Below are 56,291 nucleotides of genomic sequence, written 5' to 3'. Positions count from 1 at the left end.
GCAGCCCTTCAGGCAAAAGAGAAAAATGATACTCGAGCCCGCCACCGCGTCCAGGACGCTTACGACACAGGGTTTCGGGCAGATCATTCCACCCTTCGCGAACGGCATAGTCTCTCACTCGGCGCTCTGTGTGCGGGAAGTTGGTGATGCCACGCGATTTCGCGAGTTCCGCCATTTCCCTAGCGCTGAAATAGACCTGCGTTTGCGAGGCAACTGTCACTAGATCCGCCCCTGCCGTTTCAGAGCCGCGATAACGCGCTCTTCGTTTTCCAGTATCAGACGGTCAAACACCGGTTCAGGCAGTTTGCTGACGGTTTTGCGCAACGCGGTAAGCTGCTTTTCGATTGGATCGGGCACAACGCCGCCATCAAGCGCCTGGAGGGCGCCTGCGACATTGGTGACATCATCGTCCCCCAGCACAAGGTCCAGCACCTCGGCCTGGCGCTTGTGCGACAGCTCAGACAGCGCCTTCAGCTCGGTCTGTTTGCAAGCCAGCGCGGTGCCAACAAGGCGATCGCGCGATGCTTGCGACAGATCGGTCCAAATTTTGACTGCAAGCTCGATTGAGCGCTTTGAAAGGCCGATTTTTTCGGCATTGGCACGGGCAAATCCGAAGACTTCCTGAGGTTCCGAGGAGGAACGCAAACTTTGCGCTCCTCCTTCTTCTTGTTTCTTTGGAGAATTGTGACCGTTCTTGGTATGCGGGTATTTCCGCTCCCAAACCTGTTTCAGCTCATAGAGCGAATGGCAGCGGTCCAGCGCGATCAGCGCTTCGCGGCCAAGGTTCTCCATCACTTCTTCCAGGCGCGCATCATCCGCCGTTTCAGCGGTCGATAGCGTGTAAGGAATGGACGCCCAGCCCAGCAATTCAGCCGCACGATAGCGGCGCAACCCTGACACCAACTCAAACCGCTGACCGACAGGGCGCACCCGGATCGGATGCATCAGGCCTTGCGATCCGATCAGGACTGCCAAACCCTCGACCCACGCAGCATCCAGGCTGCGAGCGCGGTCTTTGGGCACGTCGATTAGCGTCATCGGCAAGGTCAGGGTCGTATCAGCCGTCATTTCTGCTCCAACCAGGTTGGGACGCGCGCAGATAGGAGGCGTGAATGGTGGCAGTCACTGCGCGCGTCCCGGCTTTGGCCCTCCCCAAAAGGGCCAACGGAATTCTGAAAAAATGACCGGGGGCGAGGAGGAGACCCCCGGTCAGTGCCCCGAAACCAGAAAGAATGCGCGGCGAGCAGAGAACGCAGCGCGGTTTCAGGGGGAAGCGAGCGGTCATCAGGCGACCTCCTCGCAGTTATACTCGGCCAGAATGCGGCCGGCGGCGATACGCCAGTTGACCACCAGCTGGTCTTGCTGCTCGGCCATGGCGGAAACGCCAAACAGACCGACCTCGAACCACACAGGGCTATAGGCTTCCGGGTCTTCGGGCACCGTCCACACACCCGTGGCCAGGCAAAGGCTCCTGAGCAGCAAAAACCGTGCGCCAGGATCGACATTTTCCAGCATATCAATAGCGGCGCGCAGCCGAATGAAATCGAGGAAATGTGGTTGCTCGGCCTGCCGCACCAGATCGTCCCGCAGCTTGCGCGCCCTGGTAGCTTCGGCGCCATCATCCAGACGAATGATGATTTCACAGGCCCGGAGTACGTCCAGATCACTCAGAAACGGAAGGTTATCGAGGATGCGGCTGGCATCCGCGATCACTTTGGCGGCGGGAATAACACTCATGCCTGCGTCTCCGCCTCTTCCAAAAGACGATGGGCCAGCAACTCGCCGCAGATGTCAGAAAAATACATGCAGGCGATGGCCGTTTCGATCGTGGTGAGAGCGCCCGACGAGCGGGCGAATTCGACCAGAATATGATTGGGCACCAGTTCCGGCGTGATCGAAGCCGGATCCTGCGAGCGATAGGCCAGCAGATCGGCGCAGATCGCGCGGAAGCGCCCCGCCTCCGAAGCCGCCAGTTCCCCAACCGCATGGTGCGGCTGGGGCTGGGCAAAGGCACGAAGATCGTCTGTCGGAATGAAAGTGCCGTGAAAACCTGACTGGGCGTTCATGTTGTTTTCTCCTCAGTCGGCGCGGGGCGCTCTATGTGATCAGGCCAATCCAGATCGGATGGCCAGTTGTCGGACAACCACTGCAATGCAGCCTCAAGGCGCTCAGGCCAAATACGATGCCGCCACGAACCATCTGCGGCCTTCTTCATGATCCGCTCAAGCGTGGCCCCACTTCCCGTACAAAGACGCGAAATCGTTTTCGGCGACCGATTGGTGTGCGTTGCGTAGATGGTGGCCGTTTCGACCAATTGTTTTCTTGTGCTACTCATAACACGAGTTTTTGTGTCACAACTAACACGCTGGTGTCAATAACGTTCGCACGTTATGTGTTACGGATGACACGATTCTCAATTGAGGAAATTCGCAACCGCGTTGAGCGCGGCATTGAAGACCATGGGCTACGCCCATTTGCGCGCTTGATTGGCGTGCCCGTCGGCGTAGCCAGGAGCGTGATGGAGGGCAGAGATATAAGCGCTTCAAACCTTCTTGTTCTTGCCGAAAAGCTAGGTCTTGCCCTCTCATTTACCGATCAGCTTGCCCCTGCAAAAACAGACTTCTCACTCGAGACCATCCCCCACCACGGACTAGCCAAGTGCTCGGTACGCGGTTGGGGCAAGGATCAACCAAATCTCTCCCCACTGCCGCGCCCGGAATTTATCAACGACCCGGATGCCTTCTATGTGTCAGCAGTCGGCAAATCGATGACACAGGAAGGAATTGAGCCCGGCGATTTTTGCCTGGTCTCTCCTGCGCAGGACATCAAAGAAGGCGACCGTATCTGGCTCAAGGATAGAAGCGGTCTCACGTCCATAAAGCGCCTTGAAAAAATGACCGGTGACAGGCTGGCTTTACGCGGCTGGATGCCGCCGGAAGATGGCAAACAGACCAACTTTCATGATGAGGTGAAATCTACCTTCATCCAGCAGGCCCACCCGGTCGTGGCCGTGTTTCGCGGCAAGCCCGGTAGTGATCGCGCGACATTCATCCCCGACCCTCTGGGCGACGAGCCACAGATCGTCACCGGCGTGGACCTGGAAGAGTTCGCGATGATCCGCCTACACAAGGTCCAGCTCGCCGCCGGGGCCGGTCGTCAAAGTTGGGATGATGGCCCGACAACGGCAATCGCCTTGCCCAAGCCATGGCTGCGCCAGCGTGGCATATCGCCCTCGGCCGCATCACTGGTCTGGGTCAAAGGCGACAGTATGGAGCCGACGCTCAAATCCGGCGCGATGGTGATGATCAACCACAACCGTCGCGATCCCGGCGCGCGGCGCATTTATGCATTCCGTCAAGGCGACGATCTGCGGGTCAAGCGATTGGAATGGCTGACACCTGAACAGCTATTGATCAGCTCGGACAACCCGGCCCACAAGGCCGAGCTATTAACACAACCCGATATGGATGACCTTGAAATAATTGGCGAAGTCGTCTGGAGCGGGGCGAACGTAGGTTGAAAAGACAAATAGCCCCGAGCACCTTCAGCCGAGTCGCAAAACAATTGCCCTTCGTGTGTTTCAATCCAATTTCTCGGTAGCCAAAAGGGCCTGATCCACAGGAATACGTGAAATTTCGACTAGCTGCTTCGCCATCAAACAACTCTTTTTAGCTTCGACCAAACCGGACAGTTTGGCGATTGGAACACTTCCCTCAAGCCGTTTGCGGTACTGTTTCCGCTGGTTGAAATTCAGTATGCCCGGATAAAAAGCAGTGGCCGCGCTATCGACTACTTCATCCACGGCCTCGCCATCAAAACGGAGTGCTCGGCAAATCTCCGCTTTCGACATGCTAGCAATCCACGCCTCAAAAGCATCATCAAATATCATCCGGTACTCTGCACGAAAGTCCGTTTTAATTCGGTCACCCTCTTGCAGACCCATTGCCGCGTAAGAGCAGGTTCGAAATTCACTAAGCGGCCCCGCAGTCTCCTTTAGGTCAATCAGTCCTGATATCTTTATTCCATCTATCTTCATGGCATTCAGAACAGGAACAACATTGTGGCGCTCCTCAATGTCGAATGCTGCAAAAGTCTCTTTGACTAGGTTTTTCTGTTGCACGACACGTAGGGCAACATCACTAAAGTCGAATGACTGATCACCTACAACCACGCTGCTAAATGCGCTTTCGAAGGCCTCTTTATCGCGCAAACCATGATTATTGAAGAAATGCCGATATGTCGATACTTGGTCCGAGACGTGAAACCTAATGGACCAGACACCTTCATAGTCCGACAGTTTCAGTGTTACCCTTTCACGCGCACCCACTTTTAGAGTTGAAAAACAAGGATACCCGCTACGGTTTTTGGAAAAATCCTGTCCAGTTACAGCTTCACTTCTAACACCGCCCGCAACCGTCAGGAACAAGAGCAAAATTCCTGAATTTCTTAATAATCTCGCACAACCAAACACAGTTCAGCTCCAAATTAAAAAGCTGTCCAACGGTATACTTCCTCCTGTTCTCGCCACAAGGGCGATTCACATATTCCATGTAACGAGATAAGGTCTCCCATCATCGAGCTACGCAGGGGATCCCGCCATGTTAAAAAATTCACTTTTTAAATCTCGTGCCGACAATGCTATTTCCCGTTACAACTCAAACACTTAATGCGTAGCCGCAAGAAAACCCGTGTAGCGGCAATCGCTACACAAGGCAGGATCGGCCACAATGGCGGTCCCGACATGGACGCACAGAAGCTATTTGAACTGATCGGCCCTCGCCAGGATGAGCCAGTAGAGCCTTTCGAGCGAGGCGCGCCATGGACAGCTCATGCCGATGATGACGAACTCAAGCGCCTGGGCGTCCTCCAGGGGCGCATCACCCGGCGGGAACGCTCGCTAAAGGAGCTGAAGGCCGAACGCACCCGCATCATGAACCGCTGCATCCGCCGCATGAGGCGCAAAGATGGCAAGAACTGAGAAAGGGCCGTCGCATGGCATCACCAGCCGAAATCGCAAATGACATGGAGGCCCGCGCCCGTCTGCTGAGCCGCTCCCATGCAGAAGACAATGCCCGAGCCATGAAACGAGCTGCGGCGTGTATCCGAGAGCTGATCCGCGAGAACGAAGTGTTGGCATGCAGTACCACCGTTACTGCCATTGTGACGCTGCCTGGTGGCCAAGGCGATGGCAAAAACTGATCGGATCAAATGCTGCTGCCCTGGCTGCAATCGCTCGACGGGTCAGCCTTTCACTGAATGGATCTGCGCCAAACACTGGCGCGCTGTCCCACCCACCATGCGAAAACGGTTGTCTCGTTACCGCCGCAAGGCCAGGCGAGACCCGAGGTGGCAACGCGTCTTTGACCGTATGTGGATCAGGTGCCGTGATCGCGCAATTTTCGAAGCACTTACCGGGATCGAGCTCAGCCTTCTCTGTCTCTTTTCCGCCTGCATCAGCTGCACAGCCATGTCAATTGGACCGCTCTTTTGACGTCCGAGTTCAGCGCTGCACCAAAACGCTGCCGACACTGCGTCAAACTGTTAGAAATAAGGCCTTTTCGCCCTTTGCTGACACTCTGACCCGAACTCGGACGTCGCGTCCGAGTTTTTTTGTGTCAGCTTCTGGATTCTGTTTAGAAACGATCGGATCTGACGGTTGGTTTTTCTATTGTTATCAAACCGTTCCCAAATGCGCGCTTTGTGTCCGAGTTCTGCAAGTGTTTGTTCGATACATGTTAACAAAGTCGCCCATTTCATCCCCCGACTTGCATTTCCGATTCATCTCAAACCAACCCTAAGCACCCCTTTAATTGTTTGTTTACAGTCGCTTGAAAGAACTCGGACGTTTGTGAGGTTTTGTCCAGATGTTAGTCCCCCCCTACACTTTGTGAATTCAACGGAGTGCCCTGCATTTCCGCCGCGACGCCCTGGCAGCCCTGGTATTTTGGCCGTGGCGGCACCCCGGGCGAGAAAAGCTTTACCTACACCAACCACTTTTTCTGGGGCGCCGAGGACCTGATGGCGGTCTATTTCGGGCTTTGGTCTGGTGGCGAAACCAACAAGGTTGTGGGCGCGCTGTGGCCCAATGACCCGGATGGGATCGCGTTTGCCGATGCGAAACTGGGCTTCCCGCCCGCGTTGGAGCAAGCCGGGTTCAAACTGGTCGATCCGGGCCGGTACCAGAACCTGAAGGATGATTTCTCGTCCGAGATCAACAAGTTCAAGCAAGCCGGTGTCGAGATCATCACCGGGGTGATGCTGCCGCCGGATCTGGCCACCTTCATGACCCAGGCCAAACAGATGGGCTTCTATCCCAAATTCGTCACCGTGGCCAAAGCGGCGCTGACGCCCAAGGGGATCGAAAGCTTCCCCGATGGTCTGGGCGCGGGCCTGACGGGCGAGGTCTACTGGGGGCCGCAATACCCGTTCACCTCGTCGCTGACGGGCCAGACCACCGAAGAGCTGGCCCTGGGCTATACCGCAGCCACGGGCAATCAGTGGCTGCAGGGCACCGGCTATGTCCATGCACTGTTCGAGGCGGGCATTGATACGCTGAAACGCGCGAGAGAGATCACCCCAGACGCGATTGTCACGGCGATGAATGAAACCGATCTGGCCTCGTGCGTGGGGCGCATCAAATGGGGCGACTTCCCCGTTGCGCCCAATGTGGCGAAAACCCCGGTCGCCGGTGGCCAATGGCAGTCTGATGGTGAAGGGGGCTACAAATTGGTTTGCACCTTCAACGACACCGCGCCCGAGATTGTCACCGACGGCAGCTTGCAGCCGAAAACCTGGTAACCCCAATGACACAAGAAACCCAGCACCGCGTCGCGGTGCTGGAGGCCTTTGATCTGACCAAGCGCTACGGCGCTGTGACGGTCGTTGATAAGATCTCCTTTCGATTAGAAGACGGCCAGGCCTTGGGTGTTTTGGGCCCAAACGGGGCCGGGAAAACCACGCTTTTGAAGATGCTTTCGGGTGGCGCTCAGCCCTCGGAGGGGATCGTCAAATATCGTGGCAAGGTCCTGTCGGACATGGACGAGCCAACGCGCTGCCGATCAGGTGTCGTGCGCACAAGCCAGATCCCGCAACCGTTCGAACAGCTGACGGTTTGGGAAAACGTGCTGACGGCAGCGTTGAACGGCGGGGCCCTGTCGGATCACGCGGCCGAGGACGCCACCTATGACGCGTTGAAACGCACGGGCCTGCTGGATCGTCACGCCGAAAAAGCCGGCGCGCTGTCGCTGATGGGGCGCAAACGGCTGGAACTCAGCCGGGCGTTGGCCTGTGGGCCGCAGGTGCTTTTGTTGGACGAGATCGCTGGCGGTCTGTCCGATTTCGAGGTGCATGATCTGGTCACCCTGATCAAGGAAATCCACGCGGACGGAATGTCGATCATCTGGATCGAACACGTGCTGCACGCGCTTGTGGCCGTGGTCAGCGACGTCATCGCGTTGGATTTCGGCCAGTTGATCGCCCATGGCGCACCAACCGAGGTGATGGAATCCGAGGCCTTCAAAGCTGCCTATTTCGGCGATGACACAGGTGTGGAGGGCGCAGCATGAGCACGCTTTTGAACATCGAGAATCTCGAGAGCGGCTATGGATTGTTCCAAGCGATCCGGGGGCTGTCGCTGACGGCCGCGCGCGGCGAAACCGTTGCGATCGTGGGGGCGAATGGCGCCGGGAAGACCACGCTGCTGCGCACGATTTGCGGGGTGATTTCCCCCACCGCCGGCTCGATCCAATTTGACGGCAAGGAAATCGGCGGCCTGCCCGCCCATGCAGTCGCCCGCCACGCCATCGCCATGGTGCCCGAGGGCCGCAAACTGTTCCGCAGCCTCACGGTAGAAGACAACCTGATCATCGGCGGCTTTAGCGCCCGCCGTGGCCATTGGGATCTGAAACGGGTGTACGAGCTGTTCCCCGAACTGGTCAAACGTCGCCACAACCGAGGCCTGGATCTGTCGGGCGGCGAACAGCAAATGGTCGCCATTGGGCGCGCGTTGATGTCCAACCCTGACCTGCTGCTGATGGACGAGATCTCGCTTGGTCTTGCGCCCATCGTCATCAATCAAATCTACAAAAGCCTGCCGCAGATCGCCGATCAGGGCACTACGGTGATCATCGTCGAACAAGACGTCAATCGCGGTCTGTCGGTCGCGGATCAGGTTCATTGCCTGCTGGAGGGCCATGTCAGCCTGTCTGGCACGCCTCAAGAGCTGGACAAAGACGCGCTGTCCAAGGCTTATTTCGGAGTTTCGGCATGATTGTAATTTCGACGGTTCTCAGCGGTGTTCTGCTTGGTGGATTATACGCGCTGTACGGGTTGGGCCTGTCCCTGACTTTCGGGATCATGCGCACCGTGAACCTGGCCCATGGGGATGTGATTGTTCTGGGCGGCTATCTTGCGCTTCTGCTGACGCAGATGCTGGGCCTGTCACCGTTTTCAAGCCTGGTCATTCTGATCCCGATGATGTTCTGCATTGGCTATCTGTTGCAGCGCATGGTGTTGAACCGCACCCTGGCGGACGGGATGATGCCCGCGGTGATCATCACTTTTGGGCTTTCGTTTGTCATCCAGAACGGCTTGCTTCTGGGGTTCTCGGCGGATCGTGTGATCCTGAGCCAGGGCGCGATCGAAACCATGAGCCTGACGCTTTTGCCCGGGCTGACAATCGGGGTGTTTCCGCTGGTGACACTGGGCGTGGTTCTGGCGCTGATCTTTGGGCTTCAGGCCTTTTTCAGCCGCACCCTGTTGGGGCGCGCCTTTCGCGCCACCTCGGACGATCCTGATACCGCGTCGCTTATGGGGATTGATGGCAAGCGCGTCTATGGGCTGGCCATGGGCCTGGCCTTTGCGATCATCGCGGTCACCGGCGTGATCATGGGCATTCGCTCGAATTTCTCGCCGTTTGATGGCCCCACACGTCTGATCTTTGCCTTCGAGGTGATCATCATCGGCGGCATGGGCTCGATCTGGGGCGTCCTGGCGGGCGGCATGATTTTGGGCCTGTCGCAAACCATCGGAGGCGCGCTGAACCCGACATGGTTCCAATTGGCCGGCCACGTGGCCACGCTTGCGCTTTTGATCGTCAAACCTTCGGGGCTTTTCCCGGAAACCGTAGAAAAGGATTGAGCGATGCAGAGCTCTTACTTTCGTCTCTCGTTCCTGATCCTAAGCGCGGTACTGTTGGTGGCTCTGATCAGTCTGCCAGGCTGGGGCAGCCCGTTCCTGCAGCGCTCGGTTCTGGAGTTCATGTTCTTCCTGACCCTCGCTCAGGCCTGGAACCTTATGGCGGGCTATGCCGGGATGATTTCCATCGGGCAACAAGCCTTTGTGGGCATCGGAGCCTATGCGTTGGTGGTCTTTACCGAGGACATGGGCGTGAACCCTTTCATGACCGTGCCTTTGGCCGCCGTCATCGCCATGCTGTTCGCCTATCCGGCAAGCTGGCTGTTGTTCCGGCTCAAGGGCGCCTATTTCGCGGTGGCGACATGGGTGATCGCAGAAACCCTGCGCCTGTCGGCCAATGCCAGTATCGAGTGGCTGGGCGGTGGGCGCGGCCGCACCGTGCGCTCGTTGGGCGGGTTTGATCGCCATCTGCGCGAGGATCTAGGCTATTGGATCGGGTTGGCGTTGGTGATCGCAACACTGGTGGGGATGTATCTGTTGCTGCGATCCCGAATGGGCCTGGGGCTGATGGCAGTGCGTGACACCGAAAGCGGCGCGCGCAGCGTTGGTGTGGACGCCACCCGCGCCAAACGCCTGACATATCTGTTTGCTGCGGGTGTTGCCGGGGCGGCCGGGGCGTTGATCTATATTACGCAGATCAATGTGCGCCCGGACGCGGCCTTTTCCATCAACTGGGTGGCCTATGTGATCTTTATCGTGGTCATCGGCGGGATTGGCACGCTCGAAGGTCCGATCCTGGGCACGCTGATCTTTTTCGCCCTGCGCGAGGCCCTGTCCGGGTTCGAGGCCTGGTCGATGCTGATCTTTGGTCTGATCGCCATCCTGATGATGCTGTTCATGCCACGCGGCATCTGGGGGTTTGTGATCGATAAATGGGGTATTCGTTTGATGCCGCTGCAACGCAAAATGCCCGCGCGTTTGCAGCAAACCCCAGCCGAGTGATCCCGTCCGGTGGCGCGCTGATCCCGTGCGCCACCGGACCATTCCGGGCAGGTTTCTGCCCCTATTTTGTCCAACGCGTTTCGAAATCGTTGTCCTGAAAATAGCTGACCAGCTCGTTCACAAACAGGCGCGTGCGCACAGGAAGCAAGGTGCGCGTGGGAAAGGCCACATTCATCGTCAGGCGTGGCAAATCCCAGTCGTCCAGAACCCGAACCAGGCGCCCGGCTTTCAGGTCCTCCTCGATCACATAGACAGGTTGCGCTAGAATGCCGGCATGATCCAAGGCCGCAGACCGGATCAACTGACCGTCATTACAGGCAAAGACCGGGGTGACCGCGACATCCGCCTTCTCTTCGCCTTTGACGAAGTGAAAACGCTCCCAATCATCGGCAAGCGTATACAGCAACATGTCGTGGTTTTTCAGGTCGTCGGGGTGCTCTGGCGTGCCCTGTTTTGCCAGATAGTCCGGCGAGGCCGCCAGGACGCGGCGCGTTTCAGCAAGTCGCCGGATGGTGATCGAGCTGTCCTCTTCGACGCGCTTGGTGCGCACAGCCACGTCCAACCCATTTTCCACAAGATCATAGTAGCGATTGGACACTTTCAGATCGACCGCCACCAGAGGATAGCGCGCACGGTAGTTGCGGATGACATTCTTCAGATGCAAAAGCCCGAATGACAGCGTGGACCCAACGCGCAACAGCCCGCGGGGCTCGACCGCGTCGATGTTCACCGCCTCTTCTGCGTCTTTCAGACTGTCTAATATCTCGCGGGCGCTTTCCGCGAACCGCTGCCCTTCATGCGTCAGCGACAGTCGGCGCGTCGTCCGCTGCACCAGACGCACGCCCAAGCGGGTTTCAAGACTGGACAGATGGCGGCTGACTCCGGACACGGACATGCCTTGCAATTCGGCGGTGCGAGTCAGGCTTTGTTCTTCGGCGATCCGGGTGAAGACCTCCAATTCGGTCAAACGATCCATTCTTGCTCCTTTTGGAAATCTGGACCGCCCGGCCCGCCTAATTTACCGAAAAATGCCGCTTTCGCGAAGATTGCCGCAGGTATTTTTTCAGAATGTGAAAGGATGTTTTGTAGATTGCATGATTTATCCCGCAAATCAATGCTGTCAATCTCTGAGGCACCAATGATCATTTCAGGGCCTTGAACAGGCCGAAATCTCATTGAGTTGCGCGAACAAAATGTTGGCTGAGCGTCGCGACAATCGGATCAATAGCCAACCCAAAACGGAGTCGAACATGCCCGAGGACACCCTCAAACCTGTCCCGCAAAACGCGGTACGCCATATCGTCATGTGGGATGTCTCGGGGGACACACAGGCCGAAAAAATGGCCACGATCGAAGAGGTCAAACAGGCGTTCGAGTCCTTGCGCGGGCACATACCCGGCATGCTCCATCTGGAGGTTGGCATAGATGACAGCACCGTGGACTATGCCTGCGATATGGTGCTGTTCACCGAATTCGAAAGCCAAGCAGCGCTTGCGGCCTATGCGACGCATCCCAAACATCTGGCAGTCCGCGATGCTTTGATCGGCAAACGCATCGCCCGGCATCAGGTGGATTACGACATCACTTTGGACACAAAAGGGCCGACATCATGACCGTTCAGAGCTTCACATATACCGGCAACCCCGCCCGCGTGATCTTCGGCGCAGGCAGCCTGTCGCAATTGCCCGATGAAGTGTCCCGCCTGGGGGCATCGCGCGCGTTGATCCTTGCGACCCCCTTCCAAGAAGACACGGCACAGGGCCTGGCTGATCTGTTGGGGGAAACCGCAGCAGGTGTCTTTGCTGGCGCCGTGATGCACACTCCGGTGGACGTTTCTGAAAAGGCGACCGCAATCGCCCGGGATCTGAAGGCAGATGTGCTGGTTGCCATCGGTGGCGGCTCCACGACCGGGCTTGCCAAGGCGATTGCGCTGCGCACCGACCTGCCTCAGGTGATCATCCCGACCACCTATGCGGGCTCTGAAATGACGCCGATCCTTGGTGAAACCAAAGACGGCAAGAAGCAGACACAATCCACCCCCAAGGTTCTGCCCGAAGTGGTGATCTATGATGTCGAGCTGACCCTTGGCCTGCCCCCCGCCATGTCGGGCACCAGCGGCATCAACGCCATCGCCCACGCGGTCGAGGCCTTGTATGCCCGCGAGGGAAACCCGGTGATCGACCTTATGGCGCTAGAAGCCATCCGCGCCCTGAACGACGCATTGCCCAAGATCGCCAAAGACCCTGCGGACCTGGCAGCGCGCAGCGATGCGCTCTATGGCGCGTGGCTTTGCGGAACGTGCCTGGGCTCGGTCGGGATGTCGCTGCATCACAAGCTGTGCCACACCTTGGGCGGCAGCTTCGATCTGCCTCATGCTGAAACCCATACCGTGGTCCTGCCCCACGCGCTGGCCTACAACGCGCCCGCGATCCCCGAGGTGATGGACAAGCTGAGAACGGTCCTGGGGGATGACCCCGCCCAGGCATTGTTTGATCTGGGCCGTAACGTTGGCGCGCCTGCCGCGCTGGCTCAGCTGGGCATGCCCGAAGACGGGATCGAAAAAGCCGCCGAAATCGCCTTGTCGAACCCTTATTGGAACCCTCGCCCACTGGACCCACAGGGAATTTTGTCCCTGATACAACGGGCCCATCGCGGCGAGGCACCAGCCACTTAATCTGCGCGCGATCTCATTTGACATGACCCACGGAGAGGACTGAATGAGTACATATCTGACCGAGGAAAACTCTGTCGACACGGTGAATGCCCGTATGACAGGCGACGTAGATCCACGTCTGAAACAGATCATGGAGGCCGTGGTCAAACACCTGCATGCCTTTGTAAAAGATGTAGAGCTAAGCGAGGCAGAATGGTCAGTCGCCATCGATTTCCTGACCCGGGCCGGGCAGATGTGCTCGGACGAGCGGCAGGAATTCATCCTTGCCTCGGATGCATTGGGAATCTCGATGCTGGTCGATGCGATCAACAATCGCCGCCCCGCCGCCGCGACTGAAACCACGGTCTTTGGCCCCTTCCACGTGGCCGGCGCCCCCGAGCGCGCCATGGGCAATTCAATCTGCCTGGATGGCAAGGGCGAAACCTGTCTGTTCCAGGGCCGGATCCTGTCGCTGGAGGGCGCACCCATCGAGGGCGCAACCATCGATGTCTGGTCTGACAATCAGGACGGGTTCTATGATGTTCAACAGCCCGACATTCAGCCCAAATGGAACAATCGCGGTATCTTCCGCACGGGCGCCGATGGAAACTATGCGTTTCGCGGCATCAAACCCGTGGCCTATCCAATCCCTGATGACGGCCCCGTCGGTCAGATGCTGCGCGCCGTCGGTCGACACCCCTGGCGCCCCGCCCATACCCATTTCATGATCAAGGCCCCGGGCTATAAGGACCTGATCACCCACACCTTTGTTGCTGGGGATGACTACCTTGTCTCGGATGCTGTGTTTGGCGTGAAATCATCCCTTATCGTGGAATATGAGAAGGTTGATACCGACCAGGAAACCTGGCGCGCCTCTCATGATTTCATTTTGGCGCCAATGGACTAGGCGCTCGTCGCATTCCGAGACAGAGCGGCGACAGCTGGAAACATCGAACGCGCACGTGCCTCGGGCTCGCGCGCATCATTTCCAAAAAATGGATTCAGAATCGCGCAGCCCCTGCTGCGATTGCAAGACGGTTGCGGCTTTTCCATTGTTCCGAAAACCTCCGAAATCCGCAGAAAATCTCTGAAAACAAGTTGTTTTGCTGGCCCTGCCGAAACTTGGAAAAACCATCTTGTCTCTTTGGACGTGCTTGCATATACGGGTCAGCGGAGACGTGGCCGAGTGGTCGAAGGCGCTCCCCTGCTAAGGGAGTATACGGGAAACCGTATCGAGGGTTCGAATCCCTTCGTCTCCGCCATTTCACGGCTAACCTGCTGATATAAAACGATACTGGTTTTCGGGAAGGCCGAAATCCATGCCCTGGTACAGTCAACTGGTACAGTGAGGGCAAGGATGGCCACGATACCAAGACTGGTTACACGCGGGCGAACCTTCTATTTTCGCGCCTCAGTTCCGCAGGATTTGTGGGATGTGGCGGGCCGAAAAGAGGTTAAGATTTCGTTAAGGACTGCTGAGCGATCATTGGCTCTCATGCGATGCCGCGCGATCAGCAATCATGTTGATCTCGTGGTGACGGAGGCGCGGAGGATGGCTCAGGGTCAGGACATAGCGATAGATCAGGCGATCCGCGACTATTTCCGCGAGGCGCTGGACTGGGGGCAGGAGTTTGCCGACATTTTCGCGCCCGAGGCTGAGGTGGATGTCGAGGACTGCATCGCTACCCTTGAGACACGGCTCGCTCTCCTTCGTCGGCGTCTCGCGGTCAGGGACTTCCCCAGCGACGTGCAGAGCGACGCAACCACTCTTGTGGGGGCAATCCCCCCGGACACCCTAACAAGCCGCTTTCAGGCGCTCCAGCGCGCCCAGACGGGCCTGCTCAGAGCCAAGATCGAGGCGGACCGCCTGCTGTTGGCGAAGCTACACGGTGATTACGCTCAGACGCAGATTGCTGATCCGTTGTTTGAAGGTGTTGAGCCATCGCCAGATGGCACAGTCCCGGCGGCGGTGCAGGTTATTCCGACAGTCCAAGCCCCTTCAATTCCTGTCGCCCCGCCATTGCGCGAGCTGGCCAAGAAATACGAAGAGGTGCTTGCCACGCAAAACATCAAGGAAAAGACGCTGGGCGATCTGCGCCTGTCCTTCGATCTGGCCCGTGCTGTGATCGACTTCGACAAGCCCGCGTCCCTGCTCGACACGAACGACATGAAGTCTTTGCGCGATCTGATCGGCCAGATACCTGCCCACTATCAGAAGAAGCCCGAAACCCGCGATCTGGACCCGGTTGCGGCGGTGGAAGCAGGCAAGCTGCTGCCCAAGATGGGTTATGAGACCCAGAAGAAGCGGTTCGATTTTTTCAAGCGGTTTGTCGCATGGATGGTGGCCGAAGAATATCTGCCGAAGGTACCGGGCGCTGACATCAAGCTGCTGGTCAAGAAGCCGCCCAAGGGCAAGCCCAAGCGGCTTCCCTACAGCGCCGAGCAGCTGCATCAGATATTCCAGACGCCGATCTACACCGGGCGGAGCAGTATTGCCCGATCCGGCGTGAAGGGTGATTTGCTGATGAAAGATGGGCGGTATTGGGTGCCTGTGATCGCGCTTTTTGCGGGGATGCGGTCGGGGGAGATTATCCAGCTGCTGAAAGCCGACATCAGATCAGAGGAGGGGATCGCCTATTTCGATATTTCGAAATGGGAAGACGAGCCAGAGGAGGAGATCAAGAACCTCAAGACGGGTTCCAGCTATCGCCGCGTGCCGATCCACTCGGCCATCTTAAACCTTGGGTTCCTCGATTATGTAGCAGATCGACCTCACGGTCGCCTGTTCCCAGATTTGAAACTCGGCAGCGATGGAACATACAGCCAGCCGTGGTCCAAGTTCTGGAGTAACTACGGCAAAACATGGAAATTCCGAACCCCGCTGCATGTTTTTCACAGCTTCCGGCACAATTTTGTGGATGCCCTTCATGATGCCAACGTCACCGACGCCATCGCTATGCAGCTCTGTGGTCATTCCGATGATGCCGCCCACTGGGGCTATGGCAAAGGCGCATCCATAGCGCGGTTGAAAGAGGAGATCGAGAAAGTTGGATATCCCATGTCAATTCCGGGCGCGGACTGGTGACCGCCGTTAGGCGAACCACTTGTAGTAGTAGAATTTTCGGTTCTGTTGTTTCAGTGGTTCTGCCGCCGCAGGGAGGTCAGAGGTGCACAGCCCGTGCGCCTCCAAGTCCGCATGGACGCCTTCTTCGATCGCCAATAGCTGTTGCCAGCCTTCGGTTTCAGGGTGACATGACGCGAACGCTGCCTTCCACCCTGAAATAACCGCGAATTTGTCTGCACAACTGTGCAAGAGCGCTGATTTGTCGATCTGTCCTGACAAATTCGAAAACACCGCATGTTTCTCGTCGATCTCATGCAGCCGCTTGGCGAGCCGCATCGTGTTGCCCACACTTGGCTCGGCCCGCGCTTGTCCATTACGGCTGAAAAGCCGGTGTCCCAGAAAGTCCAGCCCCTCTGAGGCATGTGCGACAGTTTTGACCGATAGTTCGAATTGCCCGCCGGGGAGATTGCCAACCGCATCCGTCAAAACCCCGATCCGACTCCCTAATTCGACCTTGGACTTAGCCAGGATAAGAAAGTCGTCTTCGTAGTTGAATAGATGCTCAAGGATCGCGACATCCAGCGCCAACTGTGATACGCACAGATGAGAGATGGCAGGCGATGATGCCGCTCCTTGTGGCAAGCCCCGGCGGGCTTCCTCGATGAAGTGTTGAGGGGATAGCCCCTGTGGTGATGATGCACACTCCAGCATCATGTTCCGCCCGGTCAGGGCGGCTTCTACCACTGTCTGCGGCAGCGGTAAGAAGTCAGTGAGCCCCTCTATTGTGAATGAGGGGAAAAAGTCTTTGATATCTAGATGAGCGAGCCAGACTTGGCCCGCATCTATCTGGGCCAGAACCCGCCTGATCGCTTTTGGAACACCGTCATCAAAGTGCTGGTAGCTGCGCTTGAAGGTGTGGGATTCGATCAAGTTGGCCAATATGCGCTGTCCAACACGAAGTCGGTCCCCGAAAGAGAAGATCGCTCGAAACCCACGTTTTGACGTCTTTTCTTTCGCGAAGACTGTAACTGGCTCGGCCATTGGCTCGAAAAGCGTCACGGTGCCAGCCAGAGCTTTCACGTCCTGATAGGTCCAAACGTCGATGTCTTTTCCTGCAGTCAGGAGTTGGGCAATGGCTGTTCGTTTGGAGCTGGGTGATGTCAGAAGCCAGTCCTGCGCCAAGGCGACAGCTTTCGCATCCCCCGCGACTATCAATTCCCTCAGCGTCACCATGTGCTGGTTGTAGCGGACGCGATCCCGATGAATGGCGCGTCTGTATGCTTTTTCGGTGTGAAGTGTTTCGAGCTGATCGGGCGATTGATTGATGTCAAGCATCTTGACCCCCCAGTAGCTGCGCGAGTTCTTCCACGTCCTGTCGCCGGTACATCAGCTTCTTGCCGAACCGCTTGCGCGGGGGCATGTGGCCGTCCTTCTCCCAATATCGGATGGTCCGCAGCGACCTGTTCAGGATATTGGCCGCCTCCGCCACCGAGATAAACTCGGCGCGGTTCAGTGGCGAATGCGAAAGTTGGGCGAGTGCGCGATCAACGGCTGTCATGTCGATATCTCCAGATTGTCACCGAAGATGTGGCAGTCCGGTGTGTCGAGCAATCCTTTGCACAGTTGGGTGGTGTAGGATCTGCACCGGCCCTTCCCTCAGGAAACATGCGTATGCTCAGAAAAAATGTTTTAGCGCAGAGGCTTGACAGAAAAACCTTCAAATCACCCAATTGCATTCTTACGGCAAATTGGGTTGCACTGCCCCGAAGCACAGCCGTTGCACAGTTATGCAGTCATTGTCAGCAGCGGCATGAGCAGTTGCCGCCAAGTAGTTGTCTTAATCTGTGCGAACGTGGTCGGCGAGACTTTTTACAGCAGAAACGAAACCGGCCGATCCTTGAACCAACTCCGCCACCTTTGGGCGTTTGCCTTTTGAGGTAAGCTTTTCTTTGCCGAGGATGCCCTCCCGCGCCCAGCCATATCGTGCTGAAAGCTCGGCAAAGAAAATGTTCTCTGCGTCATGGTTCGGCAGCTTGGTTTCACTAGGCGTACTAAACCAGACGTTGCCGTTGCGCTCAACGAAGCCGAGATGGGCGACATCTCCATTTGGCAGCGCCATCCTGATGAGCAGGGATTTCGAGAACTCAGGATATACGCCGTAGGTCTCGACCTTGCTCAGCATTTCGTTGATCTGCCGTGGCAGGTCCGCATCAATGTCGCGCATGGCGTCATAGAAGATGTCAGATGAGATGGTTTTTGCTGCTGGCGATACCGTGCGCGCTGACGATGAAATGCGGGGCGCTGGAGCCGGTTCGAACGAGGCCGAAACGCTGTCGCCCTCCAGCCTGATCACGCCGCGCTCTATCCGATAGGTCTTGGCCAGTGTGCGGGGCACGACAAGCCAGCGGTCATCGTCGGCGTGGAACAGGGCCAGCTCGACCAGCGCGAAGGTAAATCGGAAGCCCGCATGGGTCTGCAACTGCTCGACCAACTTCTCCAGTTCGCCACGAATGCCATCCCCGGCCACGATGACCACGATCCGGCCAGTTTTCAGTCGGTTGATCAGCGCGTCGATGAATTCCGGTTCTTCCAGCGTTTCCGGGCCATCGGCGATCTCGAACATCGTGCGGCCATTCGCGCCATCGGCCTTCCTGACCGCAGCATCCAGTTCCTCATAACTCATAGAGAACAGGGCTGACGCATAGTCCAATGCCTGGGCCAGAACCGCCCGCCGCATTTCCGGGTTCCGCCAGAGCTTGACCTCGACGATGACGACATCGCCATCAGGCGTGAGGAACAGGTTGTCGAGATACCCACAGCGCAGCGGCAGTTCCATACAGATCGGGATCAACTCGCCCAGTCCCGGCTCGACCTGATCCATCGGCAGCAGCGAAGGGTTCTTGAAAATCAGTTCTTGCAGCCAGCGCTCATCATAAAGTTCGTTCTGCGTCAGCGAAATCTGCTCAATGTGGCTTGCGCCATCCGCACTCACTATGACGGGTGTTCCAATGGCTTTCATTCCAACTCCGGGCAACGGCTGCGGTACGTCCCCGCAGGGTTGCTGACACTCTGAAATTCCCTGATCCGGGAGTTAGAACAACCGAAGCAAGCCCGGTCCCCATGGCCTTTAGGCGGGAGCCCTGGACATACGCCACAGGCTCCCGGACCTAAGAAGTCAGGGTCGTCGGCACAGTTCAGGTCTGCACCAACCTCTTGCTTCGGGGTGTTCTACGCCCCAAGCGGCACGTACCGCTCGTCTGAGCTTTTAGCGGATGGCTGGTATTCGGTCGAGTTGAAAGGATGGCGGGTCGCGCTCGACGGACCGAAAAATGTCCCAGCGACAGTTTTGGCGACATTTCGATATTCCGGGTTTAGCCAATGCAGGTTGGCCGGATGCGGGGCAGGCAAAGTGGAAATCCAGCGTGGTTTTTCGGGGGGACAAAACCGGCCAATCCGCAAATCCAGATGTTGAGCCAATGTGGATACTTAGCGAAATTGCAATCAACTGCACGCAAAATAGGGTGGTGTTTTCTGGGGGGAACCCGACCTGTCACCCCGATTTCCCTTTCCCTGACGGTGTCACAGGATACGCTTAACGTGGGTGAGACGATCTCGCCCCCCTCCAAGATGCCAAGGAGGGCAAGTCGTGATAGACACATCCAAACTCACCAAATTTCAGACCATCGCCGCGCAGGAGATTGCCGCGCTCGATCCGGGGCCAAGGATCGCCCCGTTCACCAGCACCCAGTGGGTCGCCAGCTCCCTCTTGCAGAAGGCCATTCGCCGAGGCGACCTGTATGCGGCGCGACAAGCCGGACGGTTTTTGCTGGAGGTGAAAAGGGAACATCTGCTGCGCCGCCTCAATATAATCGCCGCCGAAGATATCGGGATGGCGGATATCGAAACCGTGGCGATCACCGCCGCCTGTCTGACCAGCGCGAAGGTGCGGCGCGATTTGGGTGGGGATGCGGTCGTCACCGACTACCTGATCCGCCGCATGGTGGACGCCCGCAAATCACGCGCTGCCGATGATCTGCTTATGAGCCTCGAACGGCTGCCCGATTTGGCCGAGGACCGCACCCGCTTCGCCGCTATGTCAAATGACCGCCTGCGCCAGATTGTTTTGGGGTGCCCGTCGCTCGACCGCAAGGCCCTCGCGCTCTGGTATCTGGTCGGCACCACCCGTTGCCAGAGCGATCACCTGCCGACCCGTAAAGGCAATCCGAACTTGGCCTTCGATACCTTGGCTGAATTGGGCGTCGCGCCCACGATGGTGCAGATCGCGCGGGCCAACTTCACCAAGACCTCCGCCATGCTGCCGCCGTTTGTCGCTCTGCTGTCCCTCGAAAACGGGGTGGTCGCAACCGGGGTTCAAGATGATCCAACCCCGGTTGAAACGCGGATCAATGGGGTGCCGTCCTATGCTTTCGACATGTACACGCGCCCCGGTCGGGCGGCCCTCGGTCGGCTGCTCTTGCGAAATGCAGGCATGGCGTCATGGGCCGGGGCGTTCCTGCCGCGAACAAACCGGGTGCAGGTTGCCGGGGAGTTGCTTTTTCGGGTCGAAGGTCAGTGCCTGCGCCGCCACGCGGTCGGATCGCTGAGCGCCAGCCTGCGGGACAGGTGGCATTGGGACTGCTCAGGCCTGCCACGTGACGCGCTCGAATTCGGGCTGGCCGCCCTCAAGGATGCGATGCCCGAGCTGAACGCGATCCGGGCCGAGGTTGTGCGGGAGGGCGTGGCATGAGCGATATCGTTCTAAACCGGCATAATCCTTTCTTATCCCGGCCCACGAAGGGCGCGGGATGCCCCGATTTAACGGCTGACGAAGCCGTCGAGCATTTCATCCGTGAAAGCTTGTCTGCAAACACGCGAAAAGCGTACCGCGCCGATCTGGCGCATTTCACGGATTGGGGCGGCTCGCTCCCGGCCACCGCTGATTTGGTCGCCCGCTATCTGGCCGATCAAGCCGATACGCTGGCCCCGTCCAGCCTCGCACGGCGAGTGGCGACCCTGAGCAAGGTCCATCAGGCGAACGCCTGGCCTAACCCTTGCCGCAGCGAAATCGTGCGAGCCACGATGCGGGGGATCAAACGAGTGAAGGGCACAGCACAGGATCAGGCCCGCCCCTTGCTGCGCGAAGACCTGTTCATCCTGCTGGATGCGCTTGGGGATGATGCACGCGGAAAACGTGACCGGGCGTTGTTGCTGATAGGCTGGGCGGGCGGTTTCCGGTCGTCAGAACTGGTCGGCCTTGATCGGACCGACATCGAAGAGGTCCGCGAAGGTCTGGTCCTGCACCTGCGCCGCTCGAAGACCGACCAAACAGGCCAAGGACGCAAGATCGGCATCCCCCTTGGCCGCACCCGCCATTGCCCAGTCAGTGCATTGTCGGCGTGGCTGGGTGTCCTGAACAAGGGCGAAGGCCCAATCTTCCGTCCCGTTGACCGCCACGGGAACGTGCAACCCGACCGCCTGCGCTCCGACGCCGTGTCTACCATCCTGCGCAACCGCCTCGCCATTGCCGGGATCGACCCCGAAGGCTACAGCGGCCACAGCCTCCGCGCTGGCCTCGCCACCAGTGCCATTAAGGCCGGGGTGCCGACCTACAAGGTGCGAGCACAAACCGGCCATGCCTCGGACCTGATGCTGTCACGCTACGTGCGTGATGCGGGGCTGTTCGACGGGAACGCGGCGGGCGCGCTGTTGTGAGTTCCTTTCTGACAGATCGCTGCTTGTCGGTATGAATCCTGGGACCGGTGTGGAAACGCCAGAGAACCACGCCCGCTACACGCACGAAATTGACGGAAATCTCTTGTCGGACACGACGATGCCTGATGGCTTGCATCAAGTATCGGCTTGGAAAATCGCTCGTTCTTTGGGTAGAGTGCGCGAGCGCAGATCAGCTTTCAACTTGCGGATGATTCTGCCTTTTCCTCGGGCGAGGAGACAAGATAAAGGAAAAGGCAAATTGCACCAATGAAAGACACTGATAGTAAAACGGATACCTCTCAAGATTTTGGAATGGTCCACAAGGCTTACGAAACTCCATTCGGCTGTGCCCTGGAAGGGAAAATCGAGGACGCATTAGCCAGCGAACACCTTGAGAGGTACAAGGGTAAAGTAAACCTAATTTTGACCTCGCCCCCTTATCCGTTGGTTAGGAAAAAGCAATATGGCAACTCCAATGGGCAAGAGTACCTAGACTGGTTGTCATCTCTGGCCGTTGGCCTTACCGAACTTCTCGCAGACGATGGTTCGATCGTTGTTGAAATTGGCAATGCCTGGGAGCCTGGTTCTCCAACAATGTCCACTTTGCCGTTAGAGGCGTTGATGGCCTTCAAACGTGAAGCCAACCTTAATCTGTGCCAGCACGTCATCTGTCACAACCCAGCAAGATTGCCGAGCCCCGCAGCATGGGTGAATGTCAAACGTATACGGTTAAAGGACTCCTTCACACACGTTTGGTGGATGTCGAAGAGCGAATACCCGAAGGCTGATAACCGCAAAGTTCTCAATCCCTACAGCAAGGACATGAAACGCTTGCTCAAGAGAAAGAGCTACAATGCTGGTGCACGCCCCTCTGGACACGTTATTTCTGAAACTGGTTTCTTAAATGACCACGGTGGAGCCATCGGACCAAATGTCCTTGACTTAGAAGGGAATGCCTTTCCCGAAGCGCTGTTGAAGTACTCTGGAACCCAGTGGGACTCGAAGTACAGAGCGTTCTGTAAAGAGAATGACCTACCGGCACATCCCGCGAGAATGCAATCGGCTCTCTCAGCCTTCTTCATTCAGTTCCTCACTGATGAAACTGACCTTGTTTTTGACCCATTCATGGGATCGAACACCACTGGTGCTGTTGCTCAAGAGCTTGGGCGTCGCTGGTTGGGGGTTGAGGCCAGCGGAGAATACATAGAGGGCTCGAAAGGCCGTTTTGAAGAGTTTATTAAGAGCGCCTAGTTCATGGGAAACCCATTTGTCGGTAAATGAAAGAAACAGCGCCAGCGAGAAGAAGGCATACTCTGGCAACCTTTCCTTGTTGCCGTTGGAAACGGAGTATCGTTCTTCCAAGGATGACCCTGTCGGCCTGTTCTATGCGAGATGCCTTAGAAACTCGGGGCTATATGAAAGGGCCGTAGGTTACTTCAGCTCGTCAGTTTTTCATGTTGTTGGCGCTCCAATTCACGAGTTTGCCTTGAAGGGCGGGAAAATTCGCTTGATTTGTTCTCCCTCACTTAGCCCCGAGGATGTCGAGGCTATCGCAGGGGGGTATGCTGAACGTGACAAAGTGATAGCCAATTCCCTAAGGAGGGATGTTGATCGACTGATCTCTGACGAAACCACCAATCCAAACACTCGAATTCTATCGACTTTGATTTCCTGCGGTGCGCTCGACATTAAACTGGCCACACCAAAAGTAGGCCGAGGAATTTACCACGAAAAACTTGGTGTATTTTCGGACACACTTGGTCACAGTGTTTCATTCCGTGGATCGACAAACGAGACGTGGAGTGGATGGCACGATGACGGTAATTTTGAGACTATAGAAGTCTTTTGCAGCTGGAGGGGTGGCCTTGAAGGGGAACGGGTCAACAAACACCTGAACCACTTCCGCCGCATGTGGGGCGGTACGGATAATGACCTTGATGTCACTACTTTCCCGTCCTCGGTCCGAGAATACCTAGAGAAGTTTTCACTTGGTAGCTTGCAAGACCTCAGATCTGTTGAAGCGAATGTGCCTTCACGAAAGGGAGAACGGGACCCGTTAGAGCACCAGAAGCTAGCCATTCTTCGATGGAAGCAACAAGGCTGTCGGGGAATATTTGAACACGCGACAGGAACCGGGAAGACGTTCACAGCCATATTGGCCATCAAAGAGCATGTTCTTGCTGGTAAACCAGCGTTGATTTTGGTGCCCAGCAAATTGTTACATGGGCAATGGCATGAGGAAATTGCATCCGAAATTCCAGACGCGACACTTCTGTTGGCTGGATCTGGAAACACCAAATGGAAGCAGGCCGGACGGCTCTCTGCAATGTGCGACCCAGATACCGGATTGGGACCTCGTGCTGTTATCGCAACAATGAAGACCGCAAGCTCGGAACAATTTCGCGCCCTTGTTGGTAGCGGAAGCGATTTGTTGCTCGTGGCCGACGAAGTGCATCAAATCGGTAGCCCACAGAACTCAAAATGCCTTCTGATTAACGCCGAGCATCGACTTGGATTGAGTGCTACCCCCAAGCGGTTTGGCGACCCAGAGGGAACAGCCAGAATTTTCGCCTTCTTCGGTCCAGTTGTTCCACCAGCAATATCGCTAACAGATGCGATTAAGATGGATCGTCTGGTTCCATATGAGTACTTCCCGCATCCGATAAACCTAAACGCAACCGAAGCAGATGAGTGGCGGGACTATACAAAGCGCATTCGAAATGAGATGGCGCGGCTCAAAGAAGATGAATCCGGTTACAAAGTGCTCACAGAGCGCGTAAAAATGCTTTTGATCCAACGCTCACGGATCGCAAAAAAGGCCACTGCAAAGATCGACTTGGCCAAACAGGTCGTACTATCTGAGTATGAAGAAGGGCAAAGCTGGCTGGTCTATTGTGAAGACGGTGAACAGCTCTCGGAGGTAATCGACGCGTTTCGGAGCAACGGCTTGAATCCGATAGAGTACCACTCAAACATGAGCGGTGACGGCAAGGCCACTCTTGAATGGTTCAGGAAATACGGTGGGGTCCTTGTGTCCATCAAGTGCCTGGATGAAGGGGTGGATATTCCCGCAGTGTCCCACGCGTTGATCCTTGCCTCGTCCCAAAACCCAAGGCAGTTTATTCAACGTCGCGGTCGGGTTCTGCGGAAATCGGATCACAAGTACATGGCAGTTGTCCACGATGCCATCGTCGTGCCTGTCGATCCAGAATCTGAGCCAGATCAGCTTAGTCTTCTAAGCTCTGAACTGGTCCGGTCTGTTGAATTTGCATCTAACTCCATCAACCGGTCGGCGAGTGCGGAGTTGAGAGAAATAGCAATCAGAATGCAAATCGAGGTCGACGGTTTGCTCTCTCTAGAAGGTATTGAAGAAGATGACGACTCCTGAAAATGACATTGCGCTATCCACGCTGATTTCTGCCGGAGAGAGCATTGCGCCGGAACTGGACCGGGACATCGTGCGAAAATGCTACCTGATTCAAAAGAAGTATCAATTCAGCGAGGATAGAAGCCTTTCTATGGCAGCGATGGAACGGCTGGTCGAGGATGCCCTGGAACGCAAAGGCTCTGCCATGGAGGGGTCGGAATGAAACTGATCCAGCTTAGAGCCAAGAATTTCATGCCCTTCAAGGAGCAGGTGTCTATTGATTTTCCAACTGATGAATCCCGCAACATTATGTTGGTTTTGGGAGACAATATGCGGGGGAAGACTTCACTTTTGAATGCAATTCGGTGGGGCCTTTATGGAAAGGCGATTGGCAGGCACTCTCGACAAATCCCGCTTCACCTGATCGCAAATAAGGATGCAACTCTGGAAGACGATTGGAGTATCGAGGTCTTCCTAAAGTTCCAAGAGGGTGAGAACCTCTACGAAGTGAGGCGGACAGCCGACAGGCGTTCTCATGTTGCCACTCCCTCTAGGAATGCTGACTTTCAAACAAGTGTTCATTTGAGCAAGAATGGGGATTTGGTTAGTGGCGCTGATGTTGAATCTGAGATCAATCAGGCAGCGCCTGAGCAGATTTCGCGCTTCTTCCTTTTCGACGGTGAACTCTTGCAAGAGTACGAGGAGTTGTTGGTAGAAGGCAGCGATCAAGGTAGGCGGATAAAGGACACGATTGAGCAAGTCCTTGGTGTGCCTTCGTTAACCATGGGACGCGACGAGCTAAAGGCAATGCTCAGAGATGCTCAGAAAAAGCAGGCTCAGGCAATGGCCCAGATAAACAGCCTAAAGGGGGCGGCCAAAAACTCGGAACGATTGACCGCAGAGTTGGAGGCAAGAGAAGATGATCTCAAACAACTCTCCGACAAGCTGGGAGACACACGGGATCGTCGAGAAACGTTGGACGAAGAGCTTGAGGCCGCGGCATCTTTGATTGCCCTTGATGAGCGATTGAAGGCGGCCAAAAATAAGGTTGGCGAGCTAAAGTCTGTGATAGATGAAAAGTCCGACGAACGCCGCAAGGTGGTTTCAATGGCATGGCGCGATATGCTGAGCGCAAAAGTTGCCGCCAAGAAAGCATCTTTGCTTAAGCAGCAAGAATTGCTGCAGGAAAGCAGCAACGAGGATGCAATCCTCAATAATAGGCTCGCTGAGACGCAGAGGTTGTTGGCGACAGCCACTTGCCCAACTTGTCAGCAACAGATTTCTGATGAACGAAGAGACTACTTCGCTCGGATAGTTGCGGAACTCGAAGAGAAAGTCACCCGTCAGATTGATGCGTCCTCTGATCTTCGGTCGGTTATGACCAAGCTTTCAAAACTGGACCGCGTTGGCCGTGTGGAAGCGAAAGATCGACTTCAAACACTCGAAAAAGAACTTCGGACTGCAAACGTAAACCTGCAAAAGACAGAAAACGCTATTGTTGACCTTGAAGACAAAATCGAGGGTAGCGACCCGGCTGCACTGACCAGAAAACGACTTGAGCGAGACGAAAAGCTGCGAGAGGAGGGACGGCTAACGGAAGACATCAAACAGGTCAAATCGGACATCCAGAAAACGAACGAGAAGCTCACAGTCCTTCAATCGCGCATTCGCGGAATGTCTGGCGGGAGATCAGAGCGTGCTACAGCCAAGGTGACGTTGGTTAGTGAGCTTCACGATGTCTTCGATGCCAGTATTGAGCACTTGAGGGATCAGCTGAGATCAACGGTGGAAGAGAAATCCAGTGCGGCATTCAGGGCCATGACTACTCAGTCGGCCTATCAGGGCCTAAAAATAAATGAAAACTATGGCTTAAGCATTCTCGACAGTGCTGGGCGCGAAGTTTCTCTACGTAGTGCAGGCGCGGAGCAGGTGGTTGCGTTGTCGCTAATTGACGGCCTCAACCGGACTGGCAGATCGACCGGACCTGTGATCATGGACACTCCTTTCGGTCGATTGGACATGCAGCACCGTGACAATATCCTCAATTACCTACCCAGTGTGACGAGCCAATTTGTTCTTCTAGTTCACAGTGGGGAAATCAGGCCCGAGACTGACCTGGCTACCGTCAAAGACAAAATTGGGGCGGTGTATCAGATCTCAGAGGTATCTGAAACGCAGTCAAAGATAGAAAGGGCTTCGATTTGATTGAACAAGAAGTTGTCACAATCGGCCTTACACAGGAAGCCGATGATATGCTGGAAACGATGGTCGAAGATGGCACTTTCGCTCAAAAGGTTGACGGCTACCGATTTGCCTTCTCTTTGGCCCTTGCTCAAGGCGCACAACCCGGCGAGCTGTCCAAGAGAAAGACCATTTTCAATGTCGGGTCAGTCGATCCAGACAACACCCTTCAAGACATTGTTGAAGAACTCGCGCCAGACTTGCTCGCGGGATCGAGCCACTACCGAGTGGTGGAACGACTTGCGGAATGGGGGGTGCGTGAACTGTATCAACAAGCGATTGGGCCAGGAATAGACTTCGTCGGGCTTCTTGCGGAGGTGGAGAAAGTGAACTTGGAGTAAGCCTCAAATGCCTAGCCCTCTGCGCGCTTACTTGATGGTATTTGATCCTCAAGGCAGCCCCCAAACCAAAGTGCACACTGACCTCAAAGACATCGTTGATGAATGGGACGAACACGCATCAGATGACGTTTCCGCTGTTTTGCATATCGGGTTTGACCGGGTGGCCACTCGCCATTTTGAGAACTTAGCCCAAAAGTTTCCGGGTCATGTTCTGCTAACGGAGGGCGCCAAGTATTGTTTGCCAAAAGGATATACGTCCTCACGAAGCTCGGTTGGGACTGTCCGCGACGAAGAAGTGTTCTTAGGCCTAACCGGCTGGGGCTATGCTGCGGATGATCCTTCTCCGCCCACTAACTCTCAATCGGCAAACCCAAAAATTGCTGATGGTGCCGCCCCAAAGAGAGAGCTATGGATTGAAGGCTACTTGATGGCCTTCCCGGAGGACAGGGCGAAGCTGGATCAGGCAAGAATAGCTTGTGATGTGAGTTACCTCGAAAACGAGCACGAGTTGCCTCACTCGCTTCGAAAATCACTAGGGCAATTCCGGCAAAATCACCTCACTTTGGGAAACACTGATGATCCCTGCTTGATTGCTCGGCGTTCTCCGCCATGGCTGCTGGAGCGTCATTTCGATACTTTGCCGATTTCCGTTCGCGTTGCCAACGTATTCTCACAGAGCGGAATTAGCACGGTTTCAGACTTGGCCTCCGTCTCCAAGGAAGACCTGTTGCGTGCGAAAAACTTCGGAAAAACAAGCATTAGGAACGTTCTTGAGGCTCTCAATCAAGGGATTGCGGACGGGCCATACTCTCAAGAAGATGAGCTTGAGAAGGGGCTTAGCCTCGCATTTCTGCCTGCGCTTCGGAATGCGCTTGGCAACCTCTCTGATAGGGAGAAGGATATCTTAGTCAAGCGGATGGGTCTTGACGGTCCTCAAATGACATTGGCTGAGATTGGGGATGAGTACGGTATTACAAGAGAACGCATACGCCAAGTTGAAGCCAAGGCTGTGACTAAGATCATTGCAACCGAAATCTGGGATGATGTCTTTGAGAGAAAAATCGTCGAACTCCTTGTAGATCGACGCGAGCCACTGCCACTTCGAGCATTGGGGTTGCTCGACGACTGGTTCGAAGGCGCTCATGAAAAGCCGAAAGTTTTCTCGTACTGGCTGGATGCAATTCCGTCCTTAGATGTCCACCTGATTTCAATAGACAATATCGAGTACATCACTGCGCTAAACCAGAACGAATGGGAAAACGCGGAACGAGAAGCGAAGGCACTGCTGCAAGGCGGTATAGGCTTGGACTGGTCCGAGGAATTTTGCCGAGACAGTGTACACGGCCTACTTGCCAGCAAGGGGCGTGAACTCAGGGACGTCCTTTGGGATAGGGTGGCCCTCCTATGTCGCTTTTCCGACACCGGAGCAGGAAGGATACTTCAGTCTTATGGGAGAGGCGCTGAGCAGGCTGTCTTGGTTGTGATGGAAGAAAGCGACAAGGCACTGCATTACAGCGAGTTGGCAGAAGCAATAGCTGTTCGCTTCGAGCAGGATTTTGATGTCAGACGTATTCATAATGCTGCGTCAAACGTTGGCCTGCTTCTGGGAAGGGGCACCTACGGCCTTAGAAAGCACATTTCCATGTTGGAGGACGACTTCCTGCTCTTGGGAGATTGGGCTGAAGAGGTCGTACTTGATGGCCCTGAGGAGCGACAGTGGCACGCGTCCGAAATTCTGAGAATTCTCGCGGACCGCGCAGAGTTTCAGTTTTCAGAAGTTGATCAGTACGTTGTGAGTGCGGCGCTAAATGGCCGCGAATCCGTTGTAGACCTCGGCAGACTGGTTTGGCGAAGAAAGGGAGAGAATGGGACCAGCAGCCATGCTCGCATAGATATTCGGCAAGCATTGTTGTTCGTTCTTGAAGAGGCAGGGCATCCACTTCGTACTAATGAACTTAGGAAGCGTCTGAATGAGAAACGGGGCACAAACCAGACCTTCCAAATCGTTCCTGCCGATCCTCTTATTCGTGTCGGCACATCATTGTGGGGGATCAATGATCGAGACGTTCCGATCAAGCGCCAAGATCAAGGCCACCTTATTACCCTGGCGAAGTCTATACTGACCGACCTTCGGCATGGAATCCACGTTACCGAAGCAACCAAGTACTTTTTCAATCTGCCGGAGATTGACCCTGAGGCCTTGTTCAGCCTGCTGACCTTGGACAACGACCTGCGGGTCAGTCAAGGGAGATACTTGTTCTTAGACATCTGGGGCGAACCTCGACGCATTAGTCTTCCAGAGGCTTTGGAAAGGGTTCTGAGTGAGGACCAGAAAAAATGGTCGTTGGAGGCTCTGCACACTCGAGTAATGGCCGAGATGGCACGCCCTTGTGAGAAAACTGCGCTTTCCGGTGCACTCCAAGGCAGCGGGGCCGAAAGAGATGAGAATGGCATGTGGTTTCGAGGTGATGGAGACGATTGAACAAAGACCGTTTTTGTGGCGACACACCCTTTCCATGATCCAGTCATCTGGTACAGTGCTGGCAAGTGCTCTGGGCATGGTTCAAGCTAACCCACTGGTATCGTTACATAGGCAGATTGAAGTAGGATATCCCTTCGTCTCCGCCATTACCCATTGATTTAATTGAATAAAGTGGCGATTTGCCAATCCTACCCACGCTCTACCCATGCGAAAATTTGGCCAGCGGATTGCCTGTGCGTTGTTTTCTCAATCGCAAGCCATTCAAAGCCGCACGGCAGGGCAACACAGCATATCGTACTTGGCGACTTTTATTCCTCAAGAATTGGTGAAATAATACACGTATAGGTGAAAGTAAACTCAGGGGCACTCAATTCGAATGGTAACGGTCAATCTCAACACCAAGGTTTTGCCAACGTCGCATCGAGTTTACATGATCCGACCGGGTAGCGGGTATCATCTTCGTCAAGCGTTCGCTGACAACAAAGCCATCGCACCTGATCTAGCTGGATTGGACATACCCAATGGCACGCGACCAAGGGATGCGAACAACATTGAATTGCAAGTCAAGCGTGCAAGAGCGATGTCGGAATGGGTCAAGACTGAGGAGACGCGCGCCGAACCAATGCCTTCATCCCGGATCGAGGATTGGGCGGGAGGCGAAAAACCGCATCGCCTCAACATGTACCGAAACACCGCCGACGAAATCTTGCACCAGCTACCAAAGGGCACATTGATTTATGTCCCGAACCCGAACTTCACCGAGAAAGCGATGTTCGGTGAACTTGTAGGGCCAGACGAAGACCGAGTGAAATTCAATGGCACGGGCCACCATTCGCAGTTCACGTATCTTGGGCGAAAGCTAACGAATGTAAAATTCCTGCCTATGCGGAAGTTGCCCAAAGCGTTTTTCCCGCCGATGAAAAAACGCAACTGGACCTTCGAAATGGACACCCGAAGCGCAGAATTGCTTTATCGCCAGTATTACGGTGATTTCGAAATCGTAGGGCGGAAGTCCATCACCGAAATCGAGGTGACAAAGTCCCGAGTATACGCGCCGGACTTGGCGATTGTAGGGGTGACCTGCCCCCCGAAATCTCCCGCACTTTAATGTAGAGTTTGCTCAACCTCTTGAAGGAGCAAACAAATGCGAAAGAGCCGTTTCACTGAAGCCCAGATCATTGGGATGATCAAAGAACAAGAAGCCGGGATTCCGACGGCGGAGGTGTGCCGCAAGCATGGCCTGAGCCAGGGCACGTTCTACAAATTCAAATCCAAGTATGGCGGCATGGAAGTGTCTGATGCGGCCAAGCTGAAGGCGATGGAGGACGAGAACGCCAAGCTTAAACGTCTGCTGGCCGATGCCATGCTGGACAACGTTGTGCTGAAGGATTTGCTGGGAAAGAGTTGACGACGCCGAATGAGCGGCGAGAGGCAGCGCTCAGGGCGATGCGGGATCATGACATCTCGCAACGCCGGGCCTGCCGACTTGTCGGTGTCGATCCGAAGACGGTCCGGCGTGAACGCCCGCCGGACAATCCTGAGATACGCAAGGAGATGAAGGCCGTCGCGGCCAAACGGCGTCGGTTTGGCTACCGCCGGATCGGCGTGATGCTGGAGCGCGAAGGATACGTGATGAACCACAAGAAGCTGTATCGGCTGTACACCGAGGAGAAGCTGGGCGTTCGGCGACGGCGTGGACGGAAACGGGCGCGTGGGTCTCGAACACCAATGCCAGAGGCTTTGAGGCCAGGCGAACGTTGGTCGATGGGCTTCCTGTCGGACACGTTCGGGGCATCACGCCGGTTCCGCATCCTGGCCGTCAATGACGATTGCTGCCGTGAGAACCTGTGCCTGATGGCCGACACCAGCATCTCGGGTGCCCGGGTTGCGCGTGAGTTGGATGCGCTTGTGCGTATCTATGGCAAGCCTGCCAGCATTGTCAGCGATAACGGGACTGAGTTCACAAGCCGGGCAATCCTGAAATGGGCGAACGACAACGGCGTCGACTGGCACTACATTGATCCGGGCAAGCCACAGCAGAATGCCTTCATCGAGTCATTCAACGGCAGCTTGCGCGACGAATGTCTAAATGAAGAGATGTTCGAAAGTCTGGATGATGCGCGTCGAAAACTGGCGCTCTGGCGGTACGACTACAACAACGTCAGGCCGCACTCATCTCTCGGAAACAAAACGCCCGCAGAAGCGCGCCGAACGCTTGAGCAATTTGAGAGCTCCGCGTCCGGCGCGCTTGCCCAAATTGACGACCAAGACTATGAAAACCAGACCCGCAGACTCTCGTTATGAATGAGGGAGCCTCGGGGGGCAGGTCAACTCCGTTCTGCGGTGAACTTCATCGAATTGACTTCCGAAAGGCATCATGCACTATAGTTGCGAGCGCGATCTAGAGTTGCAATCCGCGAATATCTTCTGTTTGTTTTGCCCCTTTGAAGGACGAGAGTATTGGTATTGGATTTTGATTCGTCGCGCCCAATTTCTGAACTTCAGACAATGTTGGAAACTGCACCAGCGGGAACAACAATCCTACTTGCCGCTGGAACCTATAGGTTAACTGAAACGATCACGATTGATCGTTCAAACATTTCCCTTCAAGGTCAAGGTGATGCAACGATCTTTGTGATGGATCCCGAGCTTCAGGCTCCGGCCTTTTTGGTTCAAAAAGACATCTTTGCGGGGATGCCAGAGTTTGCTCTTGCTGAAACGGCTGACATCGATACCCGCGATTTCGTTTTGACAACAGAAGATCATGGTCTTGACGTTGGTAGCACGATCTATCTGGCACAAAAAAACGATCAGGAGTGGCTTGCCTCGATCGAAAGTGTCGAGGGCAAAGAAATCCCTAAAGATGGTGACCAGCTTCGCGAATTTCATGCGACGGTGGTGGCCGTAGACGGTGCTGCAATCACGATTGATAGGGATCTCCCCTATAGTTTTCAGGCCTTGGCAGACGCCCCTGAAGCAAACGCTACCGTTGTCCGACCGACGGGCTTTTTGAGCAACGTCTCGCTAAGCGGATTTGCCGTCGTGTATGAAGCGCAAGCGGATTTTGACGATTTTACCAATACTTTGCCCGCTTGGGAACGCGTGCCCGCTGTGATGTTGAATGGCACACTTGGTGCGTCGCTGAGCGATATCTCAGTTACCAATGCACCGTCCCATAGTTTCAAATTTCAGCGAAGCCTTGATCTGCAAGCACAGAACCTGTCCGCCAATGGTGCCCACAACAAAGACGGAGGAAATGGCTATCATTTTCTGCTGCAAGAACTGGTCGGCGCCAATTTGATCGGTCTCTCCAGCACAGGCGCGCGTCATTCGGTGCTGTTTTCATCCTACCACGCAGAACACTATAACCATTTGGAGATTGATTTTGTTGATCGCGATATCAATTTCCACGGGTCGCCAGACAGTAGAAACACCATCTCCATTTGGGAAATGGCGATGGACTATGGGGATTGGACCGCCGAACAGTGGGCCGTCGTTCATGCGTCACAGGCGCAAAAGCACCCGGAACCCTATGAAGTCCTCAACACCAATGAGGTTTCTTTTCTGGGAAATGCGACGGGGGCAAATGCGAATGATCGGATTTTTGGAACCGATGCAGACAATCTTTTTCGAGGCGAAGGTGGGGACGATACCCTAAGGGGAGAAGAGGGGGCTGACACACTGCTTGGCGGGGACGGAGATGACGTCCTGTTTGGCGGTGCGGGGGCGGATGCAATGAACGGCGGGGCGGGGTTCGATACGGTCGAATACTCCAACGCCCCCGAAGGGGTTTTTGTCGATTTGGGGCGCCTGTCAACCATGCCGGTTGATGGCAGCCATTCTTCTGGTGACCTTCTGAGGGGCTTTGAGGCTGTCATCGGGAGCGAATTTGCAGACACGCTGATCGGCGACAACGGTGCCAATCTAATTGTTGGCGGTAGAGCCTCCGACCTGTTGAACGGAGGGAAGGGAAACGACACAATTTTTGGTGGTCGCGGCGACGATACTATTGAAGCAGGTGACGGTTCTGATCTTTTGGTCGGGGAACGTGGCAACGATCACTATACCGTTCGGAATGCGTCTGACCGTGTAATTGAAAACGCGAATGAAGGCCCGTCTGACCATATTCGAGCGTTCGTGAGCTATCGACTTCCTGACGAGGTTGAACACCTGTCACTGGCAGGTGATGCCGCACAATCTGCGGATGGCAATCGGCTGAACAATATTTTGACAGGGAATTCGGCAAATAACATTCTGAATGGCTATGCCGGAAACGATATGCTGCTGGGTGCTTCTGGCAATGATACTCTAAAGGGATCCGATGGGGACGACACACTTGATGGTGGTGCGGGCGCCGACCGCATGGACGGAGGCCAAGGGTCCGACTCCTATTTTGTGAATGACTTGCACGATGTCGTTATCGAGAACCGTAAGTGGTCCGGGCACGACGTTGTTGCCTCCAGCGTTGATTTCCGCATGGGTCGGAAACACATCGAAGACTTGGAGCTGACCGGCGATGCGCGTTTGGGAGCAGGCAACGGACTGGCCAATACGATCACGGGCAACGATGGCAACAACCTCCTGGATGGTGGCAAGAATGTCGATACTCTGGTTGGGGGGCTGGGCAATGACCGCTTTCTGATCCGCGCGCCTGGCGATAACGCGGTGGAACTGGACGGCGAGGGCATCGACGAGGTGCTGGCCTTCCGGTCGTATTCCCTGGATGCTCACGTTGAGAAATTGTTCATGCAAACGGTCTATACCCGCGATGGAGATCCCGCGATTTTCAACGGTATCGGCAATGATTTGGACAATACAATCATAGGCACACCCTTTGCAAACACGATCATCGGACGCGGCGGCAACGATGTTCTGAAAGGCCAGGCCGGCAATGACACGTTTGTTTTTGACCGGGAGATCGGATTGGGCAACGTTGATCGCTTGATTGATTTCGAAACCATACTTGGCGACGATGACACGTTGAAATTCAAAGGATCGATCCTGGGCAACGCCGTGGCCGCTGGTGTCTTGTCGGCTGACGATTTTGCCGAAGGGACCGCAGCAACCGATGCCACGGACCGGTTCATCTTTGATCAAACATCGGGTCAGCTTTGGTTCGATGAGGATGGCACCGGGGCGATCGATCAGGTGCTCTTGGCCACATTCGAGCAAAACGCGTCTGTCCAGGCAGATGACATCCTGGTGTTCTAGGCAAATTCCATTGCCTTCGCTGACGGTTTTGGTTCCGGATTGACTGGCCAGGGGGCTCTAGACCGCGTAAATCCGTCTGAATTGAGGTGTAATGCGTCGCTCTGACATGAAGGGGGGCGGCAAATCCACCTTTTCTTTGACCTGCCGGATACAGTTCGGGACAGAAAACAGGATCGGGCAATCTTCTGGAGTTCACCCCGTTTTTGGTACGGCCTTCATGTGACCTTTCGGGTTTCCTTCAGTTGGGCTGCGAATTCGCTCAGCGTCAAGTTTCCGAGTGAAGAACGCAGTCTAGTTTCGTTGTAGTAGGCTTTCCAGTTGTTGATCCTGGGCTCGGGCATCGTACATGGACTGGAACCATGACGCGTTTAGACACTCTTGGCAAAGTCGGCTTTTGAACACCTTGATGTAGGCATTGTCCGTTGGTTTTCCCGGCCTGGAGAAGTCCAGTTCGATCTTGTTCAGGCAAGCCCACTGGTCGAGCAACCGACCGGCGAATTCGGGCCCATTGTCAACTCGAATGCTTCGCGGCTTGCTCCGGATGCGTGCCAGCCTGTCCAATTCGTCGATCCCCTGGTAGGCCCGCAAGTTTGTTCTCGCAGCAGTCACGAGAGCTTCTCTCGTAAGGTTCAGGCCTCATAGCCAGTAAATAACGAGTGCTGCGAGGGCGATTGCCGGCAGGAAGACCTTGGGGCATCTGTCGTGTTGCGATGCGCCTCCAGTCCTTGAGTTTGCCGAACATGATCTCGCATCACAGCCCGGCAGTGAACGCGCGGCTTGCCGTGGGAGTTCAGGAAAAAGGCGCCAGACGGCCCATCTGCGGGTCCGTAAGCCAGAAAAGATCAGACATATTCACCACCCGTTTTCGAACCGTAAATCACGCCGCTGGACGGAAATCAATGGGTCCTGAGCCTAACGAATAGAAGACCTCACCGATTGGTTGCGCGTCCATTGCCCGGCAGGCGATTTGCCTTGCAAATCTGCCGAGAGGGGCGGAACCGGGCGTTGAAGCTTTCGCAGTATCCGTTCCCCAAGGGACTGCCCCACTGGATATAGGCGGTCGTGGCGGCGAGGTTGCCAGTGGCCTCATCGTCTCAGACAGAAACGTACCGCTCATTCTGCGGCCACCTTGGACTGCGTGTCTGCCACGCCAAAGCCACCGCCACCGGGCGTTTTCATGACAAAGACGTCACCTGGTGCCATGTCGCGCTGATCGTTTCCGTGAAGATCTTCAACAAAGCCGTTCTTGCGGTGCACTTGGTTTTCACCGGGCGCGCCTGGGGTCCCGCCACTGACACCAAAGGCCTGTGTTTGTCGATGGGACGACAAAACGGTCACGGTCATTGGCGACAGGAACTCGATCTCTCGGATGATACCGTCGCCGCCCCGATTCAGGCCGTTCCCACCCGAGCCTTGCCGTATTTCAAATCGGCGCACGCGCACTGGAAAGCGGCTTTCAAGCACCTCGGGGTCCGTCATACGCGTGTTCGTCATATGGCTATGGACAGCCGAGCATCCGTCGAAATTTGGTCCGGCCCCGGTGCCGCCACAGATCGTTTCATAATTCTGCAACGTATCGTCACCATAGACGAAGTTGTTCATGGTCCCTTGACTGCCAGCAACGACACCGAGCGCGCCATAAAGGGCATCCGCGATGCTTTGGCTGACTTCTGTATTTCCAGAGATGACAGCTGCGGGGTAGTTGGGATTGATGAAACTTCCTTTGGGCGCGACAATTTCTATCGGTTTCAGGCAACCTTCGTTCATAGGGATGTCCGACCCTACAAGGGTTCTGAACACATAGAGAACGACCGCATGACAGATCGCCACCGGTGCGTTGTAGTTCAGGTTGTCCTGTTTGGAGGTGCCCGTGAAATCCACCTTTGCGCTGCGCGATGCTCGGTCAACGGAAATTGCCACTTCTATTTTAGCTCCGCTATCAAGCGGATAGGTGAACCGGCTGTTTTCCAGAACATCAATAACCCTGCGGACGGATTCTTCGGCATTGTCTTGCACATGGTGCATGTAGGATTGCACAACCGTCGCGCCGAATTGCGCCACAGCCTTTTGTAGCTCTGCACTGCCCGTTGCATTGGCTGCAATTTGCGCTGTCAGGTCGGCCATATTGTGATCAATGTTACGGCACGGAAATTTTCCTGATGCCAGCAGATCGCGTGTTTCGGCGTCACGCAGGCGGCCACCAGAGACCAGTTTGAAGTTCTTGATCAAAACCCCTTCTTCATCAATATATCGGCTGTCCGGCGGGGCCGATCCCGGTGTTTTGCCCCCAATGTCGGCATGGTGACCACGAGACGCGACAAGGAACTGGATGTCCTGACCGCCTTCATCAAAAACCGGAGTGATCACGGTCACATCCGGCAAATGCGTGCCGCCGTTGAACGGATCATTCATCATGAAAACGTCGCCGGGTTCGATCGCCCCGGCATTTTCATGCAGGATCGACTTCACACTGGCGCTCATAGAGCCCAGGTGCACAGGTACGTGGGGCGCGTTTGCAACAAGGTTGCCCTGCGCGTCGAAGATGGCACAAGAGAAATCGAACCGCTCGCGAATATTCACTGAGGCGGCCGTTTTGGCCAAAGTTGCGCCCATCTGTTCAGCAATCGACATGAAGAGGTTGTTGAAGACCTCCAGCATGATCGGATCCACACTTGTGCCTATCGCTTCCTTGCGTGCCAGCGGGATAGCGCGCCGCAAGACAAGTGCACCACCGTCGATGCATGTGGCTTCCCATCCGTGTTCGAGAACCGTAGTGCCTGTTGGTTCGTTGATGACAGCAGGGCCAGCGACAACGACGCCAACGCCCATCTTGGTCCGATCATGGGTGGGGACGGCCTGCATGTGATGCTCCGCCCACATTTGCGTCATGCCATGCTGGCTTTCTTGAGGTTCGACGTTGGGCAACTTGGCGTTTGCCCCTGAGGCGCCGACAACCTCGACAGAGATCATTTCGGCGATGATATCGTCTGTTTCTGGGCGGAAGCCGAACTCGACCTCATGGGATGCACGGAACGCTTCAACCATCTCTTCCGGCGACCCCAGGGCCACTGGCAAGGAGGTTTGAGAGGTGGACATCCGCAGGTACACCTTTTCGCGTACGGTGATGTCGCGGCGTGCAACACCTTGCTGCAGGACCTCGTTGGTTGCCTCGTCGATCAAAGCCTTTGACGCTGCTGTCATGCTGGCAAGGTCTGAAACTGGCACAAGGAGTTGTTGTTCACGCATCGACACGATGTCAGCCAACCCCATGCCAAGAGCAGACAGGACCCCGGCAAACGGATGCAGATAGACCGAGGTCATGCCGAGCGCATCAGCAACAAGGCAGGCATGTTGTCCGCCCGCACCGCCAAAGCAGTTCAGGGTGTACCCCGTGACGTCATAGCCGCGCGAAACGCTGATTTCCTTGATCGCGTTCGCCATGTTGTCGACGGCAATCCGCAAAAACCCTTCTGCAAGAACCTCGACTGACAAAGGCGCTTCACCGGTTTGTTCTGCGATGTCCTGTGCCAGTTTCTCAAACAGATGGCGCGGGGCATCAATATCGAGAGGTTCGTCGCTGTTCGGCCCAAAGACGTTCGGGAAGTTTTCGGGCTGAAGCTTGCCCAGAACCGCATTGCAATCGGTCACAGTCAGCGGGCCACCACGGCGATAGCACGACGGACCAGGGTCAGCGCCCGCACTTTCTGGGCCAACCTGAAGCCGTCCATCTCGGAAAGACAGGATCGAGCCACCGCCTGCTGCCACAGTGTGAATATTCATCATCGGCGCGCGCATCCGAACGCCCGCGACTTCAGTTTCAAAGCTGCGTTCGTATTCTCCAGCATAGTGGCACACATCAGTGGACGTGCCGCCCATGTCAAAACCGATCAGTTTCTCAAAGCCATCCTGCGAGGCGGTTCCGACCATCCCGACCACGCCGCCCGCCGGTCCAGACAGGATCGCATCACGCCCATGGAAAAGATCCGCGTCAGTCAGACCACCGTTTGACTGCATGAACATCAGCCGCTCAACCGTGTCGGACCCCAAAGCACTGCGAACCTGATTGACGTATCGTTTTAGGATTGGCGTCAAATAGGCGTCAGCAACCGTCGTATCCCCGCGTGAGACCAGTTTGATAAGCGGGCTTGCCTCGTGACTCAGAGAGACCTGTTCGAATCCTTGCTGCTCGGCCATCTCGCCCAGCTTCTTTTCGTGATCCGGGTTGCGATAGCTGTGCAGCAGAGCAACGGCGACCGATCGATATCCCTTGCCGTATGCACGGCAGATGGCCGTACGTGCCTTTTGCAGGTCCATTGCTTCAATGACAGACCCATCCGCATCCAGCCGTTCGTCGATTTCAACAACGTCGGAATAGAGAAGATCAGGCAGCTGGATATCGAGTGCAAAAAGGTCGGGGCGATTCTGGTAGCCGATTCGCAAGAGGTCTTTGAAACCACGCGTGATGAACAGGATCGTCCGCTCGCCTTTGCGTTCAAGTAGGGCATTCGTGGCGACCGTTGTGCCCATTTTGATCGCGCGGATCGCGTTTTGTGGTATCGCAGCGTTCTTTTGCAGCCCCATCATTTCGCGAACGCCTTGCACCGCGGCATCTTTGTAAGACTCTGGTTTTTCGGACAAAATCTTGTGTGTCTTCAGCTCTCCCTGGGGCGAGCGAGCCACGATATCTGTGAAGGTTCCACCCCGGTCGATCCAGAAATTCCACTTTGCATCTTCACCTTGTGTCATCACGCTCTCCTTTGCACAAATTATCGCTTTGATGATAAAACGCTGACAATTTGTCAATATAATGATTGAAAAATTACAAAAGGCCTGTCAGTCTCTGAGCAGACATAACGTCCAACCTGGAGAACCAAACTATGAAACACTTTGCTCTTGCAGCTCTGGCAGCTGTTGGATTGTCCGGCGCAGCTCTGGCGGACACCTGGGACATGCCGACCCCTTATGGCGACTCGACATTCCACACCCAGAATATCTCGCAGTTTGCGAAAGACGTTGCTGCGGCCACGGATGGCGCGCTTGAGATCACCGTCCATTCGGCGGGATCATTGTTCCCTCACGCGGAAATCAAAAACACCGTGCGTTCGGGCCAGGTGCCCATCGGCGAGTTCTTTCTGTCTCGCCTGGTGAACGAAGACGCAGCCTTTGGTCTCGATAGCCAGCCTTTCCTTGCAACCAGCTATGAAGACGCGGCGAAACTTTGGGACGTGCAAAAGCCAGCTGTCACCGAGCTGCTGGCGAAACAGGGTCTTGTGCCATTGTTCTCGGTACCATGGCCGGCACAGGGTCTGTACACAAACGGCGAGATCGCAACGGTCGAAGACCTCAGCGGTTTGCGTTTCCGCGCCTACAACGCTGCTCTGGAAGAGTTCGCAACCCTAGCGGGCGCAGCGCCTGTTCAGGTCGAAGCGCCAAACATCCCGCAGGCCTTTGCAACAGGTCAGGTCGAGGCGATGATCACATCCCCCTCCACAGGTGCAAACTCGACAGCGTGGGATTTCGTGTCGCACTACACGCCAATCAACGCCTGGGTGCCAAAGAACATTGTTGTTGTGAACGCACGTGCCTTCTCGCGCCTGCCGGCCGAAGTTCAAGCGGCTGTAATGGATGCAGCAGCTGCTGCTGAAACACGTGGTTGGGAAATGTCCGCCGCAGAAGCTGACGCGAAGACAAAAATTCTCGAAGAGAATGGCATGACCATCGTGGTTCCGAGCCCAGCGCTAGAAGAAGGTTTGAAGTCGATCGGCGATCAAATGTTGGCAAACTGGCAGTCTGGCGCGTCTGACACGGCCCTGTCTGTTCTGGCTGAGTTCAAAAAGTAAGAGTGTTTGGCCAAAATCTACTTTCAGCCTAACCTCCGATGAATAAGGGGCCGGTGCACCAGTGGTGAAGCCGGCCCCAACTCTAAATAGGGATACTTCATATGCGTCGTCTTTTAGATACGCTTTACCTTGTGTCTTGCTGGACATCGGCCGCAATCATCCTCGGCATTTCTGTTCTTGTGAGCGCCCAGGTTCTGCTCAACTTCGTTACGCGGGTCTTTGGCCTGCCATTGCCATCGACGATCCCGTCCTATGCGGATTTTGCTGGGTTCATGCTGGCGGCTGCGACCTTCCTCGCCATGCCCTACACGTTTCGCTCGGGCGGCCATATTCGTGTGACGTTGATCACCGCACGGCTGAACAGCAGGTTGGCATTTGTTGCGGAAATCATCGCGCTGGCCATCGCGGCAGGATTGGTCGGGTTCGTCTGCTTCTACATCTTCAAGCTTATCGAAGAGAGCGTGCATTTTGGAGATGTGTCAAACGGCATTATCCCGATCCCGCTTTGGATACCGCAGTCCTTTATGGCCCTTGGCATGCTTCTTTTGCTCGTGGCCATTCTTGACAGTCTGATCGGCACCTTCAAAGCGAACGAGCCCATCATCGCAGCGGCGGAGGAAGTCTGATGTCTGATCCAATGATTGGCCTCTTCCTGCTCGGGGTTTTGTTCCTCTTTCTCGCTTCTGGTCTGTGGATCGCCCTGGCGTTGACAGGTGTTGCGGCCGTGGCCCTCATGCTCTTTTCCAACGCGCCAATTGGCCTTGTCATGGCGACAACCTTTTGGGGGCATAGCCATTCGTGGTCTCTTACGGCTTTGCCGCTCTTTATCCTGATGGGGGAAATCCTGCTCAGATCGCGGCTTAGTCGGGACATGTTCAACGGGCTTGCGCCTTGGCTTGGCGGCATTCCCGGGCGGCTGTTGCACGTGAATGTCCTTGGCTGCGCGATCTTTGCGGCCGTGTCTGGCTCGTCTGCGGCAACGGCGGCGACCATCGGCAAAATGTCGATTCCAGAGCTCAAATCTCGCGGCTATCCCGAGAGCTTGATTTTGGGCACGCTTGCTGGCTCGGCGACGCTTGGGCTTTTGATCCCGCCTTCGATTATTTTGATCGTTTACGGCGTGGCGACAGAGCAATCCATCGCGCGGTTGTTCGTGGCGGGCGTTCTGCCCGGTATCTTGATCATCGGTCTTTTCGCGGGCTATGTGATGGTGCGGGCGGTGATGACGCCGGGGCTTATCCCGTCCAATGACATCAAAATGTCGCTCAAGGAAAAGCTTTGGGAGGCGCGCGGTCTTATTCCCGTCGCACTGTTGATTGCGGGCGTGATCGGTGCGATCTACACCGGGATAGCCTCGCCAACGGATGCTGCGGCTTTGGGAGTTCTGCTGTCGATCCTGCTCGCTGTCATGTCAGGCAGTTTTGGCAAGAATGACTTCCTTGATGCTATGCTCTCGGCGGCACGTACGTCGTGTATGATTGCGTTCATCTTGATCGGCGCTGCATTTCTTGCCGTTGCAATGGGGTTCACGGGCTTGCCGCGCAACCTCGCGCAATGGATCAGTGATATGGGTCTGTCGCCCTACGTGCTGCTTGTGGTTCTCACGTTGTTTTTCATCGTGCTCGGTCTCTTTCTCGACGGAATTTCCGTCGTGGTTCTGACCACCTCCATCATCATGCCGATGGTGATGCAGGTCGGGATCGATCCCATTTGGTTTGGCGTCTATCTTGTCCTGGTGGTGGAAATGAGCCAGATCACGCCCCCTGTTGGCTTCAATCTCTTCGTCATTCAGGGACTGACCGGGCTCGACATCCTGCGTATTGCGCGGGCGGCAATGCCGTTTTTCTTCCTGCTGCTTTTTGCAGTCTTGGTGATCACATTGTTCCCCTCAATTGTGACCTTCCTCCCGGACGCGATGGGCGGGTAGAACAGCTTGGGGTCGCCTCTGCTAAAGAGAAGAGGCGGCCCGACTGGCTTGGTCGTATTGACCCGAGAGCGCGCGCAGGTTGGTTCCAATCTCGCTAAGCTCTTCACCGGTCAAATCCATGCGCCCCAAACCATCGATGAGGCAACGTTCGCGAACAGTGCGGTATTCCTCGCACAGTGAGGCCCCTGCAGCGGAAGTGCTGTAAAACACTTCCTTGCCGCGCTTCTCTGACACAATCAGCTCGGCCTTGGAGAGCTTACGCAGAGCGTAATTGACGGTGTGGGTGTCGTCGATATTTAGCAGAAAACAGATATCGCTCAGGCGTTTGTCCCGGCCACGATGGTTGACGTTATGTAGAACAAGAATTTCCAACGGGCTCATATCCGTGTGTCCGGCCGCCGCCATGCATTTGACCATCCAACGCGAGAACGCGTTAAACGCAATGATGAGCCCGAACTCAAATTCCGAGGCTTCCCACCCCTCTCCATCGGCGAGGTGACGAGAGGATACGATTTTTCGCTTTGACTTTTTTTCCATGCGTTTTATCAGTAATTTGTCTACTTTTCGATTGCAACAGAAGATAAGCGCTCTGCAACGACAACCGCTACTTGGCTCTAATTTTTGTGTGGGACCAAACTGAAATAAGCGGGCCATCCGCGATCAATGACTAGCAAAAAAACATGCCTGCCTGGACGTTGAAATTATGAATTGGGGGCACCTTCTTTCGCAGCCCAAACGCAACCGCGAAACCGCTCGTGGCATGCCGATCACACAGCCCGTAGGATAATTCTGTTCGCGCAACGGGGAAGTGCCCTAAGTACATAATTTGTGTAACAAAGCGCGCAGGCCGTCGACGTGGTGTTCGCCCCAGCGCCAGCGGCCAGTTGGTTCCCATGTTCACGCCTGCCCAGGCATCTTGAAAACCTTATGACGGAGTGCTCTATGCAAATCACCGAAGACGACATTCAAAACGCCCTGACCATCTGGGGCAATGGCAAGGTCGCCATCTCGAAAGCCTTCGAGGAAGAAGGCATCGACGTGGCGCGTCAGGTCGCCTCGGCCAATTTGGACAGCTATTATGGCTACAATCTGGGGCCCGTTCTGTTCAAACCGACCATGGCCAGCGGAGACCAGACTTTCCGCCCCACCAAGGCCGGCGCACTGGCCTATTTCTGCGGCCATTCCGAAGAATACCCACTGGATAACGGGTTTGCGATCATGGGGTGGCGGTCGATGGAAAGCATCACCTCGACCAGCTTTATCCAGGGGGATATCGCCATGTGGATGGGGTGGGTCAAGCTGACCAACAAGGATGGCTCGGTGACCACGGTGGACAAAAGCTTTGGCTATAAAAAGGACGAAACAGGGACGCTGCGCATCGTGCTGCACCACTCCTCGTTGCCCTTCCAGCCTTGATCTAAATCGGCTGGGCGCTGTTTTGGCGCCCAGCCCAGCCGTTCACGCGGCCTATCGCACGACGCCCGACAGGTCCGAAAAAAACGATATCGGCCATCAGCCCTAGCAGATACGTGGCAGTTGCTCGCCCACCAGCATGTCCACAATGCGCGATCCGCCAAACAAGGTGCGCATGGTGACCCGGCCCGCAAGCCCGCCGTTCACGGTTCCGATCACGGTTGCCTCCTGGCCTTCGGGCAGCGATCGCATTGCGGCCAATGCCGCATCGGCCTGATCGGGCGGAGCAACCAGAACCAGGGTTCCTTCATTCGCAAGATAGAGCGGATCCAAGCCCAGGATTTCGCACATGCCCCTGACCTCGTCGCGCAGCGGCAAGGCGGTTTCGTCGATCTCGATGGAAAGCTGCGCGGCCTCGGCCAACTCGTTCAGAACCGAGGCCACGCCGCCACGCGTTGCATCCCTCGCCGCCCGGGTTCCGGGCGCAGCGGCCAGAACGGCCTCCATCAGGTGGCCAAGCCCCGCACAATCCGACTGAATTTCGCTCGACAAGGCCATGTCGCCACGCGCAGCAAGGATCGCCGCCCCGTGATCGCCAAGCTTGCCATTCACGATGATCACATCCCCTTTTTGCAGATGCTCGGCCCTCAGGTCGCGCCCCGGCGCAATGGCCCCCACTCCTGAAGTGGTGATGAACACCTTGTCAGCCATGCCTCGGCCGACAACCTTGGTGTCCCCGGTCACGATCCGCACACCGGCCTTGTCAGCCTCGGCCTTCATCGAGGCCACAATGCGTTGCAACAGGGCGATTTCGGTTCCCTCTTCTATAATGAAGGCCGCCGAAAGCCACAGCGGTTGCGCGCCACCGACAGCCAGATCATTGACCGTGCCACACACTGCGATCTTGCCGATATCACCGCCGGGAAATTCGACTGGATCAACGACGAAACTGTCTGTCGTGAACGCCAATCGCGCGCCCGGACGCTGTAGAGCATCATCGACCAGGCGCGCCTGATCCTCCATCCCTTCGGGTTCGAACACCGAGGTAAAGACCGTTTCAATCAGATCGCGCATGGCCTTACCGCCACCGCCATGGGCCAGCGTTACTTTTTTGTCGCGCAGGGTTCGGGGCATCATGTTCATCCTGGCCCCCTATTCCGCAGCCTGGACTGCGCGCGCGCCGCCATACTGATAATAAGCCGCGCATGCCCCTTCCGAGCTCACCATCAGGGCTCCGAGCGGCATTTCAGGCGTGCAACCTGTCCCAAATTGCGGGCACTCGACAGGTTTCATGCGCCCGGTCATGACCGCACCGCAGGCGCAGCCCTCTGGCTCGGACACAACCCGGCGCTCGGCCCCATAGCCGATGCCGAATTTGGCTTCGGCATCAAAGGCCGCATAGCGATCCCGGATGCGCAAGCCGCTGGCATCGATCTCGCCCAGCCCCCGCCATTCAAAGGTCGGGCGCGCCTCGTAGACATCTTCGATCGCGGCAAGCGACACGGCGTTGCCATGCTCGGGGACGACCCGCGAATATTGGTTCTCGATCTGGGCCCGGCCATCGCGGATCTGTTCCAGAACCATCAACACGGACTGCAGCAGATCCAGCGGTTCAAAGCCAGCCACCACCAGGGGCTTCCCGTAGTCTTGTGCAATAAAATCATAGGGATGCACGCCAATCACCATCGAGACATGTCCCGGCCCGACGAACCCGTCCAATATCATATGCGGATCATCCAGCAGCGCCTTGATCGGCGGCGGCACCGTGATGTGGTTGCAAAAGACGGTGAAGTTGCTCAGCTCTTCGCGGGCCGCCTGCTGGATCGACAGGGCGGTCGAAGGGGTGGTCGTTTCAAAGCCCAGACCAAAGAAAACAACCTCACGGTCAGGATTGCGACGGGCGATTTCCAGCGCATCCAAAGGCGAATAGACCATGCGGATATCTGCGCCATCGGCCTTGGCCTGCATCAGGGATTTTTGCGTTCCCGGCACGCGCATCGCATCCCCGAAGGTGGTGAAAATGACCTCGGGACGCTCGGCCAGTTTGATACATTCATCCACGCGGCTCATGGGCAGAACACAGACCGGGCAGCCGGGGCCGTGGATGAACTCGATCCCCTCGGGGGTCAGTTTGTCCAGCCCATATCGAAAAATCGCATGGGTATGACCACCACAGATCTCCATGATATGCACCGGGTTTTGCGCACTCGCTCCGATCTGATCGACGGTTTTGGCGATCTGGTCCAGTACCGCACGCGCGGCGACGGGATCGCGGAATTCCTCTGCGTATTTCATGATGAGCCCTCCAATGCGGCGTCTCCGGCGGCCATGGCCTCCAGCGTTTCCTGCGCCTCGCCCAGTCCGCGCAGGGCTTCGAGTGTCTTGGCCGCCTCGTCTTCGTCGATTTCGCTCATGGCAAAGCCCACATGGATCAACGCCCATTTTCCGATCAGCTGTTCCAGGGGGCCCGTTGCGATGCAGGCGGCGTTAACTTCGCGGCGCACGCCCGAGACTTCGGCCATCACCATCATGCGCGCCTCGTCCGTTACGTCGACGATCTGGCCCGGTATACCTAGGCACATTTCTTAGTCCTCCTGTGGCTCGCGGTGCTCGGCCCGTCCAGGCTCGGCAATTCCGTAGCGTTCAATTTTTGCCCGCAGCCCAACGCGGCTCAGGCCAAGCTCTGCCGCAGCGCGGCTTTTGTTCCATTTCAGCCGGGTCAAGGTTTCGCGCAGGATCCGCATTTCTATTTGCTCGACCCGCTCTTTGAGCGTGCCATTCGATACCAGCACCTGATCCACCCCATTGTCGCGCGTCTTTTCATCCGGATTGGCCTGCAGGATGTGACGGCTGATCAGCTCGGGGCCCAGGATGCTGTCCTGAGAAAAGATCAGCATCCGCACCATCTCGTTTTCCAGCTCGCGCATATTGCCCGGCCAATCATAGCGTTCCAGAAACCGCAGCGCGTCATCTGACAACCCGTGGATCGGCTTGCCGTGTTTGGCCGCAGCATCAAACAAGAAGTTCTGCGCCAGGATCGCCAGATCGTCTTTGCGCGCTCGCAACGCAGGCGTAACAATCGTGGTCTTGCTAAGCGCATAGAACAGATCCGAGCGGAACCGCCCCTCGGCAACCTGATTGGCCAGATCCACCGGGGCAGAGGCCAACAAACGCACATCACTGGTTTCCAGCTCGGCCGCGCCAACGGGGCGAAAGGTGCCCGCGGCCGCAAAACGCGCAATCGCGCGCTGCATATGTTGGGACAGCTCGGCCACGCCACGCAGGAATACCGTACCCTTGTCGGCCTTGCGCAGAATGCCGACCTTTTGCGTTTGCCGACCCTGGACCGCCCCGCGCTTGGCGCCAAACAGTTCGATCTGCAACAGATCGTCGTCGACACCGCTGCAATTGACCTCGAAAAACGGTCGGTCCGAGCGCAATGAACTGTAGTGCATGGCCCGCGCCAGGGCGGCCTTGTCGGTTCCGCTTTCGCCCGCGATCATGACCGACACGTCGAAACTGGCGAATTGGCGGGCCTGAGCGATCACGCTGTTCATCGGCGAATTGGGGGCGCGCAGAACCTTTTCAAACCCCAGACCTTCGCGCAGGGCCTTGCGCTGTTCTTCGACTTTACTTTCCAGGTTGCGGGACAGGAACCGCATTTCCAGCGCCAACTGGTCGTGCTCACGCGATAGACGAAACAGATCAACCGCGTTTTTGGCGCTCATCAACAGCTGGTCCGGGTGCCAGGGCTTGGTCAGGAACTGATAGATCCCCGCATCATTGATCGCTGCGATGATGTCGTTGGTTTCGGTGTAGCCCGTGATGATGATCCGCACCGTATCCGGCCAGAGATCCCGCGCCTCGGTCAGAAATTCAACACCCGAGGGCCCCGGCATGCGCTGATCACAAAAGATCACCTGCACGAAATGCTCTTCCATCAGTTTTCTGGCATCGTTGGCGTTGGTGGCGGTCAGGCAGTCGAAATCATCCTCCAACGCCATCCGCATCGAGGCCAGCGAGTGTTCTTCGTCATCAACCAGAAGAATAGTGGGAAGCGCAAAGTCAGTCATGGCTCACTCTGCCGCCATACGCGCTTGCTTGCGCTGCAAGCTGCCCCGCAACCAGTTCAACCAGTTTTCCATCCCCTCGCCCGTCCGGGCCGAGATCCGGATCACTTCGATCCCCGGGTTCACGCGGCGCAGGTTTTTTTCATACAGGTCCAGGTCCACATCACAATGGGGCGCCAGATCGACCTTGTTCAGCAGAGCCAGACGCGATGCCGTGAACATATCCGGGTATTTCAGGGGCTTATCCTCTCCTTCTGTGACGGAAAGGATCGCGACTTTGCAGTCTTCACCCAGGTCGAACCCTGCGGGGCAGACAAGGTTTCCCACGTTTTCAATCATCAGCATCGCGCCTGGATCCAGCTCCAGATGCTCCATCGCGTGACCGACCATATGGCCATCCAGATGGCAGCCCTTGCCCGTATTGACCTGAATGGCCGGGGCGCCGGTGGCACGAATGCGTTCGGCGTCATTGGCCGTTTGCTGATCCCCTTCGATGACCGCCAAGGGCTGATCCCCCAGGGCCTCGATGGTTTTGCACAGCAGCGTGGTCTTCCCCGACCCGGGCGAGGACACAAGATTGATGGCAAAGACCCCAAGACCGGCAAGCTTGGCCCGGTTGGCATCTGCATAGCGGTCATTCTTGGCCAAAATATCCGTTTCGATCTCGATCAGCCGGTCCTGGCTCATGCCTGCAACTTCAACCCCGGCCGGGCCGTTTCCGAAATGCAAGTCGTCGCCATGATGATGGCTGTGGCCATGATCATGAGAATGGCTGTGCCCTTCGACACTGGCTGTTCCACATCCGCAAACGCTACACATCAGATCACCTCCAGATCCTTTATCCTCATTTCGTCGCCCGAAACGGGCATCAACTTGCCGCCGCCGCAGTCCGGGCACGGATCGAGCCGGTCGTCAATCTCGACCTCTTTCATACAATCGTAGCACATGGCCGTGCCCGGCAGGTCGATCATCTCGAGACGCGCCCCCTGGGCCACCGAGCCTCGCATGACCACGTCAAAGGCAAATTCCAACGCAGGTTTTTCCACCCCCGAGAAACGGCCGATTTCGACACGCACCCGCTTGACCCTTTTGATGTCATGCGCGCGCGCCTGATCTTCGATCACCTGCCGGATTCCTTCACATAGCGACATCTCATGCATGGCTGGGGACTCCGATCAGCTCCACCGGGATGCAAGGATCCAAAATGTCGATCAACAGGCCCGCAAGCGATTGTTTGGAAACGGAAAGATTGGCCAGCGAATGTTCAGCAACACCGCCCGCAGCCAAAATGTGATCCGTCGGAGTTACACGATAAAAAGAGCTCACCCGCCCATCTTGATGCGTTGCTCGCACCGCGTAAAGCCCCCGTGCAGCCGGGACATAGGCAACCCCCTGGTTCAACTCTGGTTGCGGAAGGCGATGCGCAACCGCCATACACAGATCCAGCGCGCGCGCCACCAGACGCCACAGCGGACCGCGCCCCCGGGTTTGGGCGATGTGCTGCATGACCGGATGATCCAGATGACGCACCGCGACCGTGTTTTCCATCGGCTCTGACAGCGCCGCAAATTGCGTGCCTGCTGGTGGAAGGGCCGGACAGCACGCATCGCGCCCAAAGCCCTGATCGACCCCGCGCAAGACCGGCGCGATCCCCTGCCCACCCTTCAGAAAGGCCTCAAAGTCCGCCGGAGTTTCCGCGAAATTGCTGTCGACAAACAGCGCCTTGGGCAAATCCGCGATATCCCGTGGCAGGCTTAGCGGAGGCAATCCCAATCGGATGGGCAGCATCACACCCAGCTTCGCCGCATGTTCGCGCGCGATATCCTGCGAAAGCTGCTGCGCCCATCCCTGTTTCAGCTCCAACCCAAAGGCCAGCCGCGCGGCCCCCTCTTGCGCCGCCCGACACAGGTTGAAGATGCGCGGCAACAGGGCCACGGCCTCTTCAATCGGGCGACCAAGAAGCAACCGTTCCACCGGGGGCGCAGGTTGTGTCTTGATCACCAAGGCAGGCGTTGAGGGCACGTGCAGCATCAGCCCGGCTTCTCGGACAGGCCCGCCGTCAGCACCTGGCGGCGGTTGGGTTCGTTGATCAACGGCACATCGACAGAGTCTGGGGCGTTTTCGGCCTCTTCCTGCGCCTTGATCTCGGCCTCGCGCGTGGCGCGGATGTCAGCCGCGCGATCCGTTTCGGCGCGGTGCTCCTCTTGGAACAGCGCCTGCATCACCGCCTCGGCCACCTCAACTGCTTGTTTTTGAGTGTTAAATTCGCTCATAGGCGAAAATAACGAGCATGCCTTGTACCCGCCCGTTTTTTCGCGCGTGTTGTGAATAAATTCGTATTCACCCGAGGGAAACGGCAACACCTCTTTGGCTCCGGCCACCAGGTCGCTCCAGTCTTCCCCTTCGGTGGGCAATTGGATCAGGTTCATGAACCACGGCGAGATCAGCACCCCCAAGGGGCGGCCTTCGTGGATTTTCCACCCCACGGCCTGCACATGCAGCAGTTTGTTCACCATCGGCAGATCGCGCATCTTGGAATGCCAGACCTCGGTAAAATCCGTCACCAGCGCCTGGGTCTTTTCCTGCAGCATGCCCGCATCGCGCATCTCGTCCGATCCCGGGTCCTCGGAGACCAAGAATTGCTCCTTGGGCGCATCGCAATTCGGGCATTTCCAATCCTCGGGAAGCGCAATGAAAGGCGTTCCGGGCAGCACCTGGCGCGTGTCGTCTCCTTCGGCCGGATCGTAGGGGGTCCAGCAGATTTTACACTCCATAATCGCCTTGGTGCTGATCTTGTCGTTCGCGCCCAGGAATGATCCTTCGAATCCGCTCATCTGATCGCCTCCAGCACTTCAAAGATACGTTCGCTGCTGTCCAGCAGGTCCTCGGAGGCAGCGATCACCACTTCGGGCATCCGGGTGACCTCGAACGTGTCCAGGATCAGCGTGTCCATCGAGTTAAAGAACTGCACCCGCCAGACATGGGGCAACGCCGTCGCGGTGACACGGCAATTGCCATAGCCACGCGACAAAACATCAACCGATCCCTGCCCCAAGGCCACGTCCAGCCATTCCAGATCCTGTTCCGTATGCGGCAGAAGCGTCAAATTGACGACGTGGGCCTCGTTCTCGGGCGAGAAAGCGGCCGATTTATCGGCCAGTTCGACATAGAGCGGGGGCGCGTTCACGACGCCGGGCGCTTTCTTGGCCGAGCTCCCCTGAGCAGCCTGGCGCGGCTCAAACGCCCGATCAAGCGCGCTTTGCGGGACTGGCCCCAACTCGATCTTGTCCAGCCCTACGCCGCGCAGGCACCAAACCCCCGCAAACACACTTTCCTGCGCAGCCACCGCGGGGACGTCATGCACTTTGACGGCGACTTCGCCCTCACCCATGGTTTCGGCGATCAGGGCCCGGTTCGCTTGGTCCAGGCCTGAAAGATCAAACAAGACGTTCGCAGCCCCATGCCCGACCTGCGCCGCAGCCCCAGCGATTTCGCGCAACAAGTTCAGCGCAGGTGCCAGTTTTTCATCGGCTTCGACCTCGGGGATATGCGCGGTGTACGAGCGCATATCCTGAGGCATTTTCATATATTCCAGTTCCTCGCCGTTTTCCTCGGCGGGCTGCGATCCGGGGCCATATCCCATCGGGGGCAGATGAAAGTTTCCTACCATTTTCTGTCTCCTACTCTGCCGCGACGGGCTGTGCCAAAATCTGGGTAATGCGCACCATGTATTCGTCCCAGTCGCGCACTTTGGGGATGCTGCCAATCATGTCGCCATCGCGATAAAAGATCAGGCTGGGCGTTTTCAGAACGCGGGTGTCCTGACGCAGTTGGGCTTCGATCTGGTCGCCCACGACCGCACAATCGAACTTGCCCTGAAAGGCCATTTTCAGCTCGGGCAGGATCACCGCCACATCGGCGGTTTCCAGGTTGCGGGCGGGGTCGCCGGGCACAAACAGAACATGCGTTCCCGGCTGTTGGACAAAAGTCTCCAGCCCCTCTTTTTCGTTCAGATGCGGCCAGTCAAATTCAGAGCTGAGCCTGTCTATCAGCGGATGGGTCATGCGCGTTTCCTTCCTGTCATACGATCTTTTTGCCGGTCTCCATTGCCGCTTGTAGATGCGGCGGCAGGCTGGGACCGGATTGTTCCAGATCGGCGAACGCTGCTCCAAGCTCGCCGCCTGTCATCAACGCGCGAAGCCCCTCGAGCGCCGCCGAAATCTTCTGTGCTTCGTCTTCGGTGATGACCTCGCGCGCGGCCCCCAGAAAGGTCAGGACCCAGGCGCCGATGGGAACGGCTCCGGTCAGTGACAGGTCGATCTGGGCCTCTTCGCGCCCGTCCGTCGCCATGGCCGCGATGCCGTCAACCGACAGGATTTGCATGGGGACGCCGACGCACATGGATCAATCCGCCATCGGGAAGAAACGGTCATCCCCGGTGCGGCAGGCCTCTGCGGCATCCGGACGACCCTCTTCATAGGCGTGGCGCATGATCGAGGCATCGGCAAGCAGGCTTTGATCGCTCTGACCTTGGCGCGCCTGGATCCCCCACGCTTTTAGACGGTCCAACGCAACATCGATTGCAGGGGCAATCTGCGCTGCAACCACGTCGCGCAGCCCGCCGCCGTAATCCTCCAGCTCTTCGGGCTGACACCCGATCAGCAACAGGGTTTCCGGGCAATACCCCATAAGCTGAGCCGTCGCGATCACGTCCTGAAACCCGGTTTGGTGCAGGCTCATTTTCTTGGCGCCCATGAACTGGGGCACCTCGTCGTTTTCGACAATTTTCAGGGTGCCGGGCTGAAGCCCGTAATCGACCGCATCAAACACCACCAGAATGTCCGCGGTTTCCAGGAATGGCAGCAGATAGAGCCCCTGCGTGCCGCCATCCAGCAACTGAACGTTGTCGTCAAAAGCATAGCTTGCAGCCAGGGTTTCGACGCAGCGCACGCCGAATCCTTCGTCCGCCCAAAGCACGTTGCCGATCCCAAGAATGAGCGCATTTGCTGGCATTTCCGGTCCTCCCAAACCCCAAAAGCTGGCCGCTTACTTTCCATTTTTTCTGTCTTTGGAAGATATTCGGCCCAACCCCGCGCAACACCAGTTTTTTCGCATTCCACCGCATACCGTTTATATCTTTGATTTATAACGATATATTGCCACCTCCTACACTGCCCCTCGCAAACCACATGGTAGGCTTTCAACCATTTACCCTCTATTTTGGATATTATCTTTGCAACAGAAAAGGGCGGAGCCATGCTCCGCCCTTTGGATTCGTCACCATGCCCGGATCAATCGGGGCGATCATCCTTGAATGTCCGGTGACCGGAAATCATGGTCGAGACGATGGATTGCCGGCTCATGATGTCCTCGCGGATGGCAACATAGATATGGATGATCATAAAAATCACCACAAACCACATACCGATATGGTGGTAGGTGTGCAGGTAATGCGGGTTGTTGCCCGCCAGCGTGAAGACCCAGCCAAACAGCCCGTGCAGCAGGCTGTCCTGCCCCAACCCCTCGGAGTACAACGCCAGTCCGGTGATGATCATGAAGGTCAGCCCGACCGTCATGAACATGAACATCGCCAACTGCGCCAACGGGTTGTGACCGACGTACTTCTTGGGCTCACGCTCGAGAAACAGATACCAGCGCACCTCGAAGAACAGCTCGGACCACCAGTGTTTGTTCAACAGCGGCAGATAGAACAGCTGCTTGGAATGATGATTGCCCACCATCGCCCAATAGATGCGCCCGGCAAAGCCGACGGCCAGAATCCAGCCCGCTGCGAAATGGGCGAAACGGATATAGCCAAAGACGAACTGATGCGTGGCCTCGGCGATTTGCATCGAAGGCGGCGGCGCGCCGATAAACCACCCCGTGGCAACCAGCACAAAGATCGCCGTCGCATTGATCCAGTGCCACAAGCGCACCGGGGCCTCGTAGACATAGACCGAGGTCCGCTTGCGGATGCTTTCGATATCCTGCTCGGTCGCGTCCCCCGTCAGTACAGACGAGGACATCGGCTCGACGTCGGGATTGGGCGTGTGAATGGTTTGATCACTCATGACCGCCTCCTTACTCGCGGGCCGCGCGCAACCGTTTGAACGACCAGCGCCCCACGCCAAGCGCCACCAGGGCCCCACCCAAAATCAGGATCACAGCGTGATCACCCTGGGTCAGCCAATGCGCCTGTCCCGCGGCGGCTTCGGGGTGGCCCGAATGGGCCGAGGCCGCGGACGCCCCCGCCAGATATGCGATTGTGAAGTATTTCATGGCGTCTCCTCCTTAGCGCACTTTGACTTCGGTCAGCTCTTCGCCATCGGGCGACATGACATGGGTGGAACAGGCCAGACAGGGATCAAAGCTGTGCAAGGTGCGCAGGATCTCGACCGGTTCGTCGGGACGTTCCATCGGGGTGTTCATCAGGCTGGCTTCGAACGCGCCGATATTGCCAGCCGTGTCCCGAGGCGAGCCGTTCCAGGTTGTGGGAACCACGCATTGGTAGTTCTCGATCCGGCCATCTTTGATCTTGATCCAGTGCCCCAGGGCACCACGCGGAGCCTCGGTCATGCCCACGCCCTTGGCCTCTTTGGGCCAGGTGGACGGATCCCACTTTTCGATATTCGCGGTGCTTTCGTCACCGTTCTTGATGTTGGTGACCAGCTTGTCAAAGAAGTACTTCTGCAGGCGGCCGCAATATTCGCTTTCCAGCGCCCGGGCGGCGGTTCGACCCAGCGTCGAGAACAACGCCTCGACCGGCAGGTCCATGTCGCGCAAAAAGCCATCGACCTGGTTTTTGATGTCCTCGTGGCCCTTGGCATAGCCGACGACATAGCGTGCCAGGGGGCCCACCTCCATCGCGTGACCACGCCAGCGCGGGGCCTTGATCCAAGAGTATTTACCCTCTTCGTCCAGCTGTTTGATGTTGGTCTTGGTGCCTTTTGCATTCGGACCCAGCTCGAAGTTGGGATCGGTGACACCGTCCCAAGGGTGCAGCCCCTTGCCCGGGTTGCCGTAATCGTACCAGGAATGGTCGACGAATTCCTGCACCTGCTCGGGGTCGCGCGGATCAACGTCATGCACCTCGTTGAGGTTCCCATTGATGATCGCACCACGCGGCAGATACAGCTGCTCAGGCGAGAAATCGTTCGGGTTCTCGGGGATGTCGCCATAGGCCAGGCAAGCTTTGGACGACAGACCGCCCCCATACAGCCAGTTCTTGTAGAACCCGCCGATGGCCTTCACGTCGGGGATATAGACGTTCTTGTTGAACTCGATACATTTGTCGATGATCGAGCTAACAAGGTTCAGCCGCTCCATGTTGATCGCGCCGACCGCACCCGTGGAATGCACGTTGATCGGACAGGGCACGCCCCCCACCAGCCAGTTCGGATGTGGGTTCTTGCCGCCAAAGATCGTGTGAACCTTGACGATCTCTTTTTGCAGATCCAACGCCTCGAGATAGTGAGTGGTGGCCATCAGATCGGCCTCGGGCGGCAGTTTATAGGCGGGGTTGTCCCAGTAGCCGTTCTTGAACAGACCCAGCTGGCCGGATTCAACGAATTTTTTCAGGCGATTCTGAACATCGCGGAAATAACCGGGCGAGGACAAAGGATGCGAGGGCGACACCGCCTGTTGCAATTCTGAGGTCGCTTTGGGGTCGGCGCGCAGCGCGTTGACAGGGTTCACCCAGTCCAGTGCGTGCAGGTGGTAGAAGTGCACAACATGGTCGTGAATTTCCAGGTTCAGCTGCATCATGTTGCGGATCGAGTTCGCATTGTCGGGAATGGTGATCCCCAGCGCATCCTCGACAGCGCGCACCGAGGT

55 protein-coding genes, 1 tRNA gene and 3 pseudogenes (2 of these 59 only partly in view) are annotated in these 56,291 nt (G+C 56.5%); 29 read left to right on the top strand and 30 right to left on the bottom strand.

Going from position 1 to position 56,291, the window contains the following annotated elements:
* The 4 genes from ACXADQ_RS12680 to ACXADQ_RS12665 all read right to left on the bottom strand — a co-directional run.
* A protein-coding gene (locus ACXADQ_RS12680) for a transposase (RefSeq protein WP_475320864.1) crosses the window boundary here: on the bottom strand, positions 1-220 show its start. The gene continues 2,045 nt to the left of window position 1, outside the view; 220 of the gene's 2,265 nt are visible here — the first part of the coding sequence; the start codon lies at positions 218-220; the stop codon falls past the left edge of the window.
* Positions 220-1,068 (bottom strand): ParB/RepB/Spo0J family partition protein, encoded by an 849-nt coding sequence (locus ACXADQ_RS12675; protein WP_475320860.1) that lies wholly within the window; start codon positions 1,066-1,068, stop codon positions 220-222. The genes ACXADQ_RS12680 and ACXADQ_RS12675 overlap by 1 nt, the downstream gene beginning before the upstream one ends.
* Positions 1,069-1,284: 216 nt before the next feature.
* Positions 1,285-1,737 (bottom strand): hypothetical protein, encoded by a 453-nt coding sequence (locus tag ACXADQ_RS12670; RefSeq protein ID WP_475320857.1) that lies wholly within the window; start codon positions 1,735-1,737, stop codon positions 1,285-1,287.
* On the bottom strand, positions 1,734-2,066 hold the full coding sequence (locus tag ACXADQ_RS12665) for a hypothetical protein (RefSeq protein ID WP_475320855.1): 333 nt from the start codon (positions 2,064-2,066) through the stop codon (positions 1,734-1,736). Before ACXADQ_RS12665 ends, ACXADQ_RS12670 begins: the two co-directional genes overlap by 4 nt.
* Before the next feature lie 335 nt (positions 2,067-2,401).
* Here ACXADQ_RS12665 and ACXADQ_RS12660 point away from each other — a divergent pair, with 335 nt between their 5' ends.
* Positions 2,402-3,520 carry a S24 family peptidase gene (locus tag ACXADQ_RS12660; RefSeq protein ID WP_475320853.1) on the top strand — a complete coding sequence of 373 codons (1,119 nt, stop codon included), beginning with the start codon at positions 2,402-2,404 and terminating at the stop codon, positions 3,518-3,520.
* Between the two features lie 60 nt (positions 3,521-3,580).
* Here the strand turns inward: ACXADQ_RS12660 and ACXADQ_RS12655 are convergent, their stop codons facing one another.
* Complete coding sequence (locus tag ACXADQ_RS12655) at positions 3,581-4,426, bottom strand: hypothetical protein (protein ID WP_475320848.1); 846 nt, start codon at positions 4,424-4,426, stop codon at positions 3,581-3,583.
* Between the two features lie 315 nt (positions 4,427-4,741).
* Between ACXADQ_RS12655 and ACXADQ_RS12650 the strand changes: the two genes are divergently transcribed.
* The 7 genes from ACXADQ_RS12650 to ACXADQ_RS12620 all read left to right on the top strand — a co-directional run bounded on the left by ACXADQ_RS12650 (position 4,742) and on the right by ACXADQ_RS12620 (position 10,137).
* Entirely contained in the window at positions 4,742-4,978 is a 237-nt protein-coding gene (locus ACXADQ_RS12650) for a hypothetical protein (protein WP_475320845.1), read from the top strand.
* Between the two features lie 14 nt (positions 4,979-4,992).
* The gene (locus ACXADQ_RS12645; protein WP_475320841.1) at positions 4,993-5,199 is read left to right on the top strand and encodes a hypothetical protein; all 207 of its coding nucleotides are present in this window, start codon (positions 4,993-4,995) and stop codon (positions 5,197-5,199) included.
* 702 nt (positions 5,200-5,901) lie between these two features.
* Positions 5,902-6,798 (top strand): ABC transporter substrate-binding protein, encoded by an 897-nt coding sequence (locus tag ACXADQ_RS12640; RefSeq protein WP_475320837.1) that lies wholly within the window; start codon positions 5,902-5,904, stop codon positions 6,796-6,798.
* 5 nt (positions 6,799-6,803) lie between these two features.
* Positions 6,804-7,565, top strand: a complete 762-nt coding sequence (locus ACXADQ_RS12635; RefSeq protein WP_475320834.1) for an ABC transporter ATP-binding protein — start codon at positions 6,804-6,806, stop codon at positions 7,563-7,565.
* On the top strand, positions 7,562-8,269 hold the full coding sequence (locus ACXADQ_RS12630; protein ID WP_475320830.1) for an ABC transporter ATP-binding protein: 708 nt from the start codon (positions 7,562-7,564) through the stop codon (positions 8,267-8,269). The genes ACXADQ_RS12635 and ACXADQ_RS12630 overlap by 4 nt, the downstream gene beginning before the upstream one ends.
* Positions 8,266-9,138 carry a branched-chain amino acid ABC transporter permease gene (locus ACXADQ_RS12625; RefSeq protein ID WP_475320825.1) on the top strand — a complete coding sequence of 291 codons (873 nt, stop codon included), beginning with the start codon at positions 8,266-8,268 and terminating at the stop codon, positions 9,136-9,138. Before ACXADQ_RS12630 ends, ACXADQ_RS12625 begins: the two co-directional genes overlap by 4 nt.
* Positions 9,139-9,141: 3 nt before the next feature.
* Positions 9,142-10,137, top strand: coding sequence for a branched-chain amino acid ABC transporter permease (locus ACXADQ_RS12620; protein WP_475320821.1), 996 nt, complete (start codon positions 9,142-9,144; stop codon positions 10,135-10,137).
* A 61-nt stretch (positions 10,138-10,198) separates the two neighbouring features.
* Here the strand turns inward: ACXADQ_RS12620 and ACXADQ_RS12615 are convergent, their stop codons facing one another.
* Positions 10,199-11,113 carry a LysR family transcriptional regulator gene (locus tag ACXADQ_RS12615; protein ID WP_475320817.1) on the bottom strand — a complete coding sequence of 305 codons (915 nt, stop codon included), beginning with the start codon at positions 11,111-11,113 and terminating at the stop codon, positions 10,199-10,201.
* Positions 11,101-11,283, bottom strand: coding sequence for a hypothetical protein (locus ACXADQ_RS12610; protein WP_475320814.1), 183 nt, complete (start codon positions 11,281-11,283; stop codon positions 11,101-11,103). The genes ACXADQ_RS12615 and ACXADQ_RS12610 overlap by 13 nt, the downstream gene beginning before the upstream one ends.
* 104 nt (positions 11,284-11,387) lie before the next feature.
* On the opposite strand from ACXADQ_RS12610, the gene ACXADQ_RS12605 reads away from it, so the two are divergent.
* The 6 genes and pseudogenes from ACXADQ_RS12605 (at position 11,388) to ACXADQ_RS12580 (ending at position 15,875) form a co-directional block, all read left to right on the top strand.
* Entirely contained in the window at positions 11,388-11,750 is a 363-nt protein-coding gene (locus ACXADQ_RS12605) for a Dabb family protein (protein ID WP_475320810.1), read from the top strand.
* Positions 11,747-12,811, top strand: a complete 1,065-nt coding sequence (locus ACXADQ_RS12600) for a maleylacetate reductase (RefSeq protein ID WP_475320806.1) — start codon at positions 11,747-11,749, stop codon at positions 12,809-12,811. The genes ACXADQ_RS12605 and ACXADQ_RS12600 overlap by 4 nt, the downstream gene beginning before the upstream one ends.
* A gap of 43 nt (positions 12,812-12,854) precedes the next feature.
* Positions 12,855-13,697: an intradiol ring-cleavage dioxygenase gene (locus tag ACXADQ_RS12595; protein WP_475320801.1), complete on the top strand. Its 843-nt coding sequence runs from the start codon at positions 12,855-12,857 to the stop codon at positions 13,695-13,697.
* A 265-nt stretch (positions 13,698-13,962) separates the two neighbouring features.
* A tRNA-Ser gene (locus ACXADQ_RS12590) sits at positions 13,963-14,052 on the top strand.
* Positions 14,053-14,147: 95 nt separating this feature from the next.
* Positions 14,148-14,330: pseudogene (locus ACXADQ_RS12585) on the top strand (DUF6538 domain-containing protein); the annotation flags it as partial.
* 12 nt (positions 14,331-14,342) lie between these two features.
* Positions 14,343-15,875 carry a site-specific integrase gene (locus ACXADQ_RS12580; RefSeq protein ID WP_475326076.1) on the top strand — a complete coding sequence of 511 codons (1,533 nt, stop codon included), beginning with the start codon at positions 14,343-14,345 and terminating at the stop codon, positions 15,873-15,875.
* Between the two features lie 6 nt (positions 15,876-15,881).
* On the opposite strand, the gene ACXADQ_RS12575 is transcribed toward ACXADQ_RS12580, so the two are convergent.
* The 3 genes from ACXADQ_RS12575 to ACXADQ_RS12565 all read right to left on the bottom strand — a co-directional run bounded on the left by ACXADQ_RS12575 (position 15,882) and on the right by ACXADQ_RS12565 (position 18,873).
* On the bottom strand, positions 15,882-17,189 hold the full coding sequence (locus ACXADQ_RS12575) for a reverse transcriptase domain-containing protein (protein ID WP_475320796.1): 1,308 nt from the start codon (positions 17,187-17,189) through the stop codon (positions 15,882-15,884).
* Positions 17,182-17,412 (bottom strand): helix-turn-helix domain-containing protein, encoded by a 231-nt coding sequence (locus tag ACXADQ_RS12570; protein WP_475320792.1) that lies wholly within the window; start codon positions 17,410-17,412, stop codon positions 17,182-17,184. The genes ACXADQ_RS12575 and ACXADQ_RS12570 overlap by 8 nt, the downstream gene beginning before the upstream one ends.
* 279 nt (positions 17,413-17,691) lie before the next feature.
* Positions 17,692-18,873 (bottom strand): hypothetical protein, encoded by a 1,182-nt coding sequence (locus ACXADQ_RS12565; RefSeq protein WP_475320789.1) that lies wholly within the window; start codon positions 18,871-18,873, stop codon positions 17,692-17,694.
* Between the two features lie 627 nt (positions 18,874-19,500).
* Here ACXADQ_RS12565 and ACXADQ_RS12560 point away from each other — a divergent pair.
* The 11 genes from ACXADQ_RS12560 to ACXADQ_RS12510 all read left to right on the top strand — a co-directional run bounded on the left by ACXADQ_RS12560 (position 19,501) and on the right by ACXADQ_RS12510 (position 35,208).
* Positions 19,501-20,601, top strand: coding sequence for a hypothetical protein (locus ACXADQ_RS12560; RefSeq protein ID WP_475320785.1), 1,101 nt, complete (start codon positions 19,501-19,503; stop codon positions 20,599-20,601).
* The gene (locus tag ACXADQ_RS12555; RefSeq protein WP_475320782.1) at positions 20,598-21,566 is read left to right on the top strand and encodes a site-specific integrase; all 969 of its coding nucleotides are present in this window, start codon (positions 20,598-20,600) and stop codon (positions 21,564-21,566) included. The genes ACXADQ_RS12560 and ACXADQ_RS12555 overlap by 4 nt, the downstream gene beginning before the upstream one ends.
* A gap of 267 nt (positions 21,567-21,833) precedes the next feature.
* Positions 21,834-22,817 carry a DNA-methyltransferase gene (locus tag ACXADQ_RS12550; RefSeq protein WP_475320780.1) on the top strand — a complete coding sequence of 328 codons (984 nt, stop codon included), beginning with the start codon at positions 21,834-21,836 and terminating at the stop codon, positions 22,815-22,817.
* Between the two features lie 16 nt (positions 22,818-22,833).
* The gene (locus ACXADQ_RS12545; protein WP_475320778.1) at positions 22,834-24,954 is read left to right on the top strand and encodes a DEAD/DEAH box helicase family protein; all 2,121 of its coding nucleotides are present in this window, start codon (positions 22,834-22,836) and stop codon (positions 24,952-24,954) included.
* Positions 24,941-25,156 carry a hypothetical protein gene (locus ACXADQ_RS12540; protein WP_475320774.1) on the top strand — a complete coding sequence of 72 codons (216 nt, stop codon included), beginning with the start codon at positions 24,941-24,943 and terminating at the stop codon, positions 25,154-25,156. The genes ACXADQ_RS12545 and ACXADQ_RS12540 overlap by 14 nt, the downstream gene beginning before the upstream one ends.
* Positions 25,153-27,138: an AAA family ATPase gene (locus tag ACXADQ_RS12535; protein WP_475320770.1), complete on the top strand. Its 1,986-nt coding sequence runs from the start codon at positions 25,153-25,155 to the stop codon at positions 27,136-27,138. Before ACXADQ_RS12540 ends, ACXADQ_RS12535 begins: the two co-directional genes overlap by 4 nt.
* Positions 27,135-27,515 (top strand): hypothetical protein, encoded by a 381-nt coding sequence (locus ACXADQ_RS12530; protein WP_475320767.1) that lies wholly within the window; start codon positions 27,135-27,137, stop codon positions 27,513-27,515. The genes ACXADQ_RS12535 and ACXADQ_RS12530 overlap by 4 nt, the downstream gene beginning before the upstream one ends.
* 7 nt (positions 27,516-27,522) lie before the next feature.
* Positions 27,523-29,997, top strand: a complete 2,475-nt coding sequence (locus ACXADQ_RS12525) for a sigma factor-like helix-turn-helix DNA-binding protein (RefSeq protein WP_475320764.1) — start codon at positions 27,523-27,525, stop codon at positions 29,995-29,997.
* Positions 29,998-30,373: 376 nt separating this feature from the next.
* Positions 30,374-31,105: a hypothetical protein gene (locus ACXADQ_RS12520; protein ID WP_475320762.1), complete on the top strand. Its 732-nt coding sequence runs from the start codon at positions 30,374-30,376 to the stop codon at positions 31,103-31,105.
* Positions 31,106-31,141: 36 nt separating this feature from the next.
* A protein-coding gene (locus ACXADQ_RS12515; protein ID WP_475320759.1) for an IS3 family transposase occupies positions 31,142-32,301 on the top strand; the annotation gives its coding sequence in 2 pieces (ribosomal slippage) (positions 31,142-31,391 and positions 31,391-32,301; 1,161 coding nt in all).
* Positions 32,302-32,457: 156 nt separating this feature from the next.
* Positions 32,458-35,208 carry a calcium-binding protein gene (locus ACXADQ_RS12510; protein ID WP_475320756.1) on the top strand — a complete coding sequence of 917 codons (2,751 nt, stop codon included), beginning with the start codon at positions 32,458-32,460 and terminating at the stop codon, positions 35,206-35,208.
* 291 nt (positions 35,209-35,499) lie between these two features.
* On the opposite strand, the gene ACXADQ_RS12505 is transcribed toward ACXADQ_RS12510, so the two are convergent.
* From ACXADQ_RS12505 to ACXADQ_RS12490, 4 genes and pseudogenes are all read right to left on the bottom strand, one after another.
* Entirely contained in the window at positions 35,500-35,817 is a 318-nt protein-coding gene (locus ACXADQ_RS12505) for an integrase core domain-containing protein (RefSeq protein ID WP_475320752.1), read from the bottom strand.
* A 27-nt stretch (positions 35,818-35,844) separates the two neighbouring features.
* Positions 35,845-35,956, bottom strand: a pseudogene (locus tag ACXADQ_RS12500) (IS5/IS1182 family transposase); the annotation flags it as partial.
* A 244-nt stretch (positions 35,957-36,200) separates the two neighbouring features.
* Positions 36,201-36,281: pseudogene (locus ACXADQ_RS12495) on the bottom strand (integrase core domain-containing protein); the annotation flags it as partial.
* Positions 36,282-36,321: 40 nt separating this feature from the next.
* Positions 36,322-39,954: a hydantoinase B/oxoprolinase family protein gene (locus tag ACXADQ_RS12490; RefSeq protein ID WP_475320748.1), complete on the bottom strand. Its 3,633-nt coding sequence runs from the start codon at positions 39,952-39,954 to the stop codon at positions 36,322-36,324.
* Between the two features lie 131 nt (positions 39,955-40,085).
* Here ACXADQ_RS12490 and ACXADQ_RS12485 point away from each other — a divergent pair, with 131 nt between their 5' ends.
* From ACXADQ_RS12485 to ACXADQ_RS12475, 3 genes are all read left to right on the top strand, one after another.
* Positions 40,086-41,048 (top strand): TRAP transporter substrate-binding protein, encoded by a 963-nt coding sequence (locus tag ACXADQ_RS12485; RefSeq protein WP_475320744.1) that lies wholly within the window; start codon positions 40,086-40,088, stop codon positions 41,046-41,048.
* 101 nt (positions 41,049-41,149) lie between these two features.
* Positions 41,150-41,674, top strand: a complete 525-nt coding sequence (locus ACXADQ_RS12480) for a TRAP transporter small permease (RefSeq protein ID WP_475320740.1) — start codon at positions 41,150-41,152, stop codon at positions 41,672-41,674.
* The gene (locus ACXADQ_RS12475) at positions 41,674-42,975 is read left to right on the top strand and encodes a TRAP transporter large permease (protein WP_475320735.1); all 1,302 of its coding nucleotides are present in this window, start codon (positions 41,674-41,676) and stop codon (positions 42,973-42,975) included. Before ACXADQ_RS12480 ends, ACXADQ_RS12475 begins: the two co-directional genes overlap by 1 nt.
* A 21-nt stretch (positions 42,976-42,996) precedes the next feature.
* On the opposite strand, the gene ACXADQ_RS12470 is transcribed toward ACXADQ_RS12475, so the two are convergent.
* Complete coding sequence (locus ACXADQ_RS12470) at positions 42,997-43,512, bottom strand: winged helix DNA-binding protein (protein WP_475320731.1); 516 nt, start codon at positions 43,510-43,512, stop codon at positions 42,997-42,999.
* Positions 43,513-43,917: 405 nt separating this feature from the next.
* Here ACXADQ_RS12470 and ACXADQ_RS12465 point away from each other — a divergent pair, with 405 nt between their 5' ends.
* On the top strand, positions 43,918-44,391 hold the full coding sequence (locus tag ACXADQ_RS12465) for a phosphoribosyl-AMP cyclohydrolase (protein ID WP_475320727.1): 474 nt from the start codon (positions 43,918-43,920) through the stop codon (positions 44,389-44,391).
* Between the two features lie 102 nt (positions 44,392-44,493).
* Here the strand turns inward: ACXADQ_RS12465 and hypE are convergent, their stop codons facing one another.
* The 15 genes from hypE to ACXADQ_RS12390 form a co-directional block, all read right to left on the bottom strand.
* Positions 44,494-45,531, bottom strand: a complete 1,038-nt coding sequence (gene hypE / locus ACXADQ_RS12460; protein ID WP_475320723.1) for a hydrogenase expression/formation protein HypE — start codon at positions 45,529-45,531, stop codon at positions 44,494-44,496.
* Between the two features lie 9 nt (positions 45,532-45,540).
* Entirely contained in the window at positions 45,541-46,683 is a 1,143-nt protein-coding gene (hypD, locus tag ACXADQ_RS12455) for a hydrogenase formation protein HypD (RefSeq protein ID WP_475320721.1), read from the bottom strand.
* On the bottom strand, positions 46,680-46,970 hold the full coding sequence (gene hypC, locus ACXADQ_RS12450) for a HypC/HybG/HupF family hydrogenase formation chaperone (protein ID WP_475320718.1): 291 nt from the start codon (positions 46,968-46,970) through the stop codon (positions 46,680-46,682). The genes hypD and hypC overlap by 4 nt, the downstream gene beginning before the upstream one ends.
* A 3-nt stretch (positions 46,971-46,973) precedes the next feature.
* Positions 46,974-48,461: a sigma-54-dependent transcriptional regulator gene (locus tag ACXADQ_RS12445; protein ID WP_475320715.1), complete on the bottom strand. Its 1,488-nt coding sequence runs from the start codon at positions 48,459-48,461 to the stop codon at positions 46,974-46,976.
* A 3-nt stretch (positions 48,462-48,464) separates the two neighbouring features.
* On the bottom strand, positions 48,465-49,277 hold the full coding sequence (gene hypB / locus ACXADQ_RS12440) for a hydrogenase nickel incorporation protein HypB (RefSeq protein WP_475320712.1): 813 nt from the start codon (positions 49,275-49,277) through the stop codon (positions 48,465-48,467).
* Complete coding sequence (gene hypA / locus ACXADQ_RS12435; RefSeq protein ID WP_475320709.1) at positions 49,277-49,618, bottom strand: hydrogenase maturation nickel metallochaperone HypA; 342 nt, start codon at positions 49,616-49,618, stop codon at positions 49,277-49,279. Before hypA ends, hypB begins: the two co-directional genes overlap by 1 nt.
* Complete coding sequence (locus ACXADQ_RS12430; protein WP_475320705.1) at positions 49,611-50,489, bottom strand: hydrogenase expression/formation protein HupK; 879 nt, start codon at positions 50,487-50,489, stop codon at positions 49,611-49,613. The genes hypA and ACXADQ_RS12430 overlap by 8 nt, the downstream gene beginning before the upstream one ends.
* The gene (gene hybE, locus ACXADQ_RS12425; RefSeq protein WP_475320701.1) at positions 50,489-51,292 is read right to left on the bottom strand and encodes a [NiFe]-hydrogenase assembly chaperone HybE; all 804 of its coding nucleotides are present in this window, start codon (positions 51,290-51,292) and stop codon (positions 50,489-50,491) included. The genes ACXADQ_RS12430 and hybE overlap by 1 nt, the downstream gene beginning before the upstream one ends.
* On the bottom strand, positions 51,289-52,128 hold the full coding sequence (locus tag ACXADQ_RS12420) for a hydrogenase expression/formation protein (protein WP_475320696.1): 840 nt from the start codon (positions 52,126-52,128) through the stop codon (positions 51,289-51,291). The genes hybE and ACXADQ_RS12420 overlap by 4 nt, the downstream gene beginning before the upstream one ends.
* A 10-nt stretch (positions 52,129-52,138) precedes the next feature.
* Positions 52,139-52,522: a thioredoxin domain-containing protein gene (locus ACXADQ_RS12415; RefSeq protein WP_475320693.1), complete on the bottom strand. Its 384-nt coding sequence runs from the start codon at positions 52,520-52,522 to the stop codon at positions 52,139-52,141.
* 16 nt (positions 52,523-52,538) lie between these two features.
* A complete protein-coding gene (locus ACXADQ_RS12410; protein ID WP_475320691.1) occupies positions 52,539-52,859 on the bottom strand; it encodes a HypC/HybG/HupF family hydrogenase formation chaperone in 321 nt (106 codons plus the stop codon).
* A gap of 3 nt (positions 52,860-52,862) precedes the next feature.
* Positions 52,863-53,471, bottom strand: coding sequence for a HyaD/HybD family hydrogenase maturation endopeptidase (locus ACXADQ_RS12405; protein ID WP_475320689.1), 609 nt, complete (start codon positions 53,469-53,471; stop codon positions 52,863-52,865).
* A 278-nt stretch (positions 53,472-53,749) separates the two neighbouring features.
* Complete coding sequence (gene cybH, locus ACXADQ_RS12400; RefSeq protein WP_475320685.1) at positions 53,750-54,529, bottom strand: Ni/Fe-hydrogenase, b-type cytochrome subunit; 780 nt, start codon at positions 54,527-54,529, stop codon at positions 53,750-53,752.
* Between the two features lie 10 nt (positions 54,530-54,539).
* Positions 54,540-54,737: a hypothetical protein gene (locus tag ACXADQ_RS12395; RefSeq protein ID WP_475320682.1), complete on the bottom strand. Its 198-nt coding sequence runs from the start codon at positions 54,735-54,737 to the stop codon at positions 54,540-54,542.
* Positions 54,738-54,749: 12 nt separating this feature from the next.
* On the bottom strand, positions 54,750-56,291 hold the 3' portion of the coding sequence (locus tag ACXADQ_RS12390; RefSeq protein WP_475320677.1) for a nickel-dependent hydrogenase large subunit. It continues 249 nt past the right edge of the window; only the last 1,542 of its 1,791 coding nucleotides appear in the window; its start codon lies beyond the right edge, outside the window; its stop codon occupies positions 54,750-54,752.

The sequence above is a fragment of the Thalassovita sp. ABM4_323 genome (assembly GCF_056158665.1).
This window is presented reverse-complemented; position numbering and strand designations above follow the sequence as displayed.

Excerpts from the sequence above, each read along its gene's own strand:
- ACXADQ_RS12675 (WP_475320860.1), bottom strand. The coding sequence starts at position 1,068 with ATGACGGCTGATACGACCCTGACCTTGCCGATGACGCTAATCGACGTG.
- ACXADQ_RS12670 (WP_475320857.1), bottom strand. The coding sequence starts at position 1,737 with ATGAGTGTTATTCCCGCCGCCAAAGTGATCGCGGATGCCAGCCGCATC.
- ACXADQ_RS12665 (WP_475320855.1), bottom strand. The coding sequence starts at position 2,066 with ATGAACGCCCAGTCAGGTTTTCACGGCACTTTCATTCCGACAGACGAT.
- ACXADQ_RS12660 (WP_475320853.1), top strand. The coding sequence starts at position 2,402 with ATGACACGATTCTCAATTGAGGAAATTCGCAACCGCGTTGAGCGCGGC.
- ACXADQ_RS12650 (WP_475320845.1), top strand. The coding sequence starts at position 4,742 with ATGGACGCACAGAAGCTATTTGAACTGATCGGCCCTCGCCAGGATGAG.
- ACXADQ_RS12645 (WP_475320841.1), top strand. The coding sequence starts at position 4,993 with ATGGCATCACCAGCCGAAATCGCAAATGACATGGAGGCCCGCGCCCGT.
- ACXADQ_RS12635 (WP_475320834.1), top strand. The coding sequence starts at position 6,804 with ATGACACAAGAAACCCAGCACCGCGTCGCGGTGCTGGAGGCCTTTGAT.
- ACXADQ_RS12630 (WP_475320830.1), top strand. The coding sequence starts at position 7,562 with ATGAGCACGCTTTTGAACATCGAGAATCTCGAGAGCGGCTATGGATTG.
- ACXADQ_RS12625 (WP_475320825.1), top strand. The coding sequence starts at position 8,266 with ATGATTGTAATTTCGACGGTTCTCAGCGGTGTTCTGCTTGGTGGATTA.
- ACXADQ_RS12620 (WP_475320821.1), top strand. The coding sequence starts at position 9,142 with ATGCAGAGCTCTTACTTTCGTCTCTCGTTCCTGATCCTAAGCGCGGTA.
- ACXADQ_RS12615 (WP_475320817.1), bottom strand. The coding sequence starts at position 11,113 with ATGGATCGTTTGACCGAATTGGAGGTCTTCACCCGGATCGCCGAAGAA.
- ACXADQ_RS12610 (WP_475320814.1), bottom strand. The coding sequence starts at position 11,283 with ATGATCATTGGTGCCTCAGAGATTGACAGCATTGATTTGCGGGATAAA.
- ACXADQ_RS12605 (WP_475320810.1), top strand. The coding sequence starts at position 11,388 with ATGCCCGAGGACACCCTCAAACCTGTCCCGCAAAACGCGGTACGCCAT.
- ACXADQ_RS12600 (WP_475320806.1), top strand. The coding sequence starts at position 11,747 with ATGACCGTTCAGAGCTTCACATATACCGGCAACCCCGCCCGCGTGATC.
- ACXADQ_RS12595 (WP_475320801.1), top strand. The coding sequence starts at position 12,855 with ATGAGTACATATCTGACCGAGGAAAACTCTGTCGACACGGTGAATGCC.
- ACXADQ_RS12580 (WP_475326076.1), top strand. The coding sequence starts at position 14,343 with ATGGCTCAGGGTCAGGACATAGCGATAGATCAGGCGATCCGCGACTAT.
- ACXADQ_RS12575 (WP_475320796.1), bottom strand. The coding sequence starts at position 17,189 with ATGCTTGACATCAATCAATCGCCCGATCAGCTCGAAACACTTCACACC.
- ACXADQ_RS12570 (WP_475320792.1), bottom strand. The coding sequence starts at position 17,412 with ATGACAGCCGTTGATCGCGCACTCGCCCAACTTTCGCATTCGCCACTG.
- ACXADQ_RS12565 (WP_475320789.1), bottom strand. The coding sequence starts at position 18,873 with ATGAAAGCCATTGGAACACCCGTCATAGTGAGTGCGGATGGCGCAAGC.
- ACXADQ_RS12555 (WP_475320782.1), top strand. The coding sequence starts at position 20,598 with ATGAGCGATATCGTTCTAAACCGGCATAATCCTTTCTTATCCCGGCCC.
- ACXADQ_RS12550 (WP_475320780.1), top strand. The coding sequence starts at position 21,834 with ATGAAAGACACTGATAGTAAAACGGATACCTCTCAAGATTTTGGAATG.
- ACXADQ_RS12540 (WP_475320774.1), top strand. The coding sequence starts at position 24,941 with ATGACGACTCCTGAAAATGACATTGCGCTATCCACGCTGATTTCTGCC.
- ACXADQ_RS12535 (WP_475320770.1), top strand. The coding sequence starts at position 25,153 with ATGAAACTGATCCAGCTTAGAGCCAAGAATTTCATGCCCTTCAAGGAG.
- ACXADQ_RS12525 (WP_475320764.1), top strand. The coding sequence starts at position 27,523 with ATGCCTAGCCCTCTGCGCGCTTACTTGATGGTATTTGATCCTCAAGGC.
- ACXADQ_RS12520 (WP_475320762.1), top strand. The coding sequence starts at position 30,374 with ATGGTAACGGTCAATCTCAACACCAAGGTTTTGCCAACGTCGCATCGA.
- ACXADQ_RS12490 (WP_475320748.1), bottom strand. The coding sequence starts at position 39,954 with ATGACACAAGGTGAAGATGCAAAGTGGAATTTCTGGATCGACCGGGGT.
- ACXADQ_RS12485 (WP_475320744.1), top strand. The coding sequence starts at position 40,086 with ATGAAACACTTTGCTCTTGCAGCTCTGGCAGCTGTTGGATTGTCCGGC.
- ACXADQ_RS12480 (WP_475320740.1), top strand. The coding sequence starts at position 41,150 with ATGCGTCGTCTTTTAGATACGCTTTACCTTGTGTCTTGCTGGACATCG.
- ACXADQ_RS12475 (WP_475320735.1), top strand. The coding sequence starts at position 41,674 with ATGTCTGATCCAATGATTGGCCTCTTCCTGCTCGGGGTTTTGTTCCTC.
- ACXADQ_RS12470 (WP_475320731.1), bottom strand. The coding sequence starts at position 43,512 with ATGGAAAAAAAGTCAAAGCGAAAAATCGTATCCTCTCGTCACCTCGCC.
- ACXADQ_RS12465 (WP_475320727.1), top strand. The coding sequence starts at position 43,918 with ATGCAAATCACCGAAGACGACATTCAAAACGCCCTGACCATCTGGGGC.
- hypE (WP_475320723.1), bottom strand. The coding sequence starts at position 45,531 with ATGAACATGATGCCCCGAACCCTGCGCGACAAAAAAGTAACGCTGGCC.
- hypD (WP_475320721.1), bottom strand. The coding sequence starts at position 46,683 with ATGAAATACGCAGAGGAATTCCGCGATCCCGTCGCCGCGCGTGCGGTA.
- hypC (WP_475320718.1), bottom strand. The coding sequence starts at position 46,970 with ATGTGCCTAGGTATACCGGGCCAGATCGTCGACGTAACGGACGAGGCG.
- ACXADQ_RS12445 (WP_475320715.1), bottom strand. The coding sequence starts at position 48,461 with ATGACTGACTTTGCGCTTCCCACTATTCTTCTGGTTGATGACGAAGAA.
- hypB (WP_475320712.1), bottom strand. The coding sequence starts at position 49,277 with ATGTGTAGCGTTTGCGGATGTGGAACAGCCAGTGTCGAAGGGCACAGC.
- hypA (WP_475320709.1), bottom strand. The coding sequence starts at position 49,618 with ATGCATGAGATGTCGCTATGTGAAGGAATCCGGCAGGTGATCGAAGAT.
- ACXADQ_RS12430 (WP_475320705.1), bottom strand. The coding sequence starts at position 50,489 with ATGCTGCACGTGCCCTCAACGCCTGCCTTGGTGATCAAGACACAACCT.
- hybE (WP_475320701.1), bottom strand. The coding sequence starts at position 51,292 with ATGAGCGGATTCGAAGGATCATTCCTGGGCGCGAACGACAAGATCAGC.
- ACXADQ_RS12420 (WP_475320696.1), bottom strand. The coding sequence starts at position 52,128 with ATGGTAGGAAACTTTCATCTGCCCCCGATGGGATATGGCCCCGGATCG.
- ACXADQ_RS12415 (WP_475320693.1), bottom strand. The coding sequence starts at position 52,522 with ATGACCCATCCGCTGATAGACAGGCTCAGCTCTGAATTTGACTGGCCG.
- ACXADQ_RS12410 (WP_475320691.1), bottom strand. The coding sequence starts at position 52,859 with ATGTGCGTCGGCGTCCCCATGCAAATCCTGTCGGTTGACGGCATCGCG.
- ACXADQ_RS12405 (WP_475320689.1), bottom strand. The coding sequence starts at position 53,471 with ATGCCAGCAAATGCGCTCATTCTTGGGATCGGCAACGTGCTTTGGGCG.
- cybH (WP_475320685.1), bottom strand. The coding sequence starts at position 54,529 with ATGAGTGATCAAACCATTCACACGCCCAATCCCGACGTCGAGCCGATG.
- ACXADQ_RS12395 (WP_475320682.1), bottom strand. The coding sequence starts at position 54,737 with ATGAAATACTTCACAATCGCATATCTGGCGGGGGCGTCCGCGGCCTCG.